Origin of the sequence: Mesorhizobium sp. M0001 (genome assembly GCF_040324255.1) — a bacterium.
Lineage (GTDB): Bacteria > Pseudomonadota > Alphaproteobacteria > Rhizobiales > Rhizobiaceae > Mesorhizobium.
On the sequence record NZ_JAMYVS010000008.1, the window covers coordinates 166,654 to 224,324 of the forward strand.

The 57,671-nt window shown below is 63.7% G+C and carries 48 protein-coding genes, 1 tRNA gene and 2 pseudogenes (2 of these 51 only partly in view); 22 read left to right on the plus strand and 29 right to left on the minus strand.

The genetic code is table 11. The features are described from left to right. Window positions 1–176: pseudogene (locus NKK50_RS22245) on the minus strand (phytanoyl-CoA dioxygenase family protein) (it extends 762 nt beyond the left edge of the window). A gap of 78 nt (window positions 177–254) precedes the next feature. On the opposite strand from NKK50_RS22245, the gene NKK50_RS22250 reads away from it, so the two are divergent. From NKK50_RS22250 to purH, 3 genes are all read left to right on the plus strand, one after another. After that, the gene (locus tag NKK50_RS22250; RefSeq protein WP_373432832.1) at window positions 255–1,109 is read left to right on the plus strand and encodes a helix-turn-helix transcriptional regulator; all 855 of its coding nucleotides are present in this window, start codon (window positions 255–257) and stop codon (window positions 1,107–1,109) included. A gap of 216 nt (window positions 1,110–1,325) precedes the next feature. After that, window positions 1,326–3,050 (plus strand): heparinase II/III family protein, encoded by a 1,725-nt coding sequence (locus NKK50_RS22255; RefSeq protein ID WP_023732954.1) that lies wholly within the window; start codon window positions 1,326–1,328, stop codon window positions 3,048–3,050. A gap of 102 nt (window positions 3,051–3,152) precedes the next feature. After that, window positions 3,153–4,769 (plus strand): bifunctional phosphoribosylaminoimidazolecarboxamide formyltransferase/IMP cyclohydrolase, encoded by a 1,617-nt coding sequence (purH, locus tag NKK50_RS22260; RefSeq protein ID WP_352543863.1) that lies wholly within the window; start codon window positions 3,153–3,155, stop codon window positions 4,767–4,769. Between the two features lie 44 nt (window positions 4,770–4,813). Here the strand turns inward: purH and NKK50_RS22265 are convergent, their stop codons facing one another. Together NKK50_RS22265 and NKK50_RS22270 are read right to left on the minus strand one after the other, a co-directional pair. Then, complete coding sequence (locus NKK50_RS22265; RefSeq protein ID WP_352543864.1) at window positions 4,814–6,193, minus strand: MFS transporter; 1,380 nt, start codon at window positions 6,191–6,193, stop codon at window positions 4,814–4,816. A 347-nt stretch (window positions 6,194–6,540) separates the two neighbouring features. Then, entirely contained in the window at window positions 6,541–11,331 is a 4,791-nt protein-coding gene (locus tag NKK50_RS22270; protein WP_352499950.1) for an NAD-glutamate dehydrogenase, read from the minus strand. Window positions 11,332–11,461: 130 nt separating this feature from the next. Here NKK50_RS22270 and NKK50_RS22275 point away from each other — a divergent pair, with 130 nt between their 5' ends. Then, window positions 11,462–12,025, plus strand: coding sequence for a peroxidase-related enzyme (locus tag NKK50_RS22275; RefSeq protein ID WP_023688854.1), 564 nt, complete (start codon window positions 11,462–11,464; stop codon window positions 12,023–12,025). Between the two features lie 26 nt (window positions 12,026–12,051). Here NKK50_RS22275 and NKK50_RS22280 read toward each other — a convergent pair whose 3' ends face one another. Continuing rightward, window positions 12,052–12,663 carry a LysE family translocator gene (locus NKK50_RS22280; protein WP_023688853.1) on the minus strand — a complete coding sequence of 204 codons (612 nt, stop codon included), beginning with the start codon at window positions 12,661–12,663 and terminating at the stop codon, window positions 12,052–12,054. Between the two features lie 137 nt (window positions 12,664–12,800). Here NKK50_RS22280 and NKK50_RS22285 point away from each other — a divergent pair, with 137 nt between their 5' ends. Then, window positions 12,801–13,835 carry an L-idonate 5-dehydrogenase gene (locus NKK50_RS22285; protein ID WP_023830137.1) on the plus strand — a complete coding sequence of 345 codons (1,035 nt, stop codon included), beginning with the start codon at window positions 12,801–12,803 and terminating at the stop codon, window positions 13,833–13,835. A 342-nt stretch (window positions 13,836–14,177) separates the two neighbouring features. Next, window positions 14,178–14,801, plus strand: a complete 624-nt coding sequence (locus NKK50_RS22290) for a DUF1062 domain-containing protein (protein WP_352499952.1) — start codon at window positions 14,178–14,180, stop codon at window positions 14,799–14,801. Between the two features lie 55 nt (window positions 14,802–14,856). Here NKK50_RS22290 and typA read toward each other — a convergent pair whose 3' ends face one another. Next, window positions 14,857–16,686 carry a translational GTPase TypA gene (gene typA, locus NKK50_RS22295; protein WP_023681424.1) on the minus strand — a complete coding sequence of 610 codons (1,830 nt, stop codon included), beginning with the start codon at window positions 16,684–16,686 and terminating at the stop codon, window positions 14,857–14,859. A 143-nt stretch (window positions 16,687–16,829) separates the two neighbouring features. On the opposite strand from typA, the gene NKK50_RS22300 reads away from it, so the two are divergent. Continuing rightward, window positions 16,830–17,162, plus strand: coding sequence for a hypothetical protein (locus NKK50_RS22300; protein ID WP_023704968.1), 333 nt, complete (start codon window positions 16,830–16,832; stop codon window positions 17,160–17,162). 47 nt (window positions 17,163–17,209) lie between these two features. Here the strand turns inward: NKK50_RS22300 and NKK50_RS22305 are convergent, their stop codons facing one another. After that, a complete protein-coding gene (locus NKK50_RS22305) occupies window positions 17,210–18,784 on the minus strand; it encodes an alkaline phosphatase D family protein (protein WP_352520800.1) in 1,575 nt (524 codons plus the stop codon). Between the two features lie 259 nt (window positions 18,785–19,043). Further along, window positions 19,044–20,327, minus strand: coding sequence for an MFS transporter (locus NKK50_RS22310; RefSeq protein WP_023835196.1), 1,284 nt, complete (start codon window positions 20,325–20,327; stop codon window positions 19,044–19,046). Between the two features lie 73 nt (window positions 20,328–20,400). Between NKK50_RS22310 and NKK50_RS22315 the strand changes: the two genes are divergently transcribed. Further along, complete coding sequence (locus NKK50_RS22315; protein WP_352520799.1) at window positions 20,401–21,018, plus strand: TetR/AcrR family transcriptional regulator; 618 nt, start codon at window positions 20,401–20,403, stop codon at window positions 21,016–21,018. Between the two features lie 255 nt (window positions 21,019–21,273). Further along, window positions 21,274–21,870: a hypothetical protein gene (locus NKK50_RS22320; protein ID WP_023712049.1), complete on the plus strand. Its 597-nt coding sequence runs from the start codon at window positions 21,274–21,276 to the stop codon at window positions 21,868–21,870. Between the two features lie 227 nt (window positions 21,871–22,097). Here the strand turns inward: NKK50_RS22320 and ppa are convergent, their stop codons facing one another. From ppa to NKK50_RS22355, 7 genes and pseudogenes are all read right to left on the minus strand, one after another. After that, window positions 22,098–22,631 carry an inorganic diphosphatase gene (gene ppa / locus NKK50_RS22325; protein WP_352543865.1) on the minus strand — a complete coding sequence of 178 codons (534 nt, stop codon included), beginning with the start codon at window positions 22,629–22,631 and terminating at the stop codon, window positions 22,098–22,100. A 123-nt stretch (window positions 22,632–22,754) separates the two neighbouring features. Beyond that, complete coding sequence (locus NKK50_RS22330; protein ID WP_023688843.1) at window positions 22,755–23,261, minus strand: GNAT family N-acetyltransferase; 507 nt, start codon at window positions 23,259–23,261, stop codon at window positions 22,755–22,757. Between the two features lie 168 nt (window positions 23,262–23,429). Beyond that, window positions 23,430–24,068 carry a TPM domain-containing protein gene (locus NKK50_RS22335; protein ID WP_023668621.1) on the minus strand — a complete coding sequence of 213 codons (639 nt, stop codon included), beginning with the start codon at window positions 24,066–24,068 and terminating at the stop codon, window positions 23,430–23,432. A 6-nt stretch (window positions 24,069–24,074) separates the two neighbouring features. Beyond that, window positions 24,075–24,965 (minus strand): TPM domain-containing protein, encoded by an 891-nt coding sequence (locus NKK50_RS22340; protein WP_352520798.1) that lies wholly within the window; start codon window positions 24,963–24,965, stop codon window positions 24,075–24,077. A 35-nt stretch (window positions 24,966–25,000) separates the two neighbouring features. Next, window positions 25,001–25,456: pseudogene (locus tag NKK50_RS22345) on the minus strand (TPM domain-containing protein); the annotation flags it as partial. A 49-nt stretch (window positions 25,457–25,505) separates the two neighbouring features. Beyond that, window positions 25,506–26,276: a TPM domain-containing protein gene (locus NKK50_RS22350; protein WP_352520879.1), complete on the minus strand. Its 771-nt coding sequence runs from the start codon at window positions 26,274–26,276 to the stop codon at window positions 25,506–25,508. A 239-nt stretch (window positions 26,277–26,515) separates the two neighbouring features. Beyond that, window positions 26,516–27,148 carry a LemA family protein gene (locus NKK50_RS22355; protein WP_023681434.1) on the minus strand — a complete coding sequence of 211 codons (633 nt, stop codon included), beginning with the start codon at window positions 27,146–27,148 and terminating at the stop codon, window positions 26,516–26,518. 163 nt (window positions 27,149–27,311) lie between these two features. On the opposite strand from NKK50_RS22355, the gene NKK50_RS22360 reads away from it, so the two are divergent. The 6 genes from NKK50_RS22360 (at window position 27,312) to NKK50_RS22385 (ending at window position 32,758) form a co-directional block, all read left to right on the plus strand. Next, window positions 27,312–27,563 carry a hypothetical protein gene (locus NKK50_RS22360; protein WP_023693217.1) on the plus strand — a complete coding sequence of 84 codons (252 nt, stop codon included), beginning with the start codon at window positions 27,312–27,314 and terminating at the stop codon, window positions 27,561–27,563. Between the two features lie 133 nt (window positions 27,564–27,696). Beyond that, window positions 27,697–28,581 (plus strand): pyridoxal kinase PdxY, encoded by an 885-nt coding sequence (gene pdxY, locus NKK50_RS22365; protein WP_023688841.1) that lies wholly within the window; start codon window positions 27,697–27,699, stop codon window positions 28,579–28,581. Further along, a complete protein-coding gene (locus NKK50_RS22370) occupies window positions 28,578–29,342 on the plus strand; it encodes a DUF429 domain-containing protein (protein WP_023693218.1) in 765 nt (254 codons plus the stop codon). Before pdxY ends, NKK50_RS22370 begins: the two co-directional genes overlap by 4 nt. Window positions 29,343–29,489: 147 nt before the next feature. Further along, window positions 29,490–30,134, plus strand: a complete 645-nt coding sequence (locus NKK50_RS22375) for a carbonic anhydrase (RefSeq protein WP_023668613.1) — start codon at window positions 29,490–29,492, stop codon at window positions 30,132–30,134. 67 nt (window positions 30,135–30,201) lie between these two features. Then, a complete protein-coding gene (locus tag NKK50_RS22380; RefSeq protein WP_352535947.1) occupies window positions 30,202–30,615 on the plus strand; it encodes a nuclear transport factor 2 family protein in 414 nt (137 codons plus the stop codon). Window positions 30,616–30,703: 88 nt separating this feature from the next. Then, complete coding sequence (locus tag NKK50_RS22385) at window positions 30,704–32,758, plus strand: M3 family metallopeptidase (RefSeq protein ID WP_023688838.1); 2,055 nt, start codon at window positions 30,704–30,706, stop codon at window positions 32,756–32,758. Between the two features lie 160 nt (window positions 32,759–32,918). On the opposite strand, the gene NKK50_RS22390 is transcribed toward NKK50_RS22385, so the two are convergent. The 4 genes from NKK50_RS22390 to NKK50_RS22405 form a co-directional block, all read right to left on the minus strand. Further along, the gene (locus NKK50_RS22390; protein ID WP_352543866.1) at window positions 32,919–34,394 is read right to left on the minus strand and encodes a M81 family metallopeptidase; all 1,476 of its coding nucleotides are present in this window, start codon (window positions 34,392–34,394) and stop codon (window positions 32,919–32,921) included. Between the two features lie 71 nt (window positions 34,395–34,465). Next, complete coding sequence (locus NKK50_RS22395) at window positions 34,466–35,290, minus strand: carbohydrate ABC transporter permease (RefSeq protein WP_023668609.1); 825 nt, start codon at window positions 35,288–35,290, stop codon at window positions 34,466–34,468. Further along, the gene (locus tag NKK50_RS22400) at window positions 35,287–36,156 is read right to left on the minus strand and encodes a carbohydrate ABC transporter permease (protein ID WP_023710174.1); all 870 of its coding nucleotides are present in this window, start codon (window positions 36,154–36,156) and stop codon (window positions 35,287–35,289) included. The genes NKK50_RS22395 and NKK50_RS22400 overlap by 4 nt, the downstream gene beginning before the upstream one ends. Window positions 36,157–36,581: 425 nt before the next feature. Further along, window positions 36,582–37,814, minus strand: coding sequence for an ABC transporter substrate-binding protein (locus NKK50_RS22405; RefSeq protein ID WP_023681442.1), 1,233 nt, complete (start codon window positions 37,812–37,814; stop codon window positions 36,582–36,584). 177 nt (window positions 37,815–37,991) lie between these two features. Here NKK50_RS22405 and NKK50_RS22410 point away from each other — a divergent pair, with 177 nt between their 5' ends. Genes NKK50_RS22410 through NKK50_RS22420 form a run of 3 tightly spaced genes read left to right on the plus strand, consistent with a single transcriptional unit; the run spans window position 37,992 to window position 40,764 of the window. Continuing rightward, window positions 37,992–38,762 (plus strand): SDR family oxidoreductase, encoded by a 771-nt coding sequence (locus NKK50_RS22410; RefSeq protein ID WP_352543867.1) that lies wholly within the window; start codon window positions 37,992–37,994, stop codon window positions 38,760–38,762. 2 nt (window positions 38,763–38,764) lie between these two features. Continuing rightward, window positions 38,765–39,832 carry an ABC transporter ATP-binding protein gene (locus NKK50_RS22415; RefSeq protein ID WP_023753217.1) on the plus strand — a complete coding sequence of 356 codons (1,068 nt, stop codon included), beginning with the start codon at window positions 38,765–38,767 and terminating at the stop codon, window positions 39,830–39,832. Window positions 39,833–39,882: 50 nt separating this feature from the next. Next, window positions 39,883–40,764 carry a MurR/RpiR family transcriptional regulator gene (locus tag NKK50_RS22420; RefSeq protein WP_023668604.1) on the plus strand — a complete coding sequence of 294 codons (882 nt, stop codon included), beginning with the start codon at window positions 39,883–39,885 and terminating at the stop codon, window positions 40,762–40,764. A 3-nt stretch (window positions 40,765–40,767) separates the two neighbouring features. On the opposite strand, the gene NKK50_RS22425 is transcribed toward NKK50_RS22420, so the two are convergent. Both NKK50_RS22425 and NKK50_RS22430 read right to left on the minus strand, forming a co-directional pair. Continuing rightward, the gene (locus NKK50_RS22425; RefSeq protein WP_023668603.1) at window positions 40,768–41,082 is read right to left on the minus strand and encodes a DUF167 family protein; all 315 of its coding nucleotides are present in this window, start codon (window positions 41,080–41,082) and stop codon (window positions 40,768–40,770) included. Window positions 41,083–41,095: 13 nt separating this feature from the next. Then, window positions 41,096–41,386 carry a YggT family protein gene (locus NKK50_RS22430; RefSeq protein WP_023668602.1) on the minus strand — a complete coding sequence of 97 codons (291 nt, stop codon included), beginning with the start codon at window positions 41,384–41,386 and terminating at the stop codon, window positions 41,096–41,098. Window positions 41,387–41,534: 148 nt separating this feature from the next. On the opposite strand from NKK50_RS22430, the gene NKK50_RS22435 reads away from it, so the two are divergent. Then, window positions 41,535–41,610: transfer RNA gene (locus NKK50_RS22435), tRNA-Ala, on the plus strand. A 47-nt stretch (window positions 41,611–41,657) separates the two neighbouring features. On the opposite strand, the gene NKK50_RS22440 is transcribed toward NKK50_RS22435, so the two are convergent. Next, window positions 41,658–43,619, minus strand: a complete 1,962-nt coding sequence (locus NKK50_RS22440; protein ID WP_023834657.1) for an acyltransferase family protein — start codon at window positions 43,617–43,619, stop codon at window positions 41,658–41,660. Between the two features lie 103 nt (window positions 43,620–43,722). Continuing rightward, entirely contained in the window at window positions 43,723–44,331 is a 609-nt protein-coding gene (locus NKK50_RS22445) for a TetR/AcrR family transcriptional regulator (RefSeq protein WP_023834658.1), read from the minus strand. 107 nt (window positions 44,332–44,438) lie between these two features. On the opposite strand from NKK50_RS22445, the gene NKK50_RS22450 reads away from it, so the two are divergent. The 3 genes from NKK50_RS22450 to NKK50_RS22460 all read left to right on the plus strand — a co-directional run bounded on the left by NKK50_RS22450 (window position 44,439) and on the right by NKK50_RS22460 (window position 49,072). Further along, window positions 44,439–45,125, plus strand: a complete 687-nt coding sequence (locus tag NKK50_RS22450; RefSeq protein ID WP_352520791.1) for a PspA/IM30 family protein — start codon at window positions 44,439–44,441, stop codon at window positions 45,123–45,125. 142 nt (window positions 45,126–45,267) lie between these two features. Further along, on the plus strand, window positions 45,268–45,555 hold the full coding sequence (locus NKK50_RS22455; RefSeq protein ID WP_023681450.1) for a YiaA/YiaB family inner membrane protein: 288 nt from the start codon (window positions 45,268–45,270) through the stop codon (window positions 45,553–45,555). 91 nt (window positions 45,556–45,646) lie between these two features. Further along, entirely contained in the window at window positions 45,647–49,072 is a 3,426-nt protein-coding gene (locus NKK50_RS22460) for an acyl-[ACP]--phospholipid O-acyltransferase (protein ID WP_352500522.1), read from the plus strand. A gap of 47 nt (window positions 49,073–49,119) precedes the next feature. Here NKK50_RS22460 and NKK50_RS22465 read toward each other — a convergent pair whose 3' ends face one another. From NKK50_RS22465 to NKK50_RS22495, 7 genes are all read right to left on the minus strand, one after another. Next, window positions 49,120–50,331: a hypothetical protein gene (locus NKK50_RS22465; RefSeq protein ID WP_023834661.1), complete on the minus strand. Its 1,212-nt coding sequence runs from the start codon at window positions 50,329–50,331 to the stop codon at window positions 49,120–49,122. A gap of 49 nt (window positions 50,332–50,380) precedes the next feature. Then, window positions 50,381–51,331, minus strand: a complete 951-nt coding sequence (locus tag NKK50_RS22470; RefSeq protein ID WP_031202896.1) for a hypothetical protein — start codon at window positions 51,329–51,331, stop codon at window positions 50,381–50,383. Window positions 51,332–51,459: 128 nt separating this feature from the next. Then, a complete protein-coding gene (locus tag NKK50_RS22475) occupies window positions 51,460–53,241 on the minus strand; it encodes an ABC transporter ATP-binding protein (RefSeq protein ID WP_023834662.1) in 1,782 nt (593 codons plus the stop codon). Window positions 53,242–53,428: 187 nt separating this feature from the next. Further along, window positions 53,429–54,373 carry an acetamidase/formamidase family protein gene (locus tag NKK50_RS22480; RefSeq protein ID WP_023668593.1) on the minus strand — a complete coding sequence of 315 codons (945 nt, stop codon included), beginning with the start codon at window positions 54,371–54,373 and terminating at the stop codon, window positions 53,429–53,431. Next, the gene (locus NKK50_RS22485; RefSeq protein WP_444849001.1) at window positions 54,363–55,958 is read right to left on the minus strand and encodes an ABC transporter substrate-binding protein; all 1,596 of its coding nucleotides are present in this window, start codon (window positions 55,956–55,958) and stop codon (window positions 54,363–54,365) included. Before NKK50_RS22485 ends, NKK50_RS22480 begins: the two co-directional genes overlap by 11 nt. Window positions 55,959–56,034: 76 nt before the next feature. Next, the gene (locus NKK50_RS22490; protein WP_023834663.1) at window positions 56,035–56,955 is read right to left on the minus strand and encodes an ABC transporter permease; all 921 of its coding nucleotides are present in this window, start codon (window positions 56,953–56,955) and stop codon (window positions 56,035–56,037) included. A gap of 13 nt (window positions 56,956–56,968) precedes the next feature. After that, window positions 56,969–57,671: the 3' portion of an ABC transporter permease gene (locus NKK50_RS22495; RefSeq protein ID WP_023693235.1), read on the minus strand. It continues 200 nt past the right edge of the window; only the last 703 of its 903 coding nucleotides appear in the window; its start codon lies beyond the right edge, outside the window — the gene reads right to left on this strand; the stop codon is at window positions 56,969–56,971.

Genomic DNA, 57,671 nt, shown 5'->3' on the forward strand with positions numbered 1-57,671 from the left:
CAGACATAGCCTTGCTCGGCAAGGAGGCCGCGAATGGCATCGATGCCGACCCCGGCGTCGGTTGGCACGAGATGACCCAACCGGTTCGGCGCCATCGATAATGTCTTGCCGTTGGCGTTCAGATCGATTGACGCAACAGGAATCCGTCGTTGCGTGCCACCTGTTGAGCTTGACATTGCAGCCACCTGCGATTTTCCATCCTTAGCTGGAAATGCCATACTGTTCGCACGCTCGCCCATGGACGGAACGAAGCCATGGACTTTTCGCTCATGAACGATCACCCTTACGCGCTCTACAGATCCGCACCGGCCGCGGCCGGCGGCCTGTCGGTTACAGGGATTGGTCGGCATCGCGTCACGCAGGCGATCCAAGCGCGCAAATTGCCGGAATTCGCCGTGGTGCTGATTGAGGATGGTCAAGGCTGGCTTGAAACCAGGACAGCCGGCATGCAGACGATCCGAGCGCCGGCCCTGTTCTGGCTGCTTCCCGGGAGGATGCATTCCTACGGGCCGGATGCATCGGGATGGCTCGAACGCTGGGCGCTCTTCGACGGCGCCTTGATACGCGATTTCACCCGGCTGCGGCTGATCGCCGAGGACGCCCCTGTCGTCCCCTTGCGCGACCTCGGCAAAATGCAGCGGCTGTTCGACAGGCTGCATGGTGAGCTGTCGCTCGATACGATGCTGAGCCAGGCAGAAGCCGCCGCCACGATGCATCGCATCGTCGTGCGTGCTGCCCGCCAGGCAATGGATTGGAACAACCGTCAACGAAATCCCGGCTTCCAGCATGCCGACATGCAGCCCATCATCGACGAATTGCGCCGCTGCGCGTGCGACCCGGTCGATCTCGATGCCTTCGCCGCAAAATTCTCGATGTCGCCGGCAACCTTGCGGCGCAGATTTGCGCGGGCAGCCGGCATGTCGCCCAAGGCCTTCCAACTGCGCACGAGGCTCGACCGCGCCAAACAGATGCTGGCCGCCTCCGATTCGCCCATCGAGTCCATTGCGGCCGCCGTCGGCATCCACGACGCCTTCTATTTCTCCCGTCTGTTTCGCGACCGGGAAAACTGTTCGCCCAGCGAATTTCGGTCTCGCCACAACCGCAAGTGAGTGCCGGATTGCCGGGCTTAAACCCGCGAAGCGCTTGACTTTTTTCGGGGCGGGTCGGTGGCCGGCAGCGTGAGGCGCTTCACGTCGGCGGAATTCGACTTCGCACAAGTTCTTGAATCATATAAGCTTGTGCTGGGGTACCGGAACATGATGCCGAAAAGTGTGACGCGGTTTTCGGGCGACAGCATGCTCTATCTCCAGGCGACGAGGAGGGTTTTGGCACTGGCTGCCGGCAGCACGACACGTCTGTGGACGCTTGTCGCTAAGGAGTTTTGGCGCAAGACGCGCCGGCGCCTTCGCGCAGGGCCAGTCTATCGCTGGCGCTATTCCGGGCGCACGCCCGAACGCGTCCTGATTGCACCGCCCGACCTCAGGCTCGCCGATCCGCAGATCGCGCTCGAGATTTATTATGGCCGCTATCCGCTGTCGGGACATCTGGTCGAGACCGGCGGCAAATCGCCATTCCAGATCGATGTCGCCAATCGCGGCTGGGTGAAGACGCTGCACGGCTTTCGCTGGCTGCGCCATATGCGCGCCGCCGGCACCGAGCTGGCCGCCGCCAATGCACGCGCGCTTGTCTCCGACTGGATCGCCATGCATGGCAACCAGATTTCCGGCATAGCCTGGGAGCCCGGCACCACCGCCAAGCGAGTCATTGCCTGGTTGCAACACTCCTCGGTTGTCCTACAAGGGGCCGAATTTCCGTTCTATCGCGCCTTCCTGAAATCGCTCGCCGTGCAGATCCGCTATCTCCGCTCGATGGCGCGCGAGATGCCGGACGGCAAGGACAGGCTGCGCGCTCGTATCGCGCTTGCCTTCGCCGCGCTGTCGCTGCCGGCGCCGGCCTCGGCACTGCGCGGCGCCACCCGCAACCTGGCGGAAGAACTCGACCGCCAGATCCTTCCCGATGGCGGCCATATTTCGCGCAACCCGATGGCGGTGCTCGAATTGCTCGCCGATCTCCTGCCGCTGCGTCAAACCTATGCCAATCAGGCCGAAACGCCACCGGCAGCCCTGATGGGCGCCATCGACCGCATGCTGCCGGCGCTCCGTTTCTTCCGCCATCAGGATGGCAGCCTGGCCCGCTTCAACGGCATGGGCGCGACCATCCACGACCGCATTGCCACCATCTTGCGCCACGACGACACCGCCGGCGCGCCGCTGCTGCACGCGCCGCATTCCGGCTATGAGCGGCTGTGTATGGGCGGCGTTACGGTGATTGCCGATACCGGCCCGTCGCCGGCCGTCGATGTGTCCAACGCCGCGCATGCCGGGTGCCTGGCCTTCGAACTCTCGTCCGGTCGCCAGCATTATATCGTCAATGCCGGCATCGACACCTATGGCGCTGCCGAGTTCCGGCCGCTGGCCCGTGCCACCGCGGCGCATTCGACCGCCACCATCAACGACACCTCGTCGGCGCGGTTTTCCCATTCGCTGCGCGTCAACGACCTGCTCGGCTCACCCTTGCTCGGCGGCCCGCAGCATGTGCCTTGCAAGCGCATCGACCAGAAGGGCACGCAAGGCTTCATCGCCCGCCATGACGGCTATATGCAGCGCTTTGGCTTCCTGCATGAGCGCGAGCTGAAACTGTCGAGCGAGGGCAATGTGCTCGCCGGCAGGGATCGCTTCCTCCGCCCGGGCGGTGCGGCGATCCGCAACAATGGCCGCGACTTCGTCGTGGTGCGCTTCCACATCCACCCTGATATCAACCTTTTGCAGGACGAGCATGACCGCCTGGTGCTGACCGCCGACCAGGCCGACACCTGGGTGTTCACCTGCACCGAAGTGGTGCCGGAGGTCGAGGAATCGATCTATTTCGCCGGCCTTGGCGGCCCGCGCCGCAGCCGCCAGATCGTGCTCGCCTTCAAGGCCTCGGAGATCGCCGAGGTGCATTGGCAGCTGACACGCACCGGCATCGCCGGCTATCCCGAGAACAGCTGAGCGTCGTTGCCGGGGCTTGATCGAGCTTCCGGCTTGATTTCCTGACCTCATGTGCTACGGCCCGGCAACGCTCTCCAATCAGCCCTGAAAGGCCGCCAGCCCATGGCCGTCGCCGCTAAGAACATTCCGGCACCCGACCTCGTTCCGGTCCGCCGCGCCCTGCTTTCCGTCTTCGACAAGACCGGCCTGACCGACTTCGCCAAAGGGCTGGTCGCGGCCGGCGTCGAGCTGGTCTCGACCGGAGGTACGGCAAAGGCGATCGCCGAGGCGGGGCTGGCGGTGCGTGACGTCTCGGAACTGACAGGCTTTCCCGAGATCATGGACGGCCGCGTCAAGACGCTGCACCCGTCGGTGCATGGCGCGCTGCTCGGCGTGCGCGACGATCCCGAACACGCCAAGGCGATGCACGATCACGGCATCGAGCCGATCGATCTGCTCGTCTCCAATCTCTACCCGTTCGAGGAGGTCCGCCGCTCCGGCGCCGACTATGCCGCTGTTATCGAGAACATCGACATTGGCGGCCCGGCGATGATCCGCGCCTCGGCCAAGAACCATGCCTATGTCGCCATCGTCACCGATCCCGGCGATTATGCCTCGGTGCTGAACGCGCTGGAGATGAACATCGGCTCGCTGTCGCTGGATTTCCGCCAGAAGCTGGCGGCCAAGGCCTTTGCCCGCACCGCCAGCTACGACGCGGCGATCTCCGGCTGGTTCGCAGAAACGCTGGAGATCGAGCATCCGACCTGGCGTGCTTTCGGCGGCCGGCTGGAGAGCGTCATGCGCTATGGCGAGAACCCGCATCAGAGCGCCGGCTTCTATGTCAATGGCGACAAGCGGCCGGGGGTCGCCACGGCTCGCCAGTTGCAGGGCAAGCAGCTGTCCTACAACAACATCAACGACACCGATGCCGCCTTCGAGCTGGTCGGCGAGTTCGACCCCAACCGCTGCGCCGCCGTTGCCATCATCAAGCACGCCAACCCGTGCGGCGTCGCCGAAGACGCTTCGCTGGCTGCTGCCTATGCGAGAGCGCTGGCCTGCGACCCGGTTTCGGCCTTTGGCGGTATCGTCGCCATGAACCGCATCCTCGATGCGGAAGCGGCGCAGGAGATCGTAAAAACCTTCACCGAGGTGATCATCGCGCCGAACGCGTCGGAGGACGCTGTCCGCATCATCGCCGCCAAAAAGAATTTGCGCCTGCTGGTCACCGGCGGTCTCCCCGATCCGCACGCCGGCGGCATCACTGTGAAATCCGTCGCCGGCGGCATGCTCGTCCAGGGCCGCGACAACGCGGTGGTCGACGATCTCGAACTGAAGGTGGTGACCAGGCGCGCACCGACGGCGGCCGAGATGGCCGACCTCAAATTCGCTTTCCGCATCGCCAAGCACGTCAAGTCGAACGCCATCGTTTACGCAAAGGACGGCGCCACGGTTGGCATCGGCGCCGGCCAGATGAGCCGCGTCGATTCCTCGCGCATCGCCGCCCGCAAGGCCCTCGACGCCGCCGAGGCGGCGGGCTTGGCCGAGCCGCTGACGCAAGGCTCGGTGGTCGCCTCCGACGCGTTCTTCCCTTTCGCCGACGGGCTTATATCCGCGATCGAAGCCGGCGCCACGGCGGTGATCCAGCCCGGCGGCTCGATGCGCGACGACGACGTTATCGCCGCTGCCGACGCGCATGGCATCGCCATGGTGTTTACCGGCGTGAGGCATTTCAGGCATTGAGCGCCTCTGCCTTTTCCCACAAGGGGAGAAGGAAAAGTGCGGCGCTATTCCACCGGCTGATCCGCCGGGTACGGCGTCTTGATTAATATCGCTATGCCGACGCCGAGAAACAGTACGATTGTCGCCATGCCGAGCCGATCGGAGCCGCTGACCAAGCCAACTGTTGCCACCATGAACGGCGCCAGAAAACTGGTCGCCCGTCCGGCCAGCGCATAGATGCCGAAATAGCGGCCGGACTCGGCTGCGGTGACGCTGCGCGCCATGTAGGAACGCGACGAGGCTTGCACCGGTCCGAAGGCAACCCCGATCAGCAAACCATAGAGAATGTAAGCCTTTTCCGCCGCCGTGCCGAACAGACCGCCTGAGTCGTCGGTGGGAAGCTGCACAACGCCGAGCAGCGTGAAACCCGGCCCGGTCGAGACGATGCCGATCGTGGCGATGCTGAGCAGTACAAGCGAGATCATCACAATGACCTTCGAGCCGAGCCGGGTATCCAGAAAAGCCGCGCCCCAGCAGCCAAATATGGCGACGACATTGAGGATGATCCCGAACATCCCGACCTCTGTGATCGACCAGCCGAACATCTTGGCGGCGAAGGCCGCGCCCAGCGCCAGAAGCGCATTGACGCCGTCCTGGTAGATCATGCGGGCGATCAGAAAGCGGAAGATGCCTTTGCGCTGGCGCACTTCAGTCAGCGTCGACTTCAGCTCCGACAGGCCTTCCCGTACCGCCGGCCCTATCGGAATGCCTTTGATGGCATCCGGCGTGAAGAAGAACATCGGCAGGATGAACAGGAAATACCAGCCGGCCGAGAGCGGCCCGGTGGCCCGCGCGTCCTCGCCGAGTTTCGGGTCGAGCCCGAAGAGCGGGTCGAGACCGAGAATCGTCTTGCCGGTCTCCGGCGTGCCCGCCATCACCGCAACGACGAAGATCAGCGCGATCATTCCGCCGAGGTAGCCAAGCCCCCAGGCGATGTTGGAAATCCTTCCGATCTCGCTCTTCGGCACCAGGCGCGGCATCATCGAATCGTTGAAAACGGTCGAGAATTCGGCGGCCACCGAAGCCAGCGAGAACAAGGCCACGATCAGAAAAAGGTTTGATCCGGGTGCCGCGAACCAAAGCAGACAGAGACTGGCGATCTTGATCGCGGCGAAGAACGCGATCCAGGGCTTGCGCGGGCCGGTCTGGTCGGCAATCGAGCCAAGGATCGGCGACAAAACAGCGATGACCAACCCGGCGGCAGCAATGCCATAGCCCCATACAGCCAAGCCCGTATCTGGATCGCTCGCCATACGCGAGACGAAATAAGGGCCGAAGATGAAAGTGGTGACGACGGTGAAGAACGGCTGCGCCGCCCAGTCGAAGAACATCCACCCCCAGATGCCACGCCCGGATGCCCGCTGCGCTGTTTCTACTGCCGCCATGATGATTCCCCCGGCACCGCCCGTGTCGGGCGCCATGTCTGCATGTTTCGAATGCTCATGCAAACCGCGAAAGATTCGCGCTGCCCCTCACCTGGATGTCGCCGCTGTCTACCTGCATAGAGACGCGAAGAAAGGCGCCGCGCCCCTACCTCCCCCTTGTGGGGAGGTCGGACCGAAGGTCCGGGTGGGGGTCGGTGCCGCGGGCCCCCCCCCCCCCCCCCGCGCCCCCCCCCCCCCCCGTGGGGGGGGCGGGCGCCCCTAGGGGCGGGGGGGGGGCCGGTGCCGCACCCCCACCCCGCTGCTTCGCAGCGACCCTCCCCACAAGGGGGAGGGTAAAGTCCCGAGCCTCACATCCCCGTCAGATCGCTCATCAGCCCCGAAGCCACCGACAGCCTGGACACGGTGATATCCCCGCCTTCGGTCAGCGCCTGCAGCCGCTCGCGGATGCGCGCCACGCGCTCGCCGCCGGCTTCCAGCCAGGCCGCCACAGGATCCGCCGTCCCGGCATGACCGGCGAGAGCCGCCACCGCAATGCCGCGCCGCGCCGCGCCGATCGTGTCGGTGGCGCGCGACAGCGCCAGCTGGTCGTAATAGTCCGACGGCGTGATTGAACGCGCCGCCTCTTCGACGCGCGGAATGCGGAAGGCATCGCTGACGGCGAAGAACACCTTGGCCGAGGCGACGACGTCGGCATTGGCCGTGCGCGCCGTCAGTGCGATGTCGGGGATCAGTCCCGCCACATCGGCCATTGCCAACTGCCCGGCGAGCTTTTCCGGGGCGCCGGCCTTGAACAGGCCATACCGCCTCTCCTCGACCCGCTCGCGCGAGAAGGCCGGCAGCAGCGAGAGCAGCTTCGGCTCCAGCGCCATGCGCGCCTCTTGCAGTTCGGCAATGCGCTGGCCGAGCGCTGCGGTGCCGGCATCGTTCTTCAGATACCAGCCGCTGGTCACGAAGATAAGCCGGCTGACGGACTGGTAGAGATCGAGCTGCGCCTGGCCGTCGATGTGGCTGTCCAGCGCATCGATCTCCCGATAGAGCGCCGGCAGGGCGAAGCCGTCGCGCACCACGGCGAAGGTGCGCACCACGTCGGCCGCGCTGCGCCCCGTGGCTTCCTGCAGCCGGTTGACGAATGACGGTCCGCCGCGATTGACGAGATCGTTGGCGACGACGCGGGCGATGATTTCGCGGCGCAGCCGGTGGCCATGGATCTCGGCCGCGTATTTCTTCGCCATCCGATCGGGGAAATAGCCCATCAGGTCGCGGTCGAAATGCGCGTCGTCCGGCACGTCGCTGGCGACGATGTCGGAAAACAGCACGATCTTGGCATAGGCGAGCAGCACGCCAAGCTCCGCCCGGGTCAGCGGCTCGCCACGCGCCTCGCGCTCGGCAAGGGCGGCCGGCGACGGCAGCGTCTCGACAGCGCGGTCGAGCAGGCCCCGAGCCTCCAGCGCCGCCATGAACCGGCTCTGGTGCGCGATGTCGGCAAGGCCGCGCTTGCGGGCGATGGAGAGCGCCAGCGTCTGTTCGTAATTGTTGGACAGCACGAGGCCGGCGACCTCGTCGGTCATCTCGGCCAGCAGCTTGTTGCGCGCCGGCCGGGTCAGCGACCCCTTGCGCATGGCGGACGCCAGCGCGATCTTGATGTTGACCTCGACGTCGGAGCAGTTGACGCCGCCCGAATTGTCGATGGCGTCGGAGTTGCAGCGGCCGCCATTCATGCCGAATTCGATGCGGGCGCGCTGCGTGACGCCGAGATTGGCGCCCTCGCCGATCACTTTGGCCCGGACATCGAGCGCGGTGATGCGGATGGCGTCATTGGCGCGGTCGCCGACTTCGGCATTGGTTTCGCCCGAGGCCCGTAAATACGTGCCGATGCCGCCGAACCACAACAGATCGACATTCGCCTTGAGGATGGCGGTCATGATCTCGGCCGGTGTCGCCGTGGTCTTGGCGAGACCAATCGCCGCGGCCGCTGCCGCAGGCAGCGTGATCGACTTCTGGCTGCGCGAGACGATGACGCCGCCTTCCGACAGCTTGGTCTTGTCATAGTCCTGCCAGGACGAACGCGGCAGCGCGAACATGCGCTCGCGCTCCGCCATCGACGCCACTCTGTCTGGATCGGGATCGATGAAGATGTCGCGATGGTCGAAGGCGGCGATCAGCCTGGTCTGCGGCGACAAGAGCATGCCGTTGCCGAACACGTCTCCCGACATGTCGCCGACGCCGACGACGGTGAAGGGGGTGGTCTGGATGTCGCGGTTGATCTCGCGGAAATGCCGCTTGACCGCTTCCCAGGCGCCTTTGGCGGTGATGCCCATCTTCTTGTGGTCGTAACCGGCCGAGCCGCCGCTGGCGAAGGCATCGTCGAGCCAGAAACCGTGTTTCTCCGAAATGGCATTGGCGGTGTCGGAGAAGGTTGCCGTGCCCTTGTCGGCGGCGACGACGAAATAGGGGTCGTCAGGATCGCGCCTGACGACACCGGCTGGGGGTATGACGCCATCGAGGCCGATATTGTCGGTGATCGACAGCAGGCTGGAAACGAAATTCTTGTAGGCCGAGGTGCCGGCCTCGAAGATGGCGTCGCGGCCGGCGCTCATCGGCAGCTTCTTCGGATAGAAGCCGCCCTTGGCGCCGACCGGCACGATGACGGCGTTCTTGACCTGCTGCGCCTTGACCAGGCCGAGCACCTCGGTGCGGTAATCCTGGGCGCGGTCCGACCAGCGCAGGCCGCCGCGCGCAACCGGGCCGAAGCGCAGATGCACGCCTTCGACCTCGGAACCGTAGACGAAGATCTCGCGCCACGGCCGCGGCGCCGGCAATCCTTCGACCGCTTGCGAGTCCAGCTTGATCGCCAGTGACTGGCCCCGCGCCTTCGTTCCCGCAACGAAATGATTGGTGCGCAACGAGGCTTCGATCAGGTTGAGATAGCGGCGGATGATGGTGTCGTCATCAATGTTGGGGACTTCCTCCAGCGCGTCCTTGATCTTGGCCTTGAGGTGCTTGGCGGCGACGACGCCTTCCGTCTCGGCGGTCGGGCCGAGACGAGCGACGAACAGTGCATGCAGGCCGCGCGCAATGTCGGGATAGCGGTTGAGCGCGGCCGCGATGAAATCCTGGCTCTGCGGGATACCGGCTTGCTGCAGGTAGCGGCCATAGGCGCGCAGAATGCTGACTTCGCCCGACCACAGGCCGGCGGTCTGGGCAAGCCCGTTATAGCTGTCATTGTCGATGTCGCCGCGCCAGACCGACAGGAACGCGTCCTCGAACAGCGCGCCGCCATCGCTGAGGTCGATCGGCTTGCCGTAGCTGTTCTCCAGCTCCATGTCGTGGACGAAGACGGTGTCGCCGCCGTCCTCGCCAACCTCGAAGGTGCGCTCGCTGATGACGCGGAAGCCGATGTTTTCCAGCACCGGCACGCGACGCGACAGCGCTACCGGGCTGCCGTGGTGGTAGATCTTCAGCGCTGCCTGATGGGGTTTCTGTTCGGCATGGCGGTAATAGTCGATGGCGATCGGGTTGGCGGTGCTGATGCCGGCGATGCGCCCCGCATCCTTCAGCGCGATGGCCGCGCTGAAGGAATCGCGATAGCTCTCAGGCAGACGCGCGGCGATCGCCTTCAGCGATGGATCGCCGCCGACGGCTTCCGCGGCTTCGGCCAGCGCGTCGTCCCAGGTTCGCACGATATCGCGGATCGCCGCTTCGATCGCCGCCTGCTCGACCTTCGGCGTCTTGCCGCCCGAGCGGCCGATGATGAAATGCACACGCGCCAGCCCGCCCTCCGGAAACGCCGGATAATAAGCCGACAAACGGCCCTCGAAGACGGTCTTGAGATAGGCGCCGATCTTCTCGCGCACAACGCTGTCATAGCGGTCGCGCGGCACGAAGACGAGGATCGAGACGAAGCGGTCGAACTGGTCGGCGCGCACCAGCGCCCGCACCCGCGGCCGCTCGACCAGGCCGAGAATGGCCGCGGCGTGCTTCTTCAGGATCGGCACCGGCACCTGGAACAGTTCGTCGCGCGGATAGCTCTCCAGAACGTTGATCAGTGCCTTGCCGGAATGGTCGTGCCGGTCGAAGCCGGACTTGGCGATGATGGTCTCGGCCTTTGACCTCAGATACGGGATTTTCATCACCGAGCGCGTGTAGGCAGTCGAGGTGAACAGGCCGACCATGCGCAACTCGCCGGCAAGCGTGCCCTTGGCGGTGTAGGTTTTGACGCCGATATAATCGAGATAAATGCGGCGGTGCACCAGCGACTTGGCGTTGGCCTTGGTGACGATCAGCGGCTCCGGCCCATGCAGGAAGGCGCGGATTTCGGGCGTCGTCGTCACCGCCTCGGTGCCGCGCCGGAGCACCAGCACATCCGGGTCGGCGAGGATGCCGAGACCGGGTTTGTCGGCGCGCTCCAGATTGCCGCTCTCCGCGCCGCCGGAATATTTGAACTCGCGCATGCCAAGGAAAGTGAAATTGTCGTCGCGCAGCCATTCAAGGAAGGCGATGGCCTCGGCAACGCTCTTCTTGTCGAGCGGCACGGCGGAATAGCGGAATTCGGAAATCGCCTGGTCGAGACGGGCGAGCATCGGCTTCCAGTCGCTGACGGCGGCGCGCACCTGGTTGAGCATCTTGCGCAGGCGGTCGGCCAGCGCGTCGGCCTGCTCCGCCGTCAGGCGCGGAATATGGACATGGACGACGCTCAGGCGGTCGTGATTGCCATCGTCCTTGAGGGCGCTGCCGTCGCCGAGGATCTCGTCGACGCCGGCCTTGCCGTGACGCACGACGATGACCGGATGGGTGACCAAAGTCGGTTCGCCGGCAGTTTCTGTGATCTCGCCGAGGATCGAATCGAACAGGAACGGCATGTTGTCGTTGACGACGGTGATGATCGTCATCGGGCGGCCCTCGCGGGAGACGCCCGACCCGGCATCGACGGCGACGACACTTTGGCCCTTCTTGTGGGCGGCGACCGCACGTCCTGCCAGGTCGGCGGCGCGCTCCAGGTCGGCGGCGTCATAGGCGGCAATGTCTTCGGCCGGCGCGCGGGCCAGCAGATAGTCGGCGAGCCTGGCCGGCTTCCCGTCGGGTTTCACCCCGGCAGTGGCTGTTTTCTTCGGCTTAGCTGCGGATTTCACGCTCGCCATGTTGTCCTCCCGTCACATGCTTTTACGACTATGGTAGCAGATGACCGCTGTTTGGCGACAAAGGTTTGACGGCTCGATAAGAATTACAGGAATTCGACGGTCAGGCGGCGGTGAACCAGGAGGGAGACCCATGTCCGGCAAAATCAGCGCACTTGACCTCGGTATCGCGGAACTGAGCGAGGCGACAAAAGCCTATTTCGCCAAATGCGAGGAAAAGCTCGGCCTGGTTCCCAACGTGCTTCTTGCCTATGCCTTCGACGAGAAGAAGCTGCGCGCCTTCACCGACACATACAATGATCTGATGCTGGGTGAATCCGGCCTGTCGAAGCTGGAACGGGAGATGATCGCGGTCGTCGTCTCATCGATCAACCATTGCTATTATTGCCTGACGGCGCATGGCGCGGCGGTGCGCCAGCTCTCCGGCGACCCGTCCTTCGGCGAGATGATGGTGATGAATTTCCGCGCCGCCGATCTTTCACCGAAGCAGACGGCGATGCTCGAATTCGCCGTCAAGCTGACGGAAGAGCCGGCAAAGATCGTCGAGGCGGACAGGGCAGCACTGCGCAACGCCGGCTTCACCAACCGCGACATCTGGGACATCGCCTCGACCGCCGCCTTCTTCAACATGTCGAACCGCGTGGCGGCGGCCATCGACATGCGGCCGAACGACGAATACCACGCCATGGCGAGGTGAAAGTTTCCTTCTCCTCGCAGGAGAGGTCAACGCGCCGCGATGGCCCCGGCAGCGCCGGCCATCGTCGTGGCGCTGATGCGGTTGGCGATCTTCATGGCGCGCTTGCTCTTCAGCAGTTTGCGCGCCTGTGAGGCCGCGACGACCCAGGCGAGATCGATGGCGATCAGAACCACCGCCATCGTCGCCGTCAGTTCGACCCAGCCGATGACACTCACCGAAGCGAGGTCGATGATCGTCGGCAGCAGCGCCAGATAGAACATCATGATCTTGGGATTGCCGAGCGTCACCGCCATGCCGGCAAAGAACAGTTTTGCCGGCGAATCCTCGCGCGGCATCTCGCCTTCTTTTGCGTCGACAGGTGCGGTCCACATCTTGAAGGCGAGGTAGGCGAGGTAAGCGACGCCGATCCATTTCACGACGACGAAGGCGAAATGGAAGGTCTGCGCCACGACCGCCAGCCCGAACACCGCCAGCGACAGCCAGATGGCCTCGCCGATCCACATGGCGAGCAGGAACGGAAACACGTCACGAAAGCCCTTCGAGATGACGCGGGCAACCAGTGCGGCGATCGATGGGCCGGGCGAGCCGGCGGCAACGAAGAGAGCGGCGGCGAAGATCAGCAGCGAGGTGAGGTGCATGGCGGAGCCTTCGTTGGATGGCAAATGATATCCGGTCGGCGTCAATTTGGCACCCCTCTGCCTGATGGGCCAACGAACGCGACACATTTCGGAGATCGGACTTGCCCGTGCCAGCGGTTTGAGAAAGGATCGCGGCCGTGAAATCAATCGTCATCCACGCCGCAAAAGACCTGCGTATCGAAGAGACCGATTCGGGCGCGCCTGGCGCCGGACAGGTCGAAATATCGGTCGAGGCCGGCGGCATCTGCGGCTCGGACCTGCACTACTACAACCATGGCGGCTTCGGCGTGGTGCGCCTGCGCGAGCCGATGATCCTCGGACATGAGGTCGCCGGCACGGTGAAGGCGCTTGGCGCCGGCGTCTCCAGCCTCGTGGTCGGCGACCGCGTCGCGATTTCGCCCAGCCGGCCCTGCAATGCGTGCCGCTACTGCCTGCAGGGCGTGCAGAACCAATGCCTCGACATGCGATTCTACGGCAGCGCCATGCCGATGCCGCACATACAGGGGGCCTTCCGCCAGCGCCTCGTCGCCGAGGCTTGGCAGTGCCACAAGATCGCCGATTATGTCTCCATCAACGAAGCCGCCTTTGCCGAGCCGTTCGCGGTAACGCTGCATGCCGTCAACCGCGCCGGCTCGCTGCTCGGCAAGCGGGTCTTGGTCACCGGCTGCGGGCCGATCGGTGCGCTCAGCATCCTTGCCGCACGTGTCCACGGCGCGCGTGAGATCGTCGTCACCGATGTCATGGACGCGGTTCTGGCCAAGGCCAACGAGATCGGCGCCGACCGCACCATCAATGTCGCCACAGATGCCGACAAGCTCGCTGGCTACAATGTCGAGAAGGGCAGTTTCGACGTCATGTTCGAATGCTCCGGCAATGAGCGCGCGGTGCGAGCCGGGCTCGATGTGCTGAAGCCGCGCGGGGTGCTCGTGCAGCTCGGCCTAGGCGGCGACATGTCGCTGCCTCAGAATCTCATCGTCGCCAAGGAGATCGAAATGCGCGGCTCCTTCCGTTTCCACGACGAGTTCGCGCTGGCCGTCGATCTGATCAACAACCGTCGCGTCGACGTTAAGCCGCTGCTGACCGGCATCTATCCGATGGACGAGGCGGTTGCGGCTTTCGAGATCGCCGGCGACCGCAACAAATCGATGAAGGTACAGATCGCCTTCGCCTGAGCAGGGCGAGACACCCTATGAACCTTGCCCGCTCGGCATCTTGCCGCTAGAAGAACCGTCCCGACATTCATTTCGAGCTTCATTTTGCCTCAGTAACCGCCGGTCTCGCCAACTCCCCTGATCACGCTTGGCAGGGCGCCGCATTAAGCGGTGCCTGCTCCATTTCACGTGTTCCTCAGGCGGCGGTTCGAGACCGGTTTGGCACTGCTGAACCGTTGTCTCGCGCGCTTTGCCGCCCGTGACAGCTGATTTCCGACATAGCTAGCTCTCGCCACGCCGTGCCCGCATGGGCATCTCGCCATTGCCGACCTGAAGAACTTCCACACTGGAAGGTCTTCCGGCTTGTCCCAACATCTCGCTATCCACTGGGCAATCACGCCCGAAATCGCGCCTCGACCTCTGATCCACTGCAACCGCTGCGGCGCCGTGAAAGCCTATCGCTGCAGCGACAAATTCCGCGTCAACGCCAATGGCAAGCGAATCGACGTGTGGCTGATCTATCGCTGCATCGACTGCGACAATTCGTGGAATTGCGGCATTTTCGAACGCTGCAACCGCCGCGACATCGAACCCGCGCTGCTGGCAGCGCTCGAAAGCAACGATCCGGCCCTCGCCCGCCGCCATGCCTTCGATGTCGTGGCGTTGCGAAACCGGGTCGGCCGCGTCGAGGAATTTTCGGATGTCGCGGTTCAAAAGCGAAGCCTCGGCGAGAGGGGCGCAACGACGCTTGAAATCAGGCTTGGGCTGGAAATGCCGACATCGCTGCGGCTCGACCGTCTGCTCGCCGGCGAACTCGGCATCTCCCGATCAAGGCTTCAGGCGCTGGAGGAGAAACGATTGCTGGTTGTTGTTCCCGAAGGCGCCAGAGCTTTGCGCAAGCCGGCCCGCGACGGCACGGCGATTCGCATTGACCTGGCCGACGAGCCGGATCGTGAAGCCATCATTTCGGCTGCCGTGGGTGAATGACAAGAGGGGCGAAGCACCGGTGCTTCGCCCCTCTCGAATTTAGACAATCAGACGATTACGCCGCGCCCACAACCTTGGCCGACTTCTCGAAGCGCTTGCGCTCGTTCGGGTCGAGATAGAGCTTGCGCAGGCGGATGGTCTTCGGCGTCACCTCGACCAGCTCGTCGTCCTGGATCCAGGCCAGCGCGCGCTCCAGCGTCATGCGGATCGGCGGCGTCAGCTTCACCGCCTCGTCCTTGCCGGCGGCGCGGATGTTGGTCAGCTTCTTGCCCTTCAGCACGTTCACTTCGAGGTCGTTGTCACGGCTATGGATGCCGATGATCATGCCCTGATAGACCTTGACGCCCGGGTCGATCACCATCGGGCCGCGGTCTTCGAGGTTCCACATGGCATAGGCCACTGCCTCGCCCTGTTCGTTGGAGATCAGCACGCCGTTGGTGCGGCCCGGCAGTTCGCCCTTGTAGGGCTGGTAGGCGTGGAACAGCCGGTTCATCACGGCGGTGCCGCGCGTGTCGGTCAACAGTTCCGACTGGTAGCCGATCAGTCCGCGCGTCGGCGCGTGGAAGACGATGCGCTGACGGTTGCCGCCCGAAGGCCGCAGCTCGACCATCTCGGCCTTGCGCTCCGACATCTTCTGCACGACGATGCCGGCGTGCTCCTCGTCGACGTCGATGACGACTTCCTCGACCGGCTCCAGCAATTCACCGTTCTCGCCCTTCTGCATGACGACGCGCGGACGCGACACGGCGATTTCAAAGCCTTCGCGGCGCATCGTCTCGATCAGCACGGCCAGCTGCAATTCGCCGCGGCCGGAAACGAAGAACGAATCCTTGTCGGGCGATTCCTCGATCTTGAGCGCGACATTGCCTTCGGCTTCGCGCAGCAGGCGGTCGCGGATGACGCGGCTGGTCACCTTGTCGCCTTCAGTGCCGGCGAGCGGCGAATCGTTGACCAGGAAAGACATGGTCACGGTTGGCGGATCGATCGGTTGCGCATGCAACGCCTCGGTCACCGCCAGGTCGCAGAACGTGTCGGCGACGGTGCCTTTGGACAGGCCGGCAATGGCGACGATGTCACCCGCCTGCGCCTCTTCGATCGGCTGGCGCTCAAGGCCACGGAACGCGAGGATCTTGGAGATGCGCCCGGTTTCTATCTGCGTGCCGTCATGGTGGAGCACCTTGACCGCCTGGTTGGACTTCAGCGTGCCGCTCTCGATACGGCCGGTAATGATGCGGCCGAGGAAGGGATTGGCTTCCAGGATGGTGCCGATCATGCGGAACGGGCCGGGATGAACGGTCGGCTCCGGCACATGCTTGATGACGAGGTCGAACAGCGGCGCCAGGCCCTGGTCCTTCGGGCCTTCCGGATTTTCCGAGACCCAGCCATCGCGGCCAGAACCGTAGAGGATCGGGAAGTCGAGCTGCTCGTCGGTGGCGTCAAGCGCTGCAAACAGGTCGAACACCTCGTTGACCACTTCGACGTGGCGGGCGTCCGGACGGTCGATCTTGTTGATGACGACGATCGGCTTCAGGCCGACCTTGAGCGCCTTGCCGACGACGAACTTGGTCTGCGGCATCGGGCCTTCGGCCGCGTCGACCAGCACGATCGCCGAATCCACCATCGACAGGATGCGCTCGACCTCACCGCCGAAATCGGCGTGGCCGGGGGTGTCTACGATGTTGATGCGGGTGTCCTTCCAGTCGACCGAGGTCGCCTTGGCCAGGATGGTGATGCCGCGTTCCTTTTCGAGGTCGTTGGAATCCATGGCGCGCTCGGCGACGCGCTGATTGTCGCGGAAGGAACCGGATTGCCGCAGCAATTGGTCGACGAGGGTGGTTTTTCCATGGTCGACGTGCGCGATGATCGCGATATTACGAATTTTCATTTTGTGGTCTCGGGAGCGTTGCAGGCAGCAGGCCAGAAGGCGCCGCCTCTTTCGGTTGCGCGGCTCATACAGGGTTTTTCGCAATTGCGAAAGAGGAGGCGCACCACCAAATACTCATCAAATCTTAAGCATCTCGGTGTGAGATGGTTTTGTTAACCAAGGCGGGAACCTTTCTGGGCCCGGGTAGTTCGAAATTCATGACCGACAAACTCAACCGATTTTGGCCCCTCATCGCTTCGGTCGCATTCGCTGCCGTGCTGGCGGCCAATGCCGCTCAATCGGCCGCCACGGTGAAGGAAGCCAATCCGGCTTCGTCGCCCGACCGGACGGCCGAGCAGATGTTTGCCGACGCCCCTGATGGCGTCGACCCCGTGGTCACCGGCCCGGTCAGCGCCTCTTTCAAGCAGAGGCAGCGGGTTGCAGGCTGCGACAGCGCGGTGTGGCCGAAGATTCCGACGGTTTGCTACCCGGACTGACGGCTGCCCATTCCAGGCATAGCGATCCTTCGCACCGGCCCAAAGGCTTACGCCGACCGCACCGGATCGAGCGTCACCTTGTAAAGCTCGATGTCGTCGCGATCCATCAGCCGCACGGTCAGCTGCTCTGTCGCCCCTGAAATGTCCACCAGGCCAAAGAACTGCAGGCCGGCCGAGGGTGGCAGGTTCTGGCCCTGTTCGGTGGTCGGCGCCTTGATGAATTTCAGCTCCGGGCCGAAGGTCATGTCGAAATCATTGGGACCGAAGGTACCGGCGTGGATCGGGCCCGAGACGAATTCCCAGAAAGGATTGAAATCCTGGAACCGCGCCTTGTCGGGGTTGTAATAGTGCGCCGCCGTGTAGTGGACATCGGCGGTCAACCAGACCGTGTTGGTGATGCCGGCAGTCTTGATGTAGCGCAACAGGTCGGCGATCTCGAGCTCGCGGCCTTTGGGCAGGCCATTGTCGCCATTGCTGATGGCTTCCGCGCCGACCTTCTTGGCGCCGTCGTCCCAGACGACGAGGCCGAGCGGCATGTCGGCGGCAATGATCTTCCAGGTCGCCCTGGAATTCGTCAGCTCGCGCTTCAGCCATTTCGTCTGCTGTTCGCCCAGCATGCGTGACTGCGGCGTCATGTCCTCCTGCATGTCGGGGCCGTTCGGGCCGCGATAGGAGCGCATGTCGAGGAAGAACACGTCGAGCAGCGGCCCATGCGCGATCTTGCGGTAGACGCGGCCGGGCTCGGACGGCTCGTAGCGGATCGTCGTCATCTCATGGAAGGCGCGCGCCGCACGCGCCGCGAGCACATGGATGGATTTTTCGGTGTAGCGGCTGTCGGCGCCGAGATTCTTCGAATCCGACCAGTTGTTCAGCACCTCGTGATCGTCCCACTGGTAGAAGGTCGGGCAGATGGCGCTCAAGGCCAGAACGTTTTTGTCCATCATGTTGTATTTCCACTGGTCGCGGTACTCATCCAGCGTCTCGGCCACCTTGCGCTTGCCGTCGATCAGGACGACGTTTTTCCACTTGCCGCCGCCAGGCAGGTCTACCTCGTCCTTCATGGCGCCATCGGCATAGATGGTGTCGCCGGAATGCAGGAAGAAATCCGGCGTGTGCCTGGCGATGGTGGCGTAGGTTTTCATGCCGGTCTCATCGATTCCCCAGCCCTGGCCGGCCGTGTCGCCCGACCAGGCGAATTTTATGTCGCGCTTCGAGGCGGGTGCTGTGCGGAAACGGCCGACGATCGGTTCGGAAACGGCGTTGATATCCGACAGGTCGGCGGCAGTCATCCGGTAGAAGATATCCTGGTCGGAGGCGAGGTCGGTAAGCAGGCGCTTGACCGTGAAGTCGCTGGCCGGCGAGGTATCGAGCGGCGCCAGCCGCGTCGCATTGGCGAAGTTTTCCGTCGACGACACTTCGAACATGACGCGCGAAGGCCGGTCGGTGCGCGTCCACACCATGCCGCTCGAGGAATCGACATCGCCGGACTGGACGCCATGGGTGAAGGCCGGGCGCTGGCTGGCGCGCGAATAATAGGGCAAAGCGAGCCCCGATGCGCCGAGCAGACCGGCGGCGCTGGCAGAGGTGACGAAAGCGCGGCGGGTCAACGAGATCTTGTTCATGGCTGTCTCCTGATGGCTTCGAACGGTGCCAGCAAGCTCCAGCTTCAATGTTTCAGCCACATCCCGGGAAGATGAAACTTTGATAACAATCGACAGGTGATCTCCGCCCTTGAGGGGGGAGATGTCGCCGAAGGCGACAGAAGGGGGTCGCCTCGCTTGGAGCGCCGACCTCTGCGCAAGAGGCTGAGTCCGGTCGCACGGACCCCCTCTGGCCGCTTCGCGGCCATCTCCCCCCTGAGGGGGAGATTAGTACCGCGCCTTACGCCGCTTGCGGCTCCGGATCGAAAGCCGGCCTGCTCGTATTGATCAGCAGCGACAGACACGCAGCCACGATCGCCGTCATGCCGGCGATCAGGAAAGCCAGTTCGTAATTGCCCTGCAATTCGCGCATGGTGCCGCCGAAGGCGGCGGCGGTGGCGGCGCCGACTTGGTGGCCGGCTACGATCCAGCCGAACACGATCGGGCCGCTGCGGTCACCGAAGGCCTCGTTGGCGAGCCTGAGCGTCGGCGGCACGGTGGCGATCCAGTCGAGACCGTAGAGCACCGCGAAGATGATCAGGCTGGTCGCCGAGAAGCCGGAATAGGGCAGATAGATCAGCGCCAGACCGCGAATGCCGTAGTAGACGCCGAGCAGCTTGCGCGGGTCGAAACGGTCGGTGAGCCAGCCCGAGAGCGTCGTCCCGATCAGGTCGAAAATGCCCATAAGCGACAGCAGGCCCGCGGCCTGTACCTCGGGGATGCCCATATCGCCGCAGAAGGAGATCAGATGCGTGCCGACCAGCCCGTTGGTGGTGAAGCCGCAGATGAAGAAGGTGGCGAACAGATACCAGAAGACGCGGGTGCCGGCAGCGCGGCGCAGCGTGTTGAGCGTATGCGCCAGGAAATTGCCTTGCGATGCCGGCGATACCGGCGGCACGTCATCGGCCCCGGCGCCATAGCGCACCATGCCGATCGAAGCGGGACGCTCCGGAACCAACAGCCAGACCAGCGGCAGAAGACAGGCGGTGGCGATCGAGACGGCGGTAGCGACGGGCTGCCAGCCGCCCGACTGGGCGAGCGATGCCAGCAGCGGCAGGAACACCAAGAGGCCGGTGGCGCTGGAGGCCGACATCAGCCCCATCACCAAGCCGCGATTGGTCTTGAACCAGCGGTTGACGATGGTGGCGCCGAGCACGGTGGCGACCGCGCCGGAGCCGATGCCGGAAAACACGCCCCAGGTGAGGAACAGGTGCCATGGCTCGGTCATCAGCAGGCTGAGCGCGGTCGAGCCCGACATGATCACAAGCGAGGCAAGCAGCGTGCGGCGCAAGCCGATACGCTCCATCAATGCGGCGGCAAACGGCCCGGTCAGGCCGTAAAGGAAGATGCCGATCGCGGCGGCAATCGAAACCGTATCGCGCCCCCAGCCGAAGCTTTTATCCAACGGCAGCATCATCACCGAGGGTGCGGAACGAAGCCCGGCCGCGATCAACAGGCAGAGGAAGATGACGCCAACCACGACGAAAGCGTAGCGCTGGCCAAACGGACGGGATTGAGCTATCATGTTACTGACCGGTACGTTGCAGGGTGAGGACCTGTATACGTACCGATCGGTAACACGTCAATCGAGTCATACCATGCCAACGGACAAAAATTTTGAACTGACCATCAAGGACGGTCATGCAGTGGCACCGCCCAAGGCTGCCAAGAAAATCCTCGACGTGGCGTACGACCTGTTCTACCGCCGCGGCATCCGGGCGATCGGCGTCGACGAGATCGTCAAGCGCGCCGGCGTCACCAAGCCCAGCCTCTACCGCAGCTTTCCCTCCAAGGACGAGCTCGCCGCTTCCTATCTCAGGCAATATGACCGTGAGTATTGGGAGCGTTTCGACGAAGCCGTGGCTGCCCACCCCGGCGACCCGCGCGCACAGCTCAGGGCTTTCCTGACTCGCGTCGGCAAGCGCACGCAAAGGCCGGACTATCGCGGCTGCGGCATGACCAACGCGGCGGTGGAATATCCCGAACATGGCCATCCGGCGCGTGTCGTCAGCGAGGCCAACAAGCAGGAGTTGCGCCACCGCCTGCGCGCCATGGCCGCAGCGATGGGCGCTAAAGACCCTGACACGCTCGGCGACGGCCTGCTGCTGTTGATCGAAGGCGCCTATATCAGTGGCCAGCTCTTCGGCCTCGGAGGCCCGGCGGCGGCGGTCGCCCACAACGCCGACCTGCTGATCGAGGCGAGCTTGAAGAAATAACATTTCGAACGTTGGCGCCGCCCCTCACCTGCCGGCATCCTTTCCCGGAAATGGGGCGAGGAACGCTCTCATCACGATTTCGCCAATTGCCAGCGTTGCAAGGTTGTCGCCAGCGGCGCAGCCGGCCACTTTCTCCCGTTCAGGGGGAGAATTGCCCGGCAGGGCGATTTGGGCGGCGCCAACGTTGAGATTGGCACGCTAGGCCGGCCGCAAATTTGGCGATAGGCTGGGGCCAACCTCAAGGGAAAAGTCCGCATGCGAACCCTGCTGCTTGTTCCATTCGCCCTCGCCGCCCTCTGCCAGGCAGCCCATGCCGATGGCATATCCAGCGTCTACACCGACCTCGACTCGCAAAAGGATTGCGTGACCTATGCGCAGGCCGAGGAAGGCGATGGCGACTGGGCCGAACTCGCCTGCTCCGGCTATCGCGGCTATCCCGTGCTGATCGCCTACGACGATGCGCGTGAATCGCTATTCTACGGGTTTCCGCCCGGCGGCGAGATGACCTCGGTCTGGGAGAGCTTTTCCGGCTTCAACTCGTCCGGCGCCAAGGTCGAATGGCGCATCGAGACCAAGGGCGACGTTGCCGTTCCCTTCGCGGTGATCCACCGCCGCTCGATCAGCAATCCCGAGGATGAGAACAAGCCGACCGAAGTGCTGCTCGTCGCCAAGGTCGCCCAGATGGAAGCCCGCGACGGCTGCACCATCGGCCTCGTGCTCGCCACCGGCAACCCTCAGGCCAACGACCAGGCGCGCAAGCTGGCGGACGAAAAGGCGAAGAGTTTCGCCTGTGGCAAGGACAAGCACACCGTCATCGGCAACGTGCCGGCGTTTGGTCGGGTGGATAACTAGCCACGTGGGTGCAAGGCACCCCCCTCTGCCCTGCCGGGCATCTCCCCCTCAAGGGGGGAGATTGGCAGCTTCGCTGGCGGCGCTTTTCTTTCGGCGCTGAAAATTGACGAAAGCCGTTGCGACATCCGATCTCCCCCCTTGAGGGGGAGATGGCCGGCAGGCCAGAGGGGGGTGCCTCGCGCTGGCGTTTGCCGCTTACTTGAACGAGACGCAGGCCTCTCTCGGCGCTACTTCGCCGCCTTCGCCCGTGCGATCGCGTCGACGATCATCTTCTTGGCGTATTTCGAATCGTGCCAGCCTTCGATCTTGACCCATTTGCCGGGCTCGAGATCCTTGTAGTGCTCGAAGAAGTGCTGGACCTGGTCGCGGGTGATCTCGGGCAGCTGCGTGTATTCGGCGACGTTTTCGTAGCGCAGCGTCAGCTTCGGCGAGGGCACGGCAATGACCTTCTCGTCCTGGCCGGCATTGTCTTCCATCACCAGCACGCCGATCGGCCGCACATTGATGACGCAGCCCGGCACCAGCGCGCGCGTGTTGCAGACCAGCACGTCGATCGGGTCGCCGTCGCCCGACAGCGTGTGCGGCACGAAACCGTAATTGCCGGGGTAGCGCATCGACGTATGCAGGAAACGGTCGACGAACAGCGTGCCGGCCTCCTTGTCCATCTCGTACTTGATCGGCTCGCCGCCGATCGGCACCTCGATGATGACGTTGATGTCCTCGGGCGGGTTCTTTCCGATGGCAATGGCTTCGATTCGCATGGCTTAAATCCCTCTCTCGATGTCCAAGATCGATAGCGGGCGGCGCGGCATGGTGCAATGCGGCGATTGGTGCGAAGCGCTAACGGAAGCGCACGGTTTATGATGATTTGTAACCGAGGCCGGTCATTCCCAGACGAAGGCGACCTTCTTGAGCGCCCTCTGCTCGAAAATCTCGACGCCTTCGGCGACGTCACGGCCACCCGCGCCGGCATAGAAGGAAAGTGCGTTCTGGTTGTCTTCCAGCGCCCACACCACCATTCCCTTCAGCCCGTGGTCGGCAAGCCGCGCCCGCGCCGCCTTGAACAGCCGGCTGCCGAGCCCGATGCCCTGATATTCCGGACGCAGGTAAAGTTCGTAGATTTCGCCCTGTTGCTTCAGCTCGCGGGCGCGGTTCTTGCCGATCGTGGCATAGCCGGCGATGGTGCCGCCGATCTCGACCACCAGAACGGTGGCGGCGCGGCGGATGGCGTTGGCCCACCAGTCGGCGCCGCGGCGGTTGATCATCGAGGTCAGCGAGCGATGCGGGATGATGCCGGAATAGGCGCCCTCCCAGGCCAGCTGGTGCACGTCGGCAATGGCGCCGGCGTCGCGCGGTTCGGCTTTCCTGATGTCGATGCTCAGCGTATTCATGATTTGTTAACCATAAACCCGCATCGGCCATTTGCAAGACTCGAGGTCAGCCCGCCGACCGCTTTCTCACAGCCGATCGCGACACTGCTGACAATGGGCAAAGCCTGCCTGGAAAACGCGCCCAGCCGGCGCGGTCAGGCGTCCGTCCGGGTAGCGCGTGCAGGCTCTTCAGATCTCGACGAGATGATCGTCCAGCTCATTGGCGTCGCCCGACGTCACCGGGAAATGCTCGGCCAGCACCGCGCCGACCTGCCCGATCGCCTTGACGAAGCCGTCGGCGAGCCGGTCGTCACCGGCATGCTGCAGGAGATCGCGCACCACGCCGTCCCAGACATGCTGGCCGACCTTGCTGTCGATGCCCGAATCGGCGACCACTTCGGCATAACGCTCGGCGATCGACACGAAGACCAACACGCCGGTGCGCGCCGTGGTGCGGTGGACATTGCGGGCGAGGAACTGCCTGAGCGCATTGTGATGTGCCGCCTGATAACGCTGCCGGCGCGGCACCAGATGGATGCGCAAGCCCGGCAGCGCCCACAAAAGCACCAACACCGAGGCCAGTGCCAGCAGTTGGACAATGACGAAATGCGGCAGCCGGATCGACAGCCACCAGGCTTCCAGCCCATAAGCGACGGCGAGGCTGGCAATCAGCATGCCTGATGTCGCCATGAAGGCGGCGGGAAAGAAATAGCCGTCGCTGGCATGCGCAACGACGCAGTAGATCTCGCCGTCGGTTTTGGCCTCGGCCGCGCGGATCGCGGTGGCGATGCGCTCATGGTCCTGTGGGCTGATCGGTCGTGTTGCCATCTTCTCTCACCAGCTCCCTGAAGACCCGCCACCGCCAGACGAACCGCCGCCGCCTGAAAACCCGCCGCCGCTGCTTGAGCCCGAAGACCAGCTGCTGCCCGAACTTCCCGATGACCATCCGCTGCCCGACGACGAACTTGTTGTCCAGCTGCTGGAGCCCGAGGACGATCCGCTCGGCCCCTGGCCGTAGCGAAAGGTCATGCCCAGCCATTTATACACGCCCGGCGACAGCTTGGTGCCGAAGATCGGCGGCAGGAAGGTCATCGCCAGGCCGCCGAAGAACATCGCCGCCCACAGGATCAGGAAGACCGCGACGACGGGATCGATGGGCGTGCTGCGGTCGGCCGGGTTGCGCTTGCCGCGCGCCTCCAGCTCTTCCGGGTTGCCTTCCAGCACCATGACCATGTCGTCGACGGCCTTGGAAATGCCGCCGGAGAAATCACCGGCACGGAACGCCGGCACCATGTCGTTTTCGATGATCAGTTTGGTGTGCAGGTCGGTCAGCGTGCCTTCCAGCCCGTAGCCGACCTCGATGCGCATCTTGTGGTCGTTCTTGGCCACCAGCAGAAGCACGCCGTTGTTTTCGCCGGCCTGCCCGAGTTTCCAAAAGCGGAACAGCCGGTTGGCGTAGGGTTCGATCTCCTCGCCGTCGAGGCTGTTGATCGTGGCGACGACGATCTGGTCGGAGCCTTTGGTCTCGAAATCCGCGAGCTTCTGCGTCAGTGCCGCCTTGGTCGCGGCGTCGATAATACCGGCATTGTCGACCACCCGCCCGGTGAGTGCCGGCAGGTCTGCCGCCAAAGCTACAAACAGCATGGTGAGCATCGTCAACAGCGCGATGCCGATCGTCGCGGCTGCGCGGCCAGGTCTTGGCGGATTGAAGACGCGTACTGTCATGCCGTCACCAGTTCCCCTCAACCACCATGACTGTCCTCAATCACCATGATCATGTCGTCGACCGCTTTGGAAATACCGCCGGAGAAATCCCCGGCGCGGAAGGCCGGCACCATGCCTTCAATGATCCGTGTGGCGTGCTGGTTGGTGAGCGTGGCTTCCAGCCCGTAGCCGACCTCGATGCGCATCTTGCGGTCGTTCACGGCCACCAGCAGAAGCACGCCATTGTTCTTGGCCTTCTGGCCGAGCTTCCAAGCGTTGAACAGCCGGGTGGCGTAAGGCTCGATCTCCTCGCCGTCGAGGCTGGGAACCGTCGCGACGACGATCTGGTCGGAGCCTTTGGTCTCGAAATCGGCCAGTCTTTGGGTGAGCGCCGCCTCGGTCGCGGCATCGATGATGCCTGCATTGTCGACGACACGACCGGTGAGGGCGGGCAGTTCCGCCGCCAGCGCCGCGAAGCTGACGAGCAAGACCAGCAAGGCAGCGCCGGTCATCGTGGCGAAGCGGCCATGCCAGGGATTGGCGATGCGTGTTGTCATCTCGTCACCAGCTTCCCGAGGAGCCGCCGCCGCCGGACGAACCGCCGCCGCCGGAAAAGCCGCCACCACCGCTTGAACCCGACGACCAGCCGCCCCCGCCCGAAGACCAGCCGCCGCTGGACGACCGCCGGCCCGGCTCGAATGTCATGCCGAGCCAGCGATAGCGGCCGGGACCGAGTTTTTGGCCGAAGATCGGCGGCAGGATGGAGGCGGCCATGCTGCCGAAGAAGATGATTGCCCAGATGCTGATGAAGACGCCGAAGAACAGATTGTCGGTATTGATGGGCGGCTTCTGGTTGCGCTCGCCGCGCGCCTCCAATTCCTCCGGATTGCCTTCCAGCACCATCACCATGTCGTCGACGGCCTTGGAAATGCCCCCGGAGAAATCGCTGGCGCGGAACGCCGGCACCATGTCGTTTTCGATGATCAGCTTGGTGTGCAAATCGGTCAGCGTGCCTTCCAGCCCATAGCCGACCTCGATGCGCATCTTGCGGTCGTTCGGCGCCACCAGCAGCAGCACGCCGTTATTTTCCTTGGCCTGGCCGAGCTTCCAGAAGCGAAACAGCCGGTTGGCGTAAGGCTCGATCTCCTCGCCGTCGAGGCTGGGGATGGTGGCGACGACGATCTGGTCGGAGCCTTTTGTCTCGAAGTCGGCGAGTTTCTGGGTGAGCGCGGCTTTGGTTCCCGCGTCGATAATGCTGGCGTTATCGACGACGCGGCCGGTCAGCGCGGGGAGGTCGGCGGCGAAGGCGGTGAGGGGCAGGAAGACGGCCAGAAAGGCGAGAAGAACACCAAGGTTGGCGTTCCTTCGCGTCCCCCTCTGTCCTGCCGGACATCTCCCCCTCGAGGGGGGAGATTGGCAATCTCGCTGCCGACGCTCAGCCGGCAACGCTGATATTTGGCGCAAGGACAGAAGACAGCTGATCTCCCCCCTTGAGGGGGAGATGTCCGGCAGGACAGAGGGGGGTGTGAAGGAACGCAAGGCTGGCAAAGGCCAAGCTCACCCAGACGTCATCACCCGCCCTGCTTCGTGCCGAAATCGACCTTCGGCGGCTGCATCTTGTCTTCTTCGACGGTGAAGTTGGCGAAGGGCTCGTTGCTGCGGAACCAGAAGGTTGCCCATAGCACCGACGGAAAGGTCCTCAGCGTCAGATTGTAATCCTTGACCGCCAGGATGTAGTCGCGCCGCGCCACGGCGATACGGTTCTCGGTGCCTTCGAGTTGCGCCTGCAGCGCCAGGAAATTCTGGTTGGCCTTGAGGTCGGGATAGGCCTCCGACACCGCGATCAGCCGCGACAGCGCGCTGGTCAGCCCTGATTGCGCATCCTGGAACTTCTTGAGCGCTTCGGGGTCCTTCAGCGTTTCCGGCGTCACCGTGATCTGCGTCGCCTTGGCGCGCGCTTCGACCACCGCATCGAGCGTGTCCTTTTCATGCGAGGCATAGCCCTTCACCGTCTCGACCAAATTGGGAATGAGGTCGGACCGACGCTGATACTGGTTCAGCACCTCGCTCCATGCCGCCTTGGCGTTTTCCTCCGCCGTCGGGATGGTGTTGAAGCCGCAGCCGGCGAGCAGAGGCAGCACGACGGCCATCATCAGCACGGCCGGCAGACTGCGGAAAGGGAAGGCAAGGCGCTGGGCAAACATGGTGAGGTCCCTCGACAGAAGTTGCATGCGAAGCATTAGCACAATCCGCGCTCAAGAAAATGTCTGCCGCTGGCGCGCATTCCTGGCGCGCATTCATGCGCCGGCGAGGCCCTGTGATTGATCGCGCGAACACGGTATGGTTGCCGGCAAACAGGACAGGATCATGGCGGAACGCCACGACGATGACAGCGAATCGCGCCGCATTATCGAGCGCGTGGCGAACGAGGGCGGCCTTGGCGGCGCATCGCTGGTGTCACGGGCAGCGAAAGGCGCGCGCGATCATGTTACCGCAGCGGAGGCCGACCGATCCGATCCGATCGAGGTCTGGGGCACCCGCATCGGTCGCGCACTTGGGCTCATCGTCGCCCTCGGCCTTTTGATCTGGCTCGTGTACTACGTCTCCCGGGGCAGCTAGAGCATGATCCTGAAAAGTGGGAACCGGTTTTCTCGGACAAACGGGAACCGTTTTGTCCGGAGATCATCCTCCAACCAAAGAGATAGATCAGGATGACGATTCAACGAAAAATTATCCGTATCTAGGATTTTCCATGAACCGCGAAAAAGCCGACGCGCCGCGCGCGGTCATCGTCATTTCCAGCCATGTCGCCCGCGGCTCGGTCGGCAACCGCGCCGCCGTGTTTGCGCTGGAGACGCTGGGCTTTCCCGTGTGGGCGGTACCGACGGTCATCTTGCCCTGGCATCCGGGCCATGGCCGCGCCACGCGCATCGTGCCGCCGCTCGACCAGTTCAAGGCGCTGATGGCCGATCTCGAGCGCGCGCCCTGGCTGGGTGAGGTCGGCGCGGTGCTGTCGGGCTATCTTGGCGAGGCCGGCCAGGCCGAGGCCGTCGCCTCGCTGGTTGCGGCGGTCAAGGCCAAGACGCCGGACGCGATTTATATATGCGATCCGGTGATGGGCGATTCCGGCGGGCTCTATGTGCCCGAGCCGACGGCCGCCGCGATGCGCGACCGGCTGATGCCGATCGCCGACATCGCCACCCCCAACCGCTATGAGCTGGAGTGGATGGCCGGCGCGCCTTTGCCCGATCTGAAATCGGTGATCTCGGCCGCCCTCCATGCCGGACCGTCAACAATGCTGGTGACGTCGGCACAGTCGATGATGACCGGCGGCACCGGCAATCTGCTGCTTGACGGCACCCAGGCGCTGCTGGCCGAACACCGCCTCATCGACAAGCCGCCGAATGGCCTCGGTGACCTGACTGCGGCCGTCTACCTCGCCCGCATCCTGTCGGGGCAGCCGCCGATCAAGGCGCTGCAATCGACCACCGCCGCCGTCTACGAAATCCTGGCGCGAACCGCCAAGCGTGGCGGCGACGAGTTGCAGCTTGAAACCGATGCCCAGAGCCTGTCGCATCCGATGGCGATGGTGCAACTGCGCCACCTCACGCATCCGGGGCGGGACCGCCGGGCGTGACCTCGACCGTGGTCGTCGGCGTCGACGGCTGCAAGGCCGGCTGGATCGCCGTCCGCCGCGATCTGGATGCCGCGCCGTCAGTCCGCGTCTTTCCCAGCTTTGCGACCCTGCTCGACGCCTTGCCCGCCGATGCGACAGTGGTCGTCGACATGCCGATCGGCCTGCCGGACGTCTCGAAAAGAGGCGGGCGCGGGCCGGAGACCTTGGTACGGCCAATGCTCGGAGCACGGCAATCCAGCGTCTTCTCTATCCCGTCCCGCCCGGCCCTCTACGCCGACACCAGCGGCTTCACCACGGTCGAGGCCTGGTATGAGGCACATCGGCGCGCCAGCGAGGTGGCCAAGGCGACCTCCGATCCGCCACGCGGCGTCTCGATCCAGGCCTTCGGCATCTTTGCCAAGATACGCGAGATCGACGCGCTGCTGATCGCACGTCCGCAACTGCGCCGCCGCGTCTTCGAATCGCATCCCGAAGTGGCCTTCTGCCGGCTGAACGGCGAAAAACCGATGACACTGCCGAAGAAGATCAAGGGCGCCGTCAATCCGGCCGGGATGGAAGAACGCAAGGCACTGCTCTGCCGGCACGGCTATACCAGAGCTTTCCTTGACCAGCCGCCGCAACGCGGTGCTGCCGCCGACGATTTCCTCGACGCCGCAGCGATGATGCTGATTGCCGGACGCATTGCCGGCGGGGAGGCAACGCCGTTTCCCGACCCGCCGCTTGCCGACCGTTTCGGCATTCCCCTGGCGATCTGGGCGTGAGGCAAGCGGCGCCATGCGTGCGGCATGGCGATTTGCGACGAAGCCATCCGCAATTCGGCATTGCCCGCGACGGGCATTTGCCGTTAGAGCCTTTCTAACTTGAAATGAGCTGCCGTCGCTAACCCCGAAAGGCTTCATCCCTAGCCCATGCCCCATCTCCCCGAACATCTTTGGACCGGCTACCGCAACTTCATGAATGGCCGCTATCTCACCGAGAGCGGACGCTATCGCGAGCTTGCCCGCGAGGGGCAGGCGCCCGAAACCATGATCGTTGCCTGCTGCGATTCCCGCTCTGCCCCCGAGGCGATCTTCGACGCCGGTCCGGGCGAACTGTTCGTCCTGCGCAATGTCGGCAATCTGGTGCCGCCCTATGCGCCGGACGGCGAGTTCCACTCGACCTCGGCCGCGCTCGAATTCGCCGTGCAGAGCCTGAAGGTGAAAAACATCGTGGTGATGGGCCATGGCCGCTGCGGCGGCATCCGCGCCGCGCTCGACACCAATTCGGCGCCGCTGTCGCCCGGCGACTTCATCGGCAAATGGATGAGCCTGATCGCGCCGGCGGCCGAAACCGTTTCGTCCAGCACGTTCATGACGACAACCGAACGGCAGACGGCGCTGGAGCGGATTTCCATCCGCTATTCGATCGCCAATCTCAGGACCTTCCCTTGCGTCTCCATCCTCGAAGGCAAGGGGCGGCTGTCGCTGCATGGCGCCTGGTTCGACATCTCGACCGGCGAGCTCTGGGTGATGAACAAGGACACCGGCGACTTCGAGCGGCCGGATTTGACGTAGACCCATGATCCCGAAAAGTGGGAACCGGTTTTCGGATAAGGGCATGGTCAAATAAGAGGAGGCAAGAATGCGGGTTTGGCCTGCGATCGCTTTCGCCGTAGCGGCGCTGCTGATTTCGCTCGTCCCTGCCCGCTCCGATGACGGCGCCATTATCGACCGCTGGTATTCGGCGCTGCTGGTCGCCGATCGCACCGAATTGTCGGACCTGCTCGCCGACGATGTCCGCATCAAGCTCGACGATCTCGGCGTCGTACAGTCGAAGCAGGAGTTCATCGCGTCGATCGACGAATGGAAGGGCGCGGTCGCCGGCGCCGCAATCCGGCATCGCGTCGAAAAGAGCGAGGCCGGCGTCACAACTGTCATCGCCTGCTATGATTTCCCCAACAATGACATGCTGATGCAGGAGACGTTCGCCGTCACCGGCAACCGCATCACCGCCAGTTCGCAAGCGGCGATCGCGGAAAATTGCGGCGGCTTCTGACGCGGGCTTGAACGGCCGCGCTGTTGCGCCGCGCCAGTCATCGCCCTACATCGGTCAGCAAGCTCCGCCAATCATCGAAAGATCCCCCATGCCGTCCACGAAAACCGTCGATCTCGCCGCCCATCCGCTGACCAAATGGCAAGGGCCGCTCGGCCTGCCGGATTTTGCCAGCATCGGCGACGACGATTTCTCCTCGGTGTTCGACGCGGCGCTGAAGGCACATGAGGCCGAAATCGATGCGATCGCCGGCAACAAGGATGCGCCGACCATCGAGAATACGCTGGCAGCCCTCGAGCTCGCCGGTGAGCCGCTCGACCATGTCTCGTCGATCTTCTGGTGCCGGGCCGGCGCCCACACCAACGATGCGATCCAGGCGCTGGAGCGCGATATCTCGCCAAAAATGTCGAGGCATTTCTCGGCGATCTCGATGAACGAGAAATTGTTTGCCCGCGTCGACGATCTCTACCAGCGCCGTGAGACGCTCAAACTCGACGCCGAGACGCTGCGGGTGCTGGAGAAGACCTGGAAAGGCTTTGTGCGATCGGGCGCAAAACTCGACGCCGACGGCAAGAAGCGGCTGGCCAACATCAGCGAGGAGCTGTCCTCGCTCGGCACGACCTTCGGCCAGAACGTGCTGGCCGACGAGCGCGACTGGGCGCTTTTCCTCGACGAGGCTGATCTTGCGGGCCTGCCGGACTTCGTGAAGAGTTCGATGGCCGAAGCCGCCGAGACGCGCGGCCAGAAAGGCCGCTACGCAGTCACCTTGTCGCGCTCTATCTATGAGCCGTTCACGACCTTCTCCGAACGCCGCGACCTGCGCGAGAGCGCCTTCCGCGCTTTCACCATGCGCGGCCAGAATGGCGGCGCCAGCGACAACACCGCAGTGGTGCGCGACATGCTGAAACTGCGCGCCGAAAAGGCCAGGCTGCTAGGCTATGCCTCGTTCGCCGCGCTGAAACTCGACGACACCATGGCCAAGACGCCGAAGGCGGTGCACGACCTCCTCGACCCGGTCTGGGAGAAAGCGCTGGAGAAGGCCGCCGCCGACCAGAAGGAGCTGGAGCGGCTGGCGACCAAGGCAGGCAGCAACGAAAAATTCGCCGCCTGGGACTGGCGCTTCTACCAGGAGAAATTGCGCGCCGAAAAATTCGCCTTCGACGAGGCGGAACTGAAACCCTATCTGCAACTCGACCGCATCATCGACGCCTGCTTCGACGTCGCCACAAAACTGTTCGGCATCACTTTCGAGGAGAAGAAGGGCATCGCCGCCTGGCATCCCGACGCGCGCGTCTTCGTGGTGAAGAACGCCGATGGCAGCGAGCGCGGCCTGTTCCTCGCCGACTATTTCGCCCGGTCCTCGAAGCGCTCCGGCGCGTGGATGAGCGCGCTGAAGTCGGGCTACAAGCTTGGCGATGGCTCCAAGCCGGTGATCTACAATATCATGAACTTCGCCAAGCCGCCGGCCGGGGAAGCAGCGCTGTTGTCGGTCGATGAGGCCAAGACCCTGTTCCACGAGTTCGGCCATGCTTTGCACGGCATGCTGACCGACGTCACCTGGCCGTCGGTGGCGGGCACCTCGGTTTCCCGCGATTTCGTCGAACTGCCTTCGCAGCTCTACGAGCACTGGCTGACGGTGCCCGCAGTGCTGGAAAAGCATGCGCTGCATGTTAAGACCGGCAAGCCGATGCCGAAGTCGCTGCTCGACAAGATGCTGGCCGCCCGCACGTTCGGCGCCGGTTTCGCCACGGTCGAGTTCACAGCGTCGGCGCTGATCGACATGGCGTATCACGCGCGGCCGGATGCGCCGGCGGAACCGCTGCGTTTCGAAGCCGAAACGCTGGAAAAGCTTGATATGCCCGACACCATCGCCATGCGTCATCGCACCCCGCATTTCGGCCATATCTTCTCCGGCGACGGTTATTCAGCCGGCTACTATTCCTACATGTGGTCGGAAGTGCTCGACGCCGACGCCTTCGCCGCCTTCGAGGAGACTGGCGATCCCTTCAACCCGGCGCTGGCGGAACGGCTGCGGAAGAATATCTATGCCGCCGGCGGGTCGAAGGATCCGGAGGAGCTGTACACGGCGTTCCGCGGCAAGATGCCTTCGCCGGAAGCGATGATGGTGAAGCGGGGATTGCTATAGCGCCAGCTTATCTCCCCCCTCGAGGGGGAGATGGCCGCAAAGCGGCCAGAGGGGGTCGGTCCGACTGGGCTCGACCTCCTGCGGCAGATGAAGGTCGGCGCTTCACGCGCGAGGACCCCCTCTGTCGCCTTTGGCGACATCTCCCCCTCAAGTGGGGAGATCACCAGCGCCAAGGATCCGCCACCCGTGGCCACACCGGCCGCGTCAGCTTCCTGTAATCCGTCACCGCCGGATTGCTCGGATACGAGCTCGGCGCCGAGACATAGATGATCTCCGCCGCGATCGGTTCAAAGCCGGCGTAGAAATGGTTGGTCGACTTGATCAGCAATATGTCCTTCGACAACGGATCGACACCGATGTTGGAGAAGACATCCGGCTCGAAGGTCTGCGTGCGGTTGGTGTTGAGGATGATGTCGATTTCGGTGCCTTCGAGCCGCACCAGCGCCGTCGGTCCGAGCGTCACCCGGCTCGGCCCGAAGCTCTGCCAGCCCTCGGGGACGGCTTTCAACACCTTGACGCGCGCATCGATCGGTTCGCCGGCCAGCGGCCCGGCCTTGCCGCCGAAGCGCAGGTCGATGACGGCGCCTTCGCCTGCCGCCTGGCAGAAGGTGACAGCGATCGGGTCCCAGATCGTCGCCACGCCAAAATTGTCAACGCCCTGTTCCAACATTGCGCGCAGCACAACGGTACCGTCGCCGGCGACGCCACCGCCGGGATTGTCCCAGATGTCGGCAATCACAACCGGCTTGCCGGGATTTTCCTTGCGCACGGCCAGTGCCCGCGCGATGCCGTCCTGGGTGTTCAGCATCGTCATCGCCGTCCTTTCACGGATGGCGTAAAGCTCGTGCCCTAGCCTCTCCGCCAGCGCATCGCCCTTGGCCTTGTCATTGTCAGTGACGACCAGGATGCGCGTGCCCATTTCGGGCACGTCCGCCGCCATGAAGCCATGGATGACCGAGACCGACAGCACGCCGTCCTTGCCGTGCAGCGCCTTGATGCGGTCGACGAAGGAGCGCATCGGCTCGCGGCTGGTCGGCAGCACCTGGATCATGCGGCAGTCGAAGGTCGAGATCACCGGCCTGATCTCGTCGCGCGCCGCCGCCAATCCAAGCTCGACGACATGTTCGCCGCGCTCATAGAAGTCGGTGTGCGGGAATTCGAGGAAATAGGCCATGACATTGCATGCCGCGACGCGCTTTGGGGTCAGATGACTGTGCGGGTCGAGCTCGACCGCGATCACCACGTCGGGCCCGACGATTGCGCGAACCCGTTCCAGCAGATCGCCTTCGCAATCGTCATAGCCTTGCGCCACCATGGCGCCGTGCAGGCCGAGGATGACGGCGTCGACCGGCAAGGCTGCCTTCAACTGGCCGAGAATCTCGTCACGCAACGCCTCATAGGTCTGCCGCTGCACCAGCCCGCCCGGCTCCGCCCAGGTGGCGGTGCCTTCGATGACGGTCAGCCCTTCGGCAGCCGCACGCCGGCGCAGCGCGACCATCGGCGAGGAGCACAAGGTCGGTGTATCAGGATGCTTGCCCGGCCCGGCATAGAACGCCATCTCGAACGACGCCCGGTCGGTCGGCACCGGCGAGAAGGTGTTGGTTTCGGTCGCCAGCGAGGCGGTGAAGATGCGCATGAAAACTCCGTACGGCTATTTGTTTTTCGCAATTCCGGACGGAAAACCGCTCCACACTTTTCCTGGAATTGCTATTTTACGGCCCCGAGCGCCAGCCCGCGGACGAGATAGCGCTGCAGCCAGATGAACAGGATTGCCACCGGCAGCGTCGCCAGCAGCGTCGCCGCCATTACATGGTGCCATTCGATCGTGTAGCGGCCGGCGACCAGCGAGAACACCTGGATCGGCAGCGTGTAACTTTCCTGGCTGCGCAGCATTGTGAGCGCGACGACGAACTCATTCCATGCGTTGATGAAGGTGAAGATGGCGGTCACCGCTATTGCCGGCAGGCAAAGCGGCAGAAACACTTTTCGCAAGGTCAGCCATCGGCCGGCGCCTTCCATCCACGCTGCTTCCTCGAGATCGCGCGGGATGGTGTCGAAATAGCTTTGCAGCATCCACACGGTGAAGGCGACGTTGAAAGCCATGTAGATGACGCCGAGCGCGGTCGTGGATTCGATCAGACCCCAGGCCGCCATCAGCCGGAACAGGCCGAGCACCAGCACGATCGGCGAGATCATCTGCGAGATCAGCAGGAACTGGCGGAAGGCGCCATAGCCGGCAAAGCGAAACCGCGACATGGCATAGGCGGCCGGCACCGAGATCAGGATGGCGCCGACGGTGGCGATAACAGAGACATAGAGCGAATTGGCCAGCGCCTGGCCAAAGCCGGTCGCCACCCACATGTCGGCAAAATTCGACCAGTGGAATTCGCTTGGCCACCAGGTCGGCGACAGCACCTCCTGCCGCGGTTTGACCGCGGTCAAAAACATTACCGCGAAGGGGAAGATGGTCACCACGAGCAGCGGCGAAAGCAGCAGCCATGCGATGATCGTACGCTTCAGCTTGGGCGTCATGTGCGCTGCTCCCGCATGGCAAGCCGCACATAGATCATGGTGAAGATCAAAAGGATGGCGAACATCAGCAGCGACACCGCCGATGCTTCGCCCAGCTTGCCGATGCGAAAGGCCAGCTTGTAGAGATGGGTGACCAATATGTCGGTCGAGTTGGCCGGCCCGCCCTGCGTCATCACCCAGATGATCGGGAAGGAATTGAAGACGTAGATGGTGTTGAGGACGATGGCGATGTTGATGAACGGCTTCAGCAGCGGAAAGGTGATCTCGCGGAACTGCTGCAGCGGCGTCGCCCCCTCCAGGGCCGCCGCCTCGTAGAGGTCGTCGGGGATCGACGACAGGCCGCCGAGGAAGATGGTCGTGGTGAACGGTACCGTCACCAATATGCCGATCAGCACCTGCATCGGGAATGCCGTCTCGGCGCGCGCCAGCCACTGGATGTTCTCATGGATCAGGCCGAGCCCGATCAGCGCCGAGTTCAGCATGCCGCTTTCACCGTTGAGCGCCCAGCGCCAGACCACCGCCGTCATCGTCAGCGACACCGCCCAGGGCAGCATGATGATGACGCGGGCAATGCCGCGGCCGTAGAAATCGGTGTTGAGGATCATCGCCACCGGCACCGACAACAGCAGCGCGCCGCCGACCACCAGCAACGTCCACAGGCCGGTGCGCCAGAGTGCCGCCAGGAAATCGGGATCGGCGAGGAAGGCGGAATAATTGGCGAAATCGTTGAAGTCGCGCAGCTGCCCAAAACGGCTAACATCATGCGTCGATATCTGGATCAGGTCCCAGACCGGCCAGAAGATGACGACCGCGGCCAGAAACAGGCTGGGCAAGGTCAATAAATAGGGCAGGTAACGATTTTGCATCGGCCGGATTCGTACCGTGTTGGACATAAGTGGCGCTGGCGCGCCAGCTCGGATCAATCTCGCATATCGGTCTAATGCAGCGCTTCAGGGTTTGAATCTCCTGCGGACGTTTGCGCTGCCCCTCACCTGCCTGCCCATCCTCCGCAACGGTTGCGGAAGGGAGCCCTTCCTCTCCCCCGTCGATCGGGGGGAGAGGTGTCGAGCGACGCTTTTGGGTGGGGGGGTCGACGGAGTGGATGTCGACCCTTGGGGCGCAAGGCGAGGTGATGTTTGCCCCTATTGCCCTTCCTATGTCCATCGGCGGTTGCCAAGTGGTTCCCCCACTCCGTCTCGGCTTCGCCGAGCCACCTCTCCCCCCTCCGGAGGGAGAGGAAAGTGTGGCGCGCCCCGATCTCTGGGGCGCGCCGGGCGCAGGGAGATACGCCCTATTTCTTGATCACGGCGTTGGCCTTGGCAGCCGCTTCCTTCAAGCCTGCCTCGGGGTCGCCGCCGAGATAGATCTTCTGCATGGCATCCGAGGTGATCTGGGCGACTTCTTCCCAGCCGGGGATGACCGGTGCAAAGCGAGCGTCGGGCAGCAGTGCTGTGAACGCGGCGAGGTCGGCATTGTTGACGTAATAGTCCATCTTGGCCTCTTCCTTGTTCACCGGCAGGAAGCCTTCCCCTTGCGTGAACTTGGCGCGCTGTTCGGTGGTGAACAGGAAGTCGAGCAGCTTCCAGGCCTCATCCTTGTTCTTGGAATTCTTGAACATGATGATGGAATCGGTGACGCCGTACGTGCCGCGCGCGCCGGTCGGTCCGGCGGGGATAGCGGCCACGCCGTATTTCAGGTTCGGCGCCTCGTCCTTGATCTGGTTGGACAGGAAGGGCGCGGTGATCATCATGCCGACCTTGCCCTGCTTGAACAGGTTCTGGACGTCCTCGCGGTTGTTGGAGGTGACGCCGGGTTCCGTCAGGCCTTCGTCGATCATCGACTTGTAGAGCTTGGCGGCTTCGAGCGCGCCCGGCGTGCCGAGGCCCGACGTGCCATCCTTGTTGAGGATCTCGGTGCCTTGCGACCACATCGCATAATAGTAATAGACGTCGGTCTCGATCTCCTTGCCCTGCAGGCCGAAGCCGAACGTGCCGGTGCCCAGCGCCTTGATCTTGCGCGCATCCTCCTGCAACTCGGTCCAGGTTGCCGGCGGGTTGGCGATTCCGGCCTTCTCGAACAATTCCTTGTTGTAGTACATGGCGCGCGCCGAGGCCGCGATCGGCAGGCCGTAGGTCTTGCCCTCCATGATCGACGGCGACAGGAAGGTGTCGATGAAGCGGTCCTTGAAGTCTGGCTTGATGTAGCCGTCGAGCGGCTCGGCGACATCCTGCTGGACGAAATCGATCAGCCAGCGGGTGCCGATGATCGACAGGTCGGCATTGGTGCCGGCCGTGATGTCGGTGGTCAGCTTCTGCAGCAGCACGTCCCACGGCACAACTTCGAACTTGACGGTGATACCCGGGTTGGCTGCCTCGAATTCCTTTTTCACCGCTTCGAAATACGGGCCGGTCTTGGCGCTGTATTCGGCGACGGTTACGCGCACCTCGCCGGCATCTGCCTGCGCGGCCAGGGCGAGCAGGCTCATTCCGGCCATCAGGCCGACAGTCCATTTTGCAAGCTTCATTCGATCTCTCCCATTTGATTGCGCCTGCGCTCTTGCGGCTTCCAGGCGACCAAGGCTTAATGTGACTTTCCTACATTATCCGTGATTTCACGCTGTGCAAGCGGATTATCCTGTTGCTTAATTACATTTCTTAAAATAGCGTTTCCGACTATCGTAGATCCCAGGGAGGCGCGCAGGGTGGTTTCAACGGCCGAATTCGCGGGAAAGACCGTGCTGGTGACCGGCGCCGGCGGCGGGCTCGGCTCGGCTATTGTGGCGCTGCTGGCCGAACGAGGCGCGCGCGTCGTCGGCTGCGACCAGTCGCAAGACCAGCTCGGCAGTCCGCATCTGGCGTCGCGCCACGTCTTCGACCTTCTCGACCGGATCTCCACCGATGCCGCGATCACGGCGATCCTCGGGAAAGACGGCGTGCCCGACATCCTGATCAACAATGCCGGCTGGACGCGCGCCGAGACTCTTGCAGCCCTGACCCCCGACAAGATCACGCATGAACTCGACCTCAATCTGACCGGGGTGATGCTGTTCGCCGATCCGCTGATCAAGGCAATGGCCGCGCGCGGTTCGGGCAGCGTCGTCTTCATCTCTTCCGTCAACGCCATCGCCCACTTCGGCAACCCGGCCTATGCCGCGGCCAAGGCCGGCATCAATGCCTATGCCAAAGCGGTCGCTGTGGAACTCGGCCGCAACGGGCTGCGCGCCAATGTCGTCTGCCCCGGCTCGATCCGCACCGCCGCATGGGACCATCGGCTGGCCAAGAACCCGGATGTTCTCGGCAAGCTCAAGCGGCTCTATCCGCTCGGCCGCATCGTCGACGCCACGGAAGTGGCCGAAGCGGTGGCCTTCCTTGTTTCGGATCGCGCATCGGGGATAACCGGCGCGGTGGTGCCGGTCGACGCCGGACTGACCGCCGGCTTCCTGCCCTTCATCGACGACATATTGGGAGCCTGACCATGACCGATGTCGAGTTCCGTGACCTGTCGAAATCCTTCGGACGCCACAAGATCCTCGAAAACATCAGCCTCGACATCAAGAGCGGCGAGTTCGTCGTGCTGGTCGGCCCTTCCGGCTGCGGCAAGTCGACCTTGCTGCGCATGCTGGCCGGGCTGGAGCCGATCACCGCAGGCGACCTCTTGATCGGCGGCGTGCGCGCCAACGATTTGCCGCCACAGCAGCGTAACATCGCGATGGTCTTCCAGTCCTATGCGCTGTTTCCGCACCTGAAAGCGGCCGACAACATCGGCTTTGGCCCAAAGATCCGCGGCGAAAGCCGCACGGCAATCGACGCCAAGGTGAAAAAGGCCTCCGGCGTCCTCAACCTGTTCTCCTATCTCGACCGCTATCCCCGGGAACTGTCGGGCGGCCAGCGCCAGCGCGTCGCAATGGGCCGCGCCATCGTGCGCGAACCCTCGGTGTTCCTGTTCGACGAGCCGCTCAGCAATCTCGACGCGCAACTGCGCGTGCAGATGCGCACCGAGATCAAGGCGCTGCACCAGCGGCTGAAATCGACCATCGTCTATGTCACCCACGACCAGATCGAGGCCATGACCATGGCCGACCGCATCGTGGTGATGGACCGCGGCAAGATCCAGCAGGTCGGCGCACCGCTGGAACTCTACGACCGTCCCGCCAACAAATTCGTCGCCTCCTTCATCGGCTCGCCGTCGATGAGTTTTGTCTCCGGCGCCCTGAAGACGACGCCCGAGAAAAGCTGGTTCGAATCGGCCGGCGGAGGGCGACTGGCGCTCGGCAGCAAGACGGTGCCGGCTGGCAGCACGGTCGAGGCCGGCATACGGCCCGAACACTTCGTCATCGGCGAGGCTGTCGACGCGATGGCGATCAAGGTCGATGTCGTCGAGCCGACCGGCTCGGAAACCCATGTCTATGGCGCCATCGGCGCTGACACGGTGCGCGCCGTGTTCCGCGATCGGATACAGGTCAAGCCGGGTGAGATGCTGCCGGTCTCGGTCGCGCCTGCAAACATCCATCTGTTCGACACGGCGACAGGCCTGCCGCTATGAGAGCGCCGGCATGAAAACGAAAACACCACGATGAAGACGACAACCCAGAAATGAAAACGCCGGCCGACATCATCACGCGCCTGCAGCTGATGTCGCAGGACGGCACCAAATCGGACCGCCGCCTGGCCGGCCTCGTGCTGACCGATCTCGACTTCGCCTCCAAGGCGGCAATCTCGGAAATTGCCGCGCGCGTCGGCGTCAGCGAGCCGACGGTCACCCGTTTCTGCCGCAATCTCGGCTGCGAGGGTCTGCGCGATTTCAAATTCTACCTGGCGCAGGCGATCGCCATTGGCGGCCAGTATCTGTCGCCCGAACCGCTGAACCGCGACGCGCGCGAGCAGCGCATTGCGTCGGCCATCACCGAAGCGGCAATCGCCGCCATCCAGCGCGCCAGCGAAAACCTCGACATGAAGACGCTGGTGGGCGTGGCCGCGCGCATCGTCAGTTCGGGCAATGTGCTGTGCATCGGCTCCGGCGGCATTTCCTCGATGATGGCGACCGAGATGCAGAACCGGCTGTTTCGGCTGGGCGTGCCGGTGCTGGCGCAGATCGACGGGCAATTGCAGCGCATGTATGCCGCGGTCGCCACATCGGAGACGACGCTGATCGCGTTCTCGGTGTCCGGCTATGCGCGCTCGGTGATCGACGCCGTGCAGGTGGCCCAGCAATATGGCGCCAGCACCATCGCCGTAACCCCGCCGGAATCAGCGCTCGCCAAGGCCGCCGATACCGTTATCCAGTTCCAGTCGCTGGAAGACGGCAACATCTACAAGCCGACCTCGTCGCGCTATGCGCTGCTGTCGATCGTCGACATGATCGTCACCTCCGTGGCCGAAACGCGCGGACCCAGGGTTCTCGAAAACCTGCGCCGCATCAAGCAGAGCGTGAACACGCTGAAGGTCGACGATCCAAAGTTGCCGCTGGGGGATTGAGGATTATCCGGCGGCCAGTGCCTCGATGCTCTTCACCAGCGTCGATGGTTCGCCAACCACACGCACCGTCTTCAGCCGCGCCGTGCCGCCTGCAATGACCGACACGACCGATGCCGGAACGCCCAGCGCCTTGGCCACCAGCCGTTCCAGCGCCGCATTGGCCGCGCCATTCTCCGGCACGGCGCGCACGCGCGCCTTCAAATGGCTGCGCCCGTCGGCCGATTTTTCGGCGCCTCCGAGCCTGTCCACGGAAGACTTCGGCGTCAGCCGGATAAACAGGTCGATGCCGTCGGCGCGCAAGCGGAATGGCGCGTTCATGCCATCGTCGGGTTCACAGGACCAGCGGCGCTATCGTGGTGAGAATGAGCTGCCTGAGGAAGAACAGGAGCAGAAGCAGGATGATCGGCGAGATGTCGACGCCGCCAAGGTCGGGCATGAACCGACGGATTGGACGCAGCGCCGGCTCGGTCAGCCGGTAGAGCATGTTGCCGATGCTGCCGACGAACTGATTGCGCGAGTTGACGACGTTGAACGCATAGAGCCAGGAAAAGATCGCCGAGGCGATGATGACCCACCAGTACAGGTCCAGCGCCATGACGATTGTTTGAATGAGGGCGAGCATGCCGGTCTCCGATTGTTGCCGACATGTAGCCATTGAGCGCGAAACCGGCAAGGGCCGGTCGCCTACAAGCATCGGGCACAAGGGATTTCGGCAAAACCCCGCCTTGACAGGAAACCGCAGCCTTCGATAAATGCGCCATCCGCTGGACGGGGCTGTAGCTCAGCTGGGAGAGCGCGTCGTTCGCAATGACGAGGTCAGGAGTTCGATCCTCCTCAGCTCCACCAGCGGAATTTTCCTGCCTGTCGACACATCTAAGTTCCGAGACGTCTCGTCAAAGCCCCGCCTTCGCTGCGAGATAGGGCGCCAGGGCAAGCGAGTAGCTGGCGGTCAGATGATGACTGTCCCGCCAGACGATGATGTTGCCGACAACTGCCGGGCATAGTTGCGGCCCGCAAATGGCATCGAGCATATCGATGGCGCGCACATTTTTCTGTCCTTCCGCGGCCAACGCCAACACGTTGCTCCGCTCAATATCGCTCAGTTTGGTGACGCATTTCGTTGGGGTCGAACTCAGGCATTCGCCCGGGTCGAATTTCATATAGGGCGTGTTGCGGATGGCAACGATTTGCGAGCCGGCGTCCGTCAGCCCGCCCCAGAGACTTCGCAGCCCCTCGATCATCACGTCTTGCTGAACCGCTCCGTAATTGGACTGGCTGGTGAAGATCAGATCCGGTTTCAGCTTTAGGATCTCGGCCAGCACCTTTTCGTGCCACTGCGCGCATAAGACGTTGGGTTTGCCATCCGCCGTGATGGCCACGCGGGTGAATGGGCAGGCGGATTTTGTAAAGGTAACCAGTTTGAAGTTGCGGTCCTTTGCGATCTTGTCCAGTGCCGGCACCCACTGGGCTGCATGAGAATCTCCCACCAGAACCATTGTTTTCGCACCCGTGGGATCGCCTAGAGAGCATCGTTTGGGCTCCGAGCTTTCCTCCTGGTGGCACTTCCTTGCATACACGACCGGCACGTCCCGCCTCAGCCGGGCCAGCGGCGGCAGAAGGTTCACACCGTCCGGGACCACGGCGCCGGAGACGAGAGCGGCGGGCCCAGGGTAGGAAGGCGTGCCGATCAGCGCGGTGTCGATGCGTTCGGTCTTCAGAAAGAGCAGCAGGCTGCCGGATGCGGCCACGCATGTGAGAACCGCCGCGGTGCCGTATCCCAGCGGCTTCCACCAGGCGCCGCCCCGAGCTTGCCGGTAGCGCTGCTCAACATATCGATAGGACAGATCCGATAGAAGCAGGGTCGCCGCAATCAGGCCGAAACCGCCGGCAAGGGTCAGCGAATGACCCTGCGCCTGGGAGATGGTGATCAGCGGCCAATGCCATAGATAGACCGAGTAGGAGCGATCGCCGATGAAACGAAGTGGCAACGAATCGAGCCCACGAAACCGGCCGACTTCAACCTCGCCAGCCAGGATGACCAGCACTGTGGCCAAGGTCGGCAACAACGCACTGACGCCGGGAAATGGAGTTGCAGCGGAAAACAGCAAGGCGGACGCAACGATGCCCAGGATGCCGGCGATCGCCAGCCACTGTCTAGTGAGTGCCGCCAGTCGAAACTGGTGTTCGGTCAGCACCAGCAGACCACCCAGCGCCAATTCCCACAGGCGGGTATGGCTGACGAAATAGGCCTGGGCCGGATCCGTCGCCGTCAAAACGACAGAGGCAACAAGTGATGCCGCGAAAATGAGCGACAACGCCCCGATCAAGCAGGCCCTCAGCGGAAGGTCACGGCGGCGCGCCAGCCAGATCACGCCGATCATCACCAACGGCCAGGCGATGTAGAACTGCTCTTCGATGGAAAGCGACCAGTAGTGTTGCACCGGGCTCGGCAAGGTGTCGGCCTCGAGATAGCTGACCGCAATCGAGGCCAGCCGCCAGTTCTCGACATAAAGAGCGCTCGCCACGATCTGGTTGCCTATTTCCTCCCAGCGCGCCTTTGAGATGAAAAGCAGCGTGCCCAGCAATGCCACCAGCAGCACCAGGGTTGCTGCCGGCAACAACCGTCGCACCCGTCGCGAGTAGAATTCGATCAGTGAAATCCGGCCGCCGCGCAGCGCCATCTGCGCCAGCAGGCCCGTGATCAGATAGCCAGAGATGACGAAAAAGACGTCGACGCCGACATATCCGCCAGGCAGCACATCCGGCCATATGTGATAGACCACGACAAGCGCGACCGCCAAGCCGCGCAGCCCCTGTATTTCGGGTCGAAACCGACGGTTCTGATCGATTGTCACCGGATATCCCCAACAGTCTCAGCCGGCCTGGATCAACCGGCCAGTCCCCGCCACGATCTTCATAAGGGCAGAGTGCCGTGAAGCAAGAGCCGATCGCAGCAGCTCATTCTCTTTCCGCCTTCAGCCCGCTTACCAGCGTGTCGACGAAACCCAGCAGCTCACTTTCGAGATCGGTGGACGCCAGGCCAATGAAACGGTCTTCGAGCGAGATGGTGACGATCCCATGCACGGCGGAGAACAGCGTGCGCGCGCGGGCCAAAAGCTCCGGCGTTGCCGCCGCCGGGAGCAGCTGGGCCAGCGGCTCGACCAGATGCTGGATCAGCACGGCATGTTCGGCCAGATGCCATCCGGGCACCGCCACGCCTGGCGCCATGCGATGCTCGAACAGCGCCTTCCACGCCATGCGATTGCCGCGGGCGAAGCCGAGATAGGCCTTGGCCAGTGCCTTCAGCTTGGCCCTTGGCTCGGCGGCGGCGGTCGCCTCTTGTTCCAACGCCGCCCCAAGTCTTGCCAGCGTGATCGAATTGACATGCAGGATGAGCTCGTCCAGGTCGGCGAAGGCGGTGTAGAGCGCGCCCAGCGCGCAGCCGGCATCGGCCGTGATGTCGCGCGCACGCAGACCGGCGAGCCCCGAGGACTGGATGCGCGCTTGCGCGGCCTCGATCAGCTTGCCTTTTAGGTCCTCGCGTTTGGCGTCCCGTTTTGCGGTCATTAACCTTCTCTTATGCGCAATCATGAACACCGTTCATTTTCTGCTTGAACGCCGTTCACAATGTGCTACTTTGCCTCATGAACAACGTTCATAGAGGAGAAACGGAAATGTTGAAACAGTTTTTTGCTCTCGTTCGCGGCCGAAGCTACGAAGCCGCCGAGGCGGTCGTCGACCGCAACGCGCTGATAATCCTGCGCCAGCAGATCCGCGATTGCGCCGACGCTATCGCGGCCGCCCGCCGGGCGGTTGCAATTGCCATCGCCCAGAATGAACAGGAAGTCGCGCAGTACAAGAAGCTTGTCCTCCGCATCGACGATTTGGAGAAGCGCACGATCGCCGCGATCGAGCAGGGACAGAATGAACTGGCCCGCGAAGCCGCCGAAACCATCGCCATGCTGGAAGCCGAACGCGACGCCTCCGCCGAGGCGCAGAAAAGCTTCGGCGCCGAGATCGAGCGTCTCAAGCGGATTATCCGCGTCTCCGAAATGCGCCTGCGCGAATTGCAGCGCGGCCAGCGCATCGTTGCCGCGGTCGACTCGACCCAGCGCCTGCGAGAAAGCGCGCCCGGCTCCAGCCTGTCGGCGCTCAGGGACGCCGAGGAGACGCTGCTGCGCCTGCGCACCAGGCAAAAGCAGATCGACGCCACCGCGGCCGCCATGGCCGAGATGGAACAGTCGGGCGATCCTGCCGCGGTCTCAGAGAAGCTTGCGGCCGCCGGCTGCGGCGCGCCGCTGAGAAGCAGCGCCGACGCCGTGCTCGAACGGCTCACGAAGACCATGACCAAGCCGGCCTGATCGTACCCGGCCTGATTGTTATCCAGTCTGATCGTACCCGGCCTGATTGTTATCCAGTCTGATTGTATCCGGCCTGATTGTATCCAGCCTGAAACAGACCCACGCCCAACCAACCTGACCTTGAAACGAAAGGACCATATCGATGACCCCGAACACCTATTCCCCCAAGGACTCAAGCGCCTGGAAGACCTTCACCATGGCCAGTTTCGCCGTTGCCGCCATGATGATGGCCGGCGGCATCTACTTCATGGAGGCGAGCTTCGCCGCCAAGGGGTTTTACGCCATGGCCGCCATCATGCTCGTGCACACCTCGATCACCATCACCAAGACGCTGCGCGACTCGGAAGAGGCAAGCCGCTTCATCAACCGGCTGGAAGACGCCAAGACCGAGAAGTTGCTGATGGAAGTCAGCCGCAGTAACGAAGTGTAACCGGGTTCCCGCTAAACAAGGCTCAACGCGCAAGACCGCTGATCAATCCAGCCAGGATTTTAATCGGTCTTGCCCAATGGAAGTCGCCGCTATGGAAATCGCCCCGATCAACCGACCGACAGCTCATCTGATGACGTCCAGGCGCTTTGCGCCCTTGTTCTGGACGCAGTTCCTGTCCGCCTTCAACGATAATTTCCTCAAGAACACGCTGGTGTTCCTTATTCTGTTCACGCTGGCGGCGGACCAGGCGGCATCACTGGTCACCTTGGCGGGCGCCGTCTTCATGGCCCCCTTCCTGCTCCTGTCGGCGCTCGGCGGCGAGCTCGCCGACCGCTTCGACAAGGCTCTCATAGCCAAGCGTCTGAAATTCGCCGAGATCGCGGCGGCGGGTGTCTCCGTCGTCGGCATCGCCCTGTCGTCCATTCCCGTGCTGATGACGGCGCTGTTGATGTTCGGCGTTGTCTCGGCGCTGTTCGGACCGATCAAATACGGCATCCTGCCCGATCACCTCGAACGCAAGGAACTGCCCAAGGCCAACGCCTGGATCGAGTCAGCTACGTTTGCCGCGATTCTCGGCGGCACCATAGCCGGCGGCGTCGTTTCCGCCGATGGCATCGGTGTCGCGGTGTTCGGACCGATCATGATGGCGCTCGCCGTCGGTTGCTGGCTCGTCAGCCGCTACATCCCGTCGACCGGTTCGGCGGCGCCCGACCTTGTCATCGACAAGAACATCTTCCGCTCGACCTGGCGCCAGGTCGCCGAATTGCGCACCGACACGCGCATCTGGCGCGCCGGCCTGATGACGTCGTGGTTCTGGCTGATCGGCGCCATCGTGCTCTCGCTCCTGCCGGTGCTGATCAAGGATTCGCTCGGCGGCAACGAAATGGCCGTCACCGTCTACCTCGCCGTGTTCGCCGTCTCGATCGCCATCGGTTCGGCCATCGCCGCCTGGATGTCGCAGGGCCGCATCGTGCTGTTGCCGGCACCGGTCGGCACGGCGCTGCTCGCCCTGTTCGGCCTGCATCTCGCCTGGACCATCTCCGGCATGACGCCGTCGCCCCAGGCGGAAACCCTTCGCGCGTTCTTCGCCGGCCCAAACACGGTCCGCGTCGCCATCGACCTCGCCGGCATGGCCATTGCAGCCGCTTTCCTGGTGGTGCCGACCTTCGCCGCCGTGCAGGCCTGGTCGCCCGAAGCGCGGCGCGCCCGGGTTGTCGCCGCCGTCAGTATCGTCAATGCCGGCTTCATGACTGGCGGCGGCATCATCATGGCCCTGATCCAGACAAAGGTCTCGACCGGCGGCATCCTGTTCGGCCTCGCCGCGGCCAATGCGATTGCCGCCTGGCTGATGCTGAAATATTTGCCGACGAACCCCTTCCGTGACTTCGTCTCCATCCTGTTCCGCGCTTTCCTGCGCCTCGAAGTCGAGGGCATGGAAAACCTGAAAGCCGCCGGCAAGGCGCCGATCCTGGCGCTCAACCATGTCAGCTTCCTCGACGGTCCGCTCGCCTTGACGCTGACCGATGAGGAGCCGGTCTTCGCCATCGACTACACCATTGCCCAGGCCTGGTGGATGAAGCCGTTCATGAAACTTGCCCGCGCTTTGCCGCTCAACCCGGCCAAGCCGATGTCGACCCGCACGCTGATCAAGATCGTGCAGGGCGGTGACCCGCTGGTGATCTTCCCGGAGGGACGCATCACCGTGACCGGCGGCCTGATGAAGGTCTATGACGGCGCCGCCATGGTTGCCGACAAGACCGGCTCGATGGTTGTGCCGGTGCGCATCGACGGGCTGGAGAAGACCTACTTCTCGCGGCTGAGCTCGCAGCATGTGCGCCGCCGCCTGTTCCCGAAGGTCAAGGTGACCATTCTGGAACCGGTCAAGCTCGAGGTGCCGCAAGAGCTGAAGGGCCGCAAGCGCCGCGCCGCAGCGGGTTCCGCGCTCTACCAGGTGATGTCGGATCTCGTTTTCCGCACCCAGGACATCGACAAGACCGTACTGGAAAAGATCATCGAGACGGCGAACGAACGCGGCATGAAACAGCTCGCAGTTCAGGATCCGGTCACCGGTTCTCTCAGCTACAGCAAGCTGCTCACGGCTGCCGCCGTGCTTGGTGAGAAGTTCCAGAACCTTTATGCCGACCAGCAGACGCTGGGCATCATGCTGCCCAACGCCAACGGCTCTTGCGCGACGCTGCTCGGCGTCATGTCCGCCGGCAAGGTTCCGGCGATGATGAACTTCACCGCAGGTGCTGCCAATATTCTGTCCGCCTGCAAGGCCGCCGAAGTCCGCACCGTGCTGACGTCCCGCGCGTTCGTCGAACAGGCAAAGCTCGGCGCCGTGGTCGAGGAACTCGGTCGCTCGGTCGACATCGTGTGGCTCGACGATCTCAGAAAGACCATCAGTCTCAAGGATAAGCTGCTCGGCTTGCTGCGCAAGTCGACGCCGCGCGCGAAACGCAAGCCCGGCGATGCGGCGGTGATCTTGTTCACCTCGGGTTCGGAAGGCACGCCGAAGGGCGTCGTTCTGAGCCACCGCAACATCCTGGCCAACGCCGCCCAGGCGGCGTCGCGTATCGACTTCCATTCGGGCGACAAGGTGTTCAACGTGCTGCCGATCTTCCACTCCTTCGGCATGACCGCGGGCACGGTGCTGCCGTTGATCTCCGGCGTGCCGGTCTATTTCTACCCCTCGCCGCTGCACTACCGCCTCGTGCCGGAACTGATCTACGGCTCGAACGCGACGATCATCTTCGGCACCGACACCTTCCTCTCCGGCTATGCGCGCACCGCTCACCCCTACGACTTCCGCTCGATACGCTATTGCTTTGCCGGCGCGGAACCGGTCAAGACAGCGACGCGCATGACCTATATGGAGAAGTTCGGCCTACGCATCCTCGAGGGCTACGGCGTCACCGAGACGGCGCCGGTGATCTCCATCAACACGCCGATGTACAATCGCTCCGGAACCGTCGGCAAGATCATGCCCGGCATGGAATACCGCCTCGATCCGGTCCCCGGCGTCGACGAAGGCGGCCGGCTGTTCGTGCGCGGCCCCAATGTCATGGCCGGTTATCTCCGGGCCGAGAAGCCCGGCGTGCTCGAACCGCTGGAGGACGGCTGGCATGATACGGGCGACGTCGTCGCTATCGACGAAGGCGGCTTCATCACCATTCGCGGCCGCGCCAAGCGCTTCGCCAAGATCGGCGGCGAGATGATCTCGCTGGCCGCTGTCGAAGCGCTGGCCGGCGAATTGTGGAAGGGCTCGCTGTCGGCGGTCGCCACGGTGCCCGACGCGCGCAAGGGCGAAAAGCTGATCCTCATCACCGAGGCACCCGGCGCCACACGAGCGGAATTCCTCGCCTACGCCAAGGCCAACGGCGCCATGGACCTGATGGTCCCGGCCGAAGTGCGGGTGGTCTCAAAGGTACCGGTCCTTGGCTCCGGCAAGCTCGACTTCGCCGCCGTGACAAAAATGGTGCGCGACGAAGAAGCCTTGAAGACCAAGGCCGCCTGACCCGGCTACGGCAACGGGCCGACGCAAGAGCCGGCCCGTTCAGTAGATCAACCCTTCGCATGCCGCTGCGAGATCAGCATCGCCATGCGCTGGACTGCCCGCAGCTCCATTTCCACGCCTGGCGACGATGCCAGCGCCGGCATGTTGAGCGCCACCACGGTCAACGGCTCGAGCGTCGCCAGCAGCACATGGGTCGCCTCATATTTCTCGAACAGCCATGCCAGCTGCTCGCGTATATCCTGGTCGACTGGCGCCCCCGGCTGCGCATCGGCGAGCGAGCGCACGGGCTCCTGCTCCAGTGCACGGGCCAGCACCTTCAGGTCGAAATCGCCGAGGTCCCCTGCCGGCAGGATCAGCGCGCCGTCGACAAGGATATGGCTCTGCAGGCCGCGCAGGAAGCGCGCCGAATCGGTGAGGTCGCCCTCGGCCATATGCTTCAGCAACGAGTCGCGGCGCTTCTCGGCGGTGAGGCTGACGCTGTCATTGTAGATGACTGCCAGCAGCGTCGCCGAAAGCACGATCACCACGCCCTGCACGCTGCCGCGCCAGCCGAGATCGTCGATGCCGCCCAGCGCCAGCCCGGCGAAAACCGAGCTCAGCGTAATCACGGTAAAGGCGCCGATCGTGTCGCGATGGCCGAGGCTGGCGCGCCCGAGGCCGATCGTAAGCCAGCACAGGAACAGGATGGCGATGCCGCCAAGCCGAACCGGCACTTCGAACAGGCCGGGCCGGTAGTCGGTGACCATGAACGGAATGATCAACAGCAGCGACAGCGCCATGCGCTCGACCGTGCGGTTTTCGGCCGCCGACAGGCTGTCGCGATCGCGCGTCATCACCAGCCAGCCGATGGCGAGAAAACCTCCGAACTGGAAGGCAAGTAGTACCGCCATCCGCCATGGCTCGGCAAAGCGTTCCGAGATCGGCGCCAGCAGTAGCAACAGCAGGGCGCCGCCGGCGGCAAAGAACTTTAGCGCAAACGGCGCATGCCGGCGCAACAGCCCCTCGGTCAGCAGCAGTGCGGCCAGCGGCAGCAGGCCCGCCGCCGCGATGGTGACGAAGCGGAAGAGTGCGAGGCCGGTAGTCCAGTCGAGGATTCGGCAGGCGAGCAGCACCGCCAGCACCCGCAAACCGAACAGAAAACGCCGCGACAGCGGATCGCCGGTGTCGCGCCCGCCGACGACCGATATCACGATCAGCAGCCCGAACAGCGCCGCCAGCGAGGTGATGGTGTCGGCCACGAGCGTGCCATCGAGGTTCATCGGTCAGCGCCCATCAGCTCACACCCAGGCATCATCACGGATGAAGCCATCAGCGTGTCCATGGTCTCAGCACATTCCATTGGCGGCTGCTATCCGCCCAGTGTACCACCGGCAAAACCAGCCGCTGCAGCGTGGCCGCCGCACCTGCTACCGCAAGGGCGGCAAGCGAGCCGCGCGGAACCGCGTCGGCGAGATAGGTGCGCGCCGACTGAAAGCTCATCTGTCCGATCTGCAGCACATCATCGCCGCGCGTGTAGTCGAGCTCTTTGTGGCAGAACTCGTTAAAGGTCTCGACGCGGTGCTTGGCCGCCTCGTCGAAGGTCTTCTTCAGATCGTCCGAGCCGCCCGTATAGGCGTTGGTGATGACGAAGCGCTCTTCGTCGAAACCAGCTTCGGGGCCGACACCGAAGACATGGCGATGGCGCGCCATGATCTGCCGCGCCAGAAGCACATGGGTAAGCGAGCGGCGCGCGCCGGCATGCGGTCCTGGGAACACATTGCTGAACGCCTCCGCGACCATGCCGACGACAGCGGGTACCTGGGTGACATTGGAAATCCAGATCGGCCGCAGTTGATTGCGCAAAAACATCAGGAAGCAGGTTAGGCCGTAGAGGATCCAGCTCAGCCCGCGGCTGCGCTCGTCGGGATCGATCATGACCAGACCGAGGTGCAAGACTTCATAGGGCTTGCCGGCGAGCGATATCTCCATCAGCGCCAGCGAGTTGAAGGCGATCGGCTGCCGGTCGCTGCGCCGGTAGACAATGGTGATGATGGAATGTTCCAGCCGGCTGCGGTCGCCGGAAAACACGCCATAGGTCAGGCTGCCGAACTTCAGTGTCTTGGACGCTACCAGCCGCAGATCGCTGCTCAGCTGCTCCAGTTCGGCAGCCTTCATCCAGCGCCCGGGCCGCTCCACGACGCGCGTCTCGTAGTCGGCGGATACGCGCATGCGCACATCCATGAACCGACCCGGCAGCAGCTGCAGAACCGCCTTGAGCACTATTTTTCCCCGTGGCAAGAACGCCGACCGTATAGTGGCCGCCGTCCACCTAAGACGCGGTAAACCCGAGACGGCAGTTCTTGGTTGTACTCAACAAAGTAAAAGAACAGCTGCCAGCCAGTGCGGGCTCAGCTTTCCGCAGCAACCAGATGGCCGCCGCCGACATCGTTCAGCGCCAGCTTCAGCGGCGCCTCGCCGATCCTGCGGGTGGCGCTCGGTATCTCCTGGTCGAGGCGGGCGAAGCGGGTTCTGCGCTTCGCCGGATCGGGCACCGGCACGGCGTCGATCAGCCGCCTGGTGTAGGGATGGCGCGGGTTGGAAAACACCTGGTCGCGCGTGCCCATCTCGACGATCTGGCCGAGATACATGACGGCAACGCGGTCGGAAATATTCTCGACCACCGCCATGTCGTGCGAGATGAAGAGATAGGCGACGCCGAATTCGCGCTGCAATTCCTTCAGGAGATCGAGCACGCGCGCCTGCACCGAAACGTCGAGGGCCGAGACGCTTTCGTCGGCGATGATCAGTTTTGGTCGGAGCGCCAGCGCCCGTGCAATGCAGACGCGCTGGCGCTGGCCGCCGGAGAATTCATGCGGATAGAGCTCCATCTGGGCGGCCGACAGGCCGACGCGCTCGAACAGCGCCGCCACCCGTTCCCGGCGCTCGTCCTGCGAGGCGATGCCATGGATCACCAGCGGCTCGGCGACGAGGTCGCCGACGCGCATGCGCGGATCGAGCGAGGCGAAGGGATCCTGGAAAATCATCTGGACGTCACGGCGCACCGCCTTGCGTTCGTCGCGGCCAAGAACGGAGAGATTGCGCCCGCCAATGACGATGTCGCCGCTATACGGCGCCAGTCCGGCCAGCGCCTTGGCGGTGGTCGACTTGCCGCAGCCGGATTCGCCGACCAGAGCGAGCGTTTCGTTGGGCGCGATCGAGAAGCTGACGCCCTCGACGGCGTGGACGCGGCGGGTGACCTGGCCAAAGATGCCGCCACGCAGATCGAAGCGGACATGCAGGTCGTTGACCTCGGCGACATTGGCCGGTTTCAAGACGTCAATCGCATTCCTGGATTTCTGTCGACCGACACCACTGCCGATGCGCGGCACGGCAGCCAGCAGTTCGCGCGTATAGTCGGCCTGCGGCCGGGCAAAAATATCCGATGTCGTGCCTTCTTCGACCATGCGGCCGTCGCGCATGACGATGACCCGGTCGGCCATTTCGGCAACCACGCCCATATCGTGGGTGATCAGGATGACGCTGGTGCCATGCTGGCGCTGCAGGTCGCGCAACAGCTCCAGCACTTCGCCTTGCACGGTGACGTCGAGCGCCGTCGTCGGCTCATCGGCGATCAGCACGTCGGGCTCGAGCGCCAGCGCCATGGCGATCATCACCCGCTGGCGCATGCCGCCGGAGAGTTCGTGCGGAAACTGCTTTAGCCGGCTTTCCGCCTCCGAAATGCGCACCGCCTTCAACGCCTCGATCGCGCGCTGGCGGGCCTCGGCCCGCGACAGGCTGGTATGCGCCTCGATGGATTCCGTCAGCTGCCGGCCGATCGACAGAACCGGGTTGAGCGAGGTCATCGGCTCCTGGAAGATCATGGCGATGCGGTCGCCGCGAATGCGCCGCATCTGGCGTTCGTCGAGGGTTGCTAGGTCGGTGTCGCCCCGATTCCCATCCCGAAGACGGATCATGCCTGACGATATGCGCGCCGCCGGCTGCGGCAAAAGCTGCATGATCGCCAGCGCGGTCATCGACTTGCCGGAGCCGGATTCGCCGGCAATGCAGAGCGTCTCGCCGCGCGCCAGCGTCAGCGACAGGTTGGAGACGACATCGCGCTCGCCGTCCTCGCCGCGCACGCTGACGGAGAGGTTGGCGATGGAGAGGATGGGGTTGTCGGCGAGGGTCATTGTGGGTGGAGCCCTGCGACGGATTGGTTCCGTCGCACCATTCGCACAAACCTTGGCGCTGACCCCCACCCGGACCTCCGGTCCGACCTCCCCACAAGGGGGAGGTAGGGTGGCAGCGCTTTACCCTCCCCCTTGTGGGGAGGGTCGCTGCGAAGCAGCGGGGTGGGGGTGCAGCGCCGACCTGACATCATTCAAACACGCAACGCGGAAAATAGAACGACACCACCCAATTCGGCATGTCGACGATCTCGCTGATGCGCAGATCACCACACACCGAGGCCAGCATATAGGCCTCGACCGGATCAATCTGGTAACGCCCAGCGAGCAGATCGACCATCTGCGCCACCGCCTCCTTCGCGCCCGCCATCAGATCCGGCCCAATCCCCGTCGTCACCTCGTAACCCTTGGCGTCGAGATGGCGCGTCACCGGGCCCGGCGTGGTGAAGCGCGGCGTCTTCAGCCTGGCGTCCTTGACAAGGTCGAGCTTGAGCACGACGTCCATCGGGCTCTCGATCGCCGTGCCGCAGACCTCGCCATCGCCTTGTGCGGCGTGCGTATCGCCGACCGAGAACAGCGCGCCGGCCACCTCAACCGGCAGATAGAGCGTCGTGCCGGCAGCGAGATCGCGGATGTCGAGATTGCCGCCGACCCGCCGTGGCGGCACCACCGAGTGAAGCCCCATCTCAGCCGGCGCATTGCCGATGGTGCCGGCGAACGGCTTCAGTGGCACGCGCGCGTTTTTCCCGAACAGCGCCGGTTCGAGCGCGGCTGCATCGTATTTCCAGATGTTCAGCGCCGGTTCCGTGAAGTCGTCGGCGAGCAGGCCGAAACCGGGAATGTTCGCCGTCCAACCGAAGCCGGACGGTTTGAACATCTCGATCGTCACCTTGAGCGCGTCACCCGGCTCGGCGCCCTCGACGAAGATCGGCCCGGTCACCGGGTTGACCCCGGCGAAGTCGAGCTTGACGATTTCGGCGACCGTGCTGTCGGCGTTCAGCTGGCCGCCGGCGGCATCGAGGCACTGGAACTCGATGGTCGCGCCGGGCGCCACCCGCTCGGCCGGGACAAAGGAATTGTCCCAGCCGAAATGGTGATGGCGCCCATGGATGGTGTAGTCGCAGCTATTGCACATCTTTTACGTACACATTGTCATAGTTGATCGGGATATGGACCGGGTCGACATAGAGGTTGTCGGCGCCGCCCATTCGGGCGGATTTCATGGTGAAGCGCTGTTCGTTGAAGACCGGCGCCCAGGGCGCGTCTTCCATCACCTTGTCGTAGATGGCGCTCCACATCTTGTCGCGTTCGCCGGCCTTTGCCGGGTCGACCACAGAATCCGCCTCGGCCGCCTTGGCGTCGAGGTCCTTATTGCAGTACCACGACCAGTTCCAGCCGCCCGGCACCGCGCCGGCGCAGCCGAGGATCGGGCCGTAGAAATTCGACGGATCGGGGAAGTCGGCGATCCAGGCCATGCCGCCCGACCAGATCATCGGCGCGCCGGCCTTGTCACCGCCGGCGGCGATGACATTGGCCTGCGCCAGCGACTGGATGCTGGCCTTGATGCCGATGGCCGCCAGGTCCTGCTGGATCGCCTGGGCAATGCGCGGGTTGGGATCGGTGTTCATGGCGAACAGCTGCGTGTCGAAACCATCGGGATGACCGGCCTCGGCCAGCAGCGCCTTGGCCTTGGCTACGTCATAGGGATAACCTTTGTATTCCTTGTCGTAGCCCGGCATCGACGGCGGCAGCGGCTGGTTGGCCGGCACGGCGCGGCCGTTGATGATCTGGATGATGCGCGCCTTGTTGAGCGCCATGTTGACGGCCTGACGCACCTTCACATTGTCGAACGGCGCCATGGTAGTGTTCATGGTGACGTAGCCGGTGTGCAGCTGACCGCCTTCGACGACGCGCGCCTTCTGCTCGGGATCGGCCATCACCTCCTGGAATTTTGCCGGCGGAATGCCGTCGCCGGGCACATCGATCTCGCCCTTCTGCAAGCGCAGCAGCGCCACGATCGGTTCCTGGCCGATCTCGAAGGTGATCTTGTCGAGATGCGGCAGGCCCTTGTGCCAGTAATCCGCATTGCGCTCGAAGACGATGCGTTGGCCGAGTGTCCACTCGGCGAGCTTGAAGGCGCCGGTGCCCACCGGATGCTTGCCGAAATCGGCGCCATATTTCTCGACCTCTTCCTTCGGCACGACATGGGCGAAATTGATGGCCATGACATGCAGGAAGGTGGCGTCGGGCCGGGTCAGCTCGAACTTCACCGTGTAGGGATCGACGACGGTGACGCCGGAAAGGCCTTCGGCCTTGCCGGCGGCGACATCGTCATAGCCCTTGATCGAGCCGAAGAAGCCAGCGCCGGGGCTCTGCGTCTTCGGATTGGTGACGCGGTCAAGCGAATATTTCACGTCGTCGGCCGTCATCTCGCGGCCATTGTGGAATTTCACGCCATGGCGCAGCTTGAAGGTGAAGGTCTGGCCGTCGGGCGAAATCTCGTAGCTTTCGGCGAGGTCGGGCTTCAAATTGGTGGTGCCCGGCTCGTAATCCATCAGCCCATCGAACAGGCTCTTGATCATCGACCAGTTCTGCCAGTCATAGCCGATCGCCGGATCGAGGGTCGCAACATCGTCCTTGTAGGTGATGGTGATGGCGCCGCCTTGCTTGGCGTTGGGATCGACCGTGTCTTCGGCGCGGACGCTTGTCATGCCGAGCATGAGGGCCAAGGCGGATGCCGCGACTGTGGATGCGAGAAACTTTTTCATTGTTGTGTTCCCTTTCTCTGTTTCATTTTCATCTGAGCTTGATGCGGGGATCGATGAACGGCGCGATGATGTCGGCGAGCAGATTGCCGAGCACGATGGCGAAGGCCGACACCAGCGTGACGCCCATGATGATCGGAATGTCGACGCGCTGGATCGCCTGCCACGCCAGCTGACCGATGCCGGGCCAGCCGAACACGCTTTCGACGACGACGATGCCGCCCATGAAGATGCCGATGTCGATGCCGATCATGGCGATGACCGGCAGGATGGCATTCGGCAGTGCGTGGCGGAATATGATGGCGCTGCGCGCCAGGCCCTTGGCCCGCGCCGTGCGGACATAATCCTGGCGCAGGACGTCTATCATCGACGAGCGCATCATGCGCGCATACCAGCCGGCGCCGAGTACGCCCATGGTCAACGACGGCAGCACCAGATGGCGCCATGTGCCGTAGCCGCCGATCGGAAACCAGCTTAGCCGCACGGCAAAGACGTAGAGCAGCAACAGGCCAACCACGAATTGCGGCGCCGAGACGCCGACGAAGGAGGCCACCATCAGGGTCTGGTCGGTGGCGGAGCCGCGCTTGACGGCGGCGATCAGCCCCATCGAGAGCCCGATCAGCAATTCGCAAAGGATGGCGCCGACCATCAAAAGCAGGCTGGCCGGCAGCCGCGAGACGATGAGTTCGGTGACCTCCGAGCGCTGGATGTAGGAGCGGCCGAGATCGCCGCTGAGTAGCTTCGTCAGATAGTGCCAGTACTGGACCACGAAAGGCTGGTCGAGGCCGAGTTGCTGGCGGATGTTTTCCACCGTCTGCGGCGTGGCACTGCGGCCGGCGATCTGCCGCACCGGGTCGGCCGGCAAGAGGTAGAGCAGCGCAAAAGTGATCAGCGAGACGCCAAGCAGGATGAGCAGCGACTGGATCAGCCGGCGGCCGAGATAGGCGATCATGACCGGCCCCCCATTATTCCCGGCCCCTTTGCGTCGGATCGAGGATGTCGCGCAACGCGTCGCCGATCAGATTGAAGGCCAGCGCCAACGCGAGGATTGCGGCGCCGGGGAAGAACACCAGCCAGGGCGCGGCCTGGAAATAGGTCTGGTTCTCGAAAATGATGTTGCCCCACGACGCGGTCGGCGGCTGCACACCGATGCCGAGGAAGGAAAGCGTCGCCTCGAGCAGAACCGTGGTCGAGATGCCGAGCGTGCCCCAGACGATGATGGTCGGCAGCAGATGCGGCAGGATGTGGCGAAACAGGATGCGCGGCGCACTCGCCCCGATGCTGCGCTCGGCATCGATGAACTCGCGCTCGGCCAGCGATGAGGTCTCGGTGTAGATGACACGCGCCGTCTGCACCCAGTTGACCAGCGCGATGACCATGGCGACGATCCACAGACTCGGCTGAAACACTGCCGCCAGGCAGATGGCGAGCAGCAGCGCCGGGAACGCCATCATCAGATCGGTGAAGCGCATCAGCGCACTGCCGATCCAGCCGCGGAAATAGCCTGCGGTGACGCCCACCAAAGTGCCGATCAAAAGCGCCACGCCATTGGCGACGATGCCGATGATCAGCGAGGTGCGGGCGCCGTAGAGGATGCGGGTCAAGAGGTCACGTCCGAGCAGGTCGGTGCCGAGCCAATACTGGGCGCTGGGCGGCAGCGGCGAGCCC

Bases quoted from the DNA above. Each gene is read 5' to 3' on its own strand.
- NKK50_RS22340 (WP_352520798.1), bottom strand. From the start codon at position 24,965: ATGACAGTACGCGTCTTCAATCCGCCAAGACCTGGCCGCGCAGCCGCG.
- NKK50_RS22400 (WP_023710174.1), bottom strand. From the start codon at position 36,156: ATGCAAAATCGTTACCTGCCCTATTTATTGACCTTGCCCAGCCTGTTT.
- NKK50_RS22375 (WP_023668613.1), top strand. From the start codon at position 29,490: ATGCCCCATCTCCCCGAACATCTTTGGACCGGCTACCGCAACTTCATG.
- NKK50_RS22355 (WP_023681434.1), bottom strand. From the start codon at position 27,148: ATGTTTGCCCAGCGCCTTGCCTTCCCTTTCCGCAGTCTGCCGGCCGTG.
- ppa (WP_352543865.1), bottom strand. From the start codon at position 22,631: ATGCGAATCGAAGCCATTGCCATCGGAAAGAACCCGCCCGAGGACATC.
- NKK50_RS22450 (WP_352520791.1), top strand. From the start codon at position 44,439: ATGTTGAAACAGTTTTTTGCTCTCGTTCGCGGCCGAAGCTACGAAGCC.
- NKK50_RS22455 (WP_023681450.1), top strand. From the start codon at position 45,268: ATGACCCCGAACACCTATTCCCCCAAGGACTCAAGCGCCTGGAAGACC.
- NKK50_RS22335 (WP_023668621.1), bottom strand. From the start codon at position 24,068: ATGGCAACACGACCGATCAGCCCACAGGACCATGAGCGCATCGCCACC.
- NKK50_RS22315 (WP_352520799.1), top strand. From the start codon at position 20,401: ATGCCAACGGACAAAAATTTTGAACTGACCATCAAGGACGGTCATGCA.
- NKK50_RS22300 (WP_023704968.1), top strand. From the start codon at position 16,830: ATGGTTTTGTTAACCAAGGCGGGAACCTTTCTGGGCCCGGGTAGTTCG.
- NKK50_RS22475 (WP_023834662.1), bottom strand. From the start codon at position 53,241: ATGACCCTCGCCGACAACCCCATCCTCTCCATCGCCAACCTCTCCGTC.
- NKK50_RS22485 (WP_444849001.1), bottom strand. From the start codon at position 55,958: ATGCTCGGCATGACAAGCGTCCGCGCCGAAGACACGGTCGATCCCAAC.
- NKK50_RS22430 (WP_023668602.1), bottom strand. From the start codon at position 41,386: ATGCTCGCCCTCATTCAAACAATCGTCATGGCGCTGGACCTGTACTGG.
- NKK50_RS22395 (WP_023668609.1), bottom strand. From the start codon at position 35,290: ATGACGCCCAAGCTGAAGCGTACGATCATCGCATGGCTGCTGCTTTCG.
- NKK50_RS22385 (WP_023688838.1), top strand. From the start codon at position 30,704: ATGCCGTCCACGAAAACCGTCGATCTCGCCGCCCATCCGCTGACCAAA.
- NKK50_RS22310 (WP_023835196.1), bottom strand. From the start codon at position 20,327: ATGATAGCTCAATCCCGTCCGTTTGGCCAGCGCTACGCTTTCGTCGTG.
- typA (WP_023681424.1), bottom strand. From the start codon at position 16,686: ATGAAAATTCGTAATATCGCGATCATCGCGCACGTCGACCATGGAAAA.
- NKK50_RS22460 (WP_352500522.1), top strand. From the start codon at position 45,647: ATGGAAATCGCCCCGATCAACCGACCGACAGCTCATCTGATGACGTCC.
- NKK50_RS22275 (WP_023688854.1), top strand. From the start codon at position 11,462: ATGTCCGGCAAAATCAGCGCACTTGACCTCGGTATCGCGGAACTGAGC.
- purH (WP_352543863.1), top strand. From the start codon at position 3,153: ATGGCCGTCGCCGCTAAGAACATTCCGGCACCCGACCTCGTTCCGGTC.
- NKK50_RS22490 (WP_023834663.1), bottom strand. From the start codon at position 56,955: ATGATCGCCTATCTCGGCCGCCGGCTGATCCAGTCGCTGCTCATCCTG.
- NKK50_RS22330 (WP_023688843.1), bottom strand. From the start codon at position 23,261: ATGAATACGCTGAGCATCGACATCAGGAAAGCCGAACCGCGCGACGCC.
- NKK50_RS22320 (WP_023712049.1), top strand. From the start codon at position 21,274: ATGCGAACCCTGCTGCTTGTTCCATTCGCCCTCGCCGCCCTCTGCCAG.
- NKK50_RS22405 (WP_023681442.1), bottom strand. From the start codon at position 37,814: ATGAAGCTTGCAAAATGGACTGTCGGCCTGATGGCCGGAATGAGCCTG.
- NKK50_RS22480 (WP_023668593.1), bottom strand. From the start codon at position 54,373: ATGTGCAATAGCTGCGACTACACCATCCATGGGCGCCATCACCATTTC.
- NKK50_RS22265 (WP_352543864.1), bottom strand. From the start codon at position 6,193: ATGGCGGCAGTAGAAACAGCGCAGCGGGCATCCGGGCGTGGCATCTGG.
- NKK50_RS22305 (WP_352520800.1), bottom strand. From the start codon at position 18,784: ATGAACAAGATCTCGTTGACCCGCCGCGCTTTCGTCACCTCTGCCAGC.
- pdxY (WP_023688841.1), top strand. From the start codon at position 27,697: ATGAACCGCGAAAAAGCCGACGCGCCGCGCGCGGTCATCGTCATTTCC.
- NKK50_RS22360 (WP_023693217.1), top strand. From the start codon at position 27,312: ATGGCGGAACGCCACGACGATGACAGCGAATCGCGCCGCATTATCGAG.
- NKK50_RS22465 (WP_023834661.1), bottom strand. From the start codon at position 50,331: ATGAACCTCGATGGCACGCTCGTGGCCGACACCATCACCTCGCTGGCG.
- NKK50_RS22270 (WP_352499950.1), bottom strand. From the start codon at position 11,331: ATGGCGAGCGTGAAATCCGCAGCTAAGCCGAAGAAAACAGCCACTGCC.
- NKK50_RS22380 (WP_352535947.1), top strand. From the start codon at position 30,202: ATGCGGGTTTGGCCTGCGATCGCTTTCGCCGTAGCGGCGCTGCTGATT.
- NKK50_RS22415 (WP_023753217.1), top strand. From the start codon at position 38,765: ATGACCGATGTCGAGTTCCGTGACCTGTCGAAATCCTTCGGACGCCAC.
- NKK50_RS22280 (WP_023688853.1), bottom strand. From the start codon at position 12,663: ATGCACCTCACCTCGCTGCTGATCTTCGCCGCCGCTCTCTTCGTTGCC.
- NKK50_RS22420 (WP_023668604.1), top strand. From the start codon at position 39,883: ATGAAAACGCCGGCCGACATCATCACGCGCCTGCAGCTGATGTCGCAG.
- NKK50_RS22445 (WP_023834658.1), bottom strand. From the start codon at position 44,331: ATGACCGCAAAACGGGACGCCAAACGCGAGGACCTAAAAGGCAAGCTG.
- NKK50_RS22425 (WP_023668603.1), bottom strand. From the start codon at position 41,082: ATGAACGCGCCATTCCGCTTGCGCGCCGACGGCATCGACCTGTTTATC.
- NKK50_RS22250 (WP_373432832.1), top strand. From the start codon at position 255: ATGGACTTTTCGCTCATGAACGATCACCCTTACGCGCTCTACAGATCC.
- NKK50_RS22390 (WP_352543866.1), bottom strand. From the start codon at position 34,394: ATGCGCATCTTCACCGCCTCGCTGGCGACCGAAACCAACACCTTCTCG.